The 57,671-nt window shown below is 58.0% G+C and carries 47 protein-coding genes, 2 tRNA genes and 2 pseudogenes; 29 read left to right on the forward strand and 22 right to left on the reverse strand.

From position 1 onward, the window contains the following. The 4 genes from ACR0J4_RS12100 to ACR0J4_RS12115 all read left to right on the forward strand — a co-directional run. The coding region (locus ACR0J4_RS12100) for a hypothetical protein (protein ID WP_480668637.1) at positions 1-197 on the forward strand (197 nt) is incomplete at its 5' end. A 375-nt stretch (positions 198-572) separates the two neighbouring features. After that, positions 573-2,027, forward strand: coding sequence for a flavin-containing monooxygenase (locus ACR0J4_RS12105; protein ID WP_480668639.1), 1,455 nt, complete (start codon positions 573-575; stop codon positions 2,025-2,027). A 1-nt stretch (position 2,028) separates the two neighbouring features. Next, on the forward strand, positions 2,029-3,012 hold the full coding sequence (locus ACR0J4_RS12110; RefSeq protein ID WP_170643201.1) for an alpha/beta fold hydrolase: 984 nt from the start codon (positions 2,029-2,031) through the stop codon (positions 3,010-3,012). Between the two features lie 73 nt (positions 3,013-3,085). After that, positions 3,086-3,162, forward strand: a tRNA-Met gene (locus ACR0J4_RS12115). 1,111 nt (positions 3,163-4,273) lie between these two features. Here the strand turns inward: ACR0J4_RS12115 and ACR0J4_RS12120 are convergent. Continuing rightward, positions 4,274-4,345 (reverse strand): annotated as a pseudogene (locus tag ACR0J4_RS12120) (hypothetical protein); the annotation flags it as partial. 309 nt (positions 4,346-4,654) lie between these two features. On the opposite strand from ACR0J4_RS12120, the gene ACR0J4_RS12125 reads away from it, so the two are divergent. Together ACR0J4_RS12125 and ACR0J4_RS12130 are read left to right on the forward strand one after the other, a co-directional pair. Next, positions 4,655-4,729: transfer RNA gene (locus tag ACR0J4_RS12125), tRNA-Gln, on the forward strand. Positions 4,730-5,119: 390 nt separating this feature from the next. Continuing rightward, complete coding sequence (locus ACR0J4_RS12130) at positions 5,120-6,067, forward strand: DMT family transporter (protein WP_480668641.1); 948 nt, start codon at positions 5,120-5,122, stop codon at positions 6,065-6,067. 176 nt (positions 6,068-6,243) lie between these two features. On the opposite strand, the gene ACR0J4_RS12135 is transcribed toward ACR0J4_RS12130, so the two are convergent. Beyond that, the gene (locus ACR0J4_RS12135; protein ID WP_170643200.1) at positions 6,244-6,660 is read right to left on the reverse strand and encodes a hypothetical protein; all 417 of its coding nucleotides are present in this window, start codon (positions 6,658-6,660) and stop codon (positions 6,244-6,246) included. A gap of 232 nt (positions 6,661-6,892) precedes the next feature. Here ACR0J4_RS12135 and ACR0J4_RS12140 point away from each other — a divergent pair. Continuing rightward, a pseudogene (locus tag ACR0J4_RS12140) lies at positions 6,893-7,096 on the forward strand (winged helix-turn-helix domain-containing protein); the annotation flags it as partial. Between the two features lie 588 nt (positions 7,097-7,684). Then, positions 7,685-8,461: a tetratricopeptide repeat protein gene (locus ACR0J4_RS12145; protein WP_480668696.1), complete on the forward strand. Its 777-nt coding sequence runs from the start codon at positions 7,685-7,687 to the stop codon at positions 8,459-8,461. A 50-nt stretch (positions 8,462-8,511) separates the two neighbouring features. Here ACR0J4_RS12145 and ACR0J4_RS12150 read toward each other — a convergent pair whose 3' ends face one another. Further along, positions 8,512-10,425 (reverse strand): adenylate/guanylate cyclase domain-containing protein, encoded by a 1,914-nt coding sequence (locus ACR0J4_RS12150; protein WP_170643198.1) that lies wholly within the window; start codon positions 10,423-10,425, stop codon positions 8,512-8,514. Between the two features lie 639 nt (positions 10,426-11,064). On the opposite strand from ACR0J4_RS12150, the gene ACR0J4_RS12155 reads away from it, so the two are divergent. From ACR0J4_RS12155 to ACR0J4_RS12170, 4 genes are all read left to right on the forward strand, one after another. Next, a complete protein-coding gene (locus ACR0J4_RS12155) occupies positions 11,065-12,615 on the forward strand; it encodes a sugar ABC transporter ATP-binding protein (RefSeq protein ID WP_170643197.1) in 1,551 nt (516 codons plus the stop codon). A gap of 28 nt (positions 12,616-12,643) precedes the next feature. Further along, complete coding sequence (locus ACR0J4_RS12160; RefSeq protein ID WP_480555328.1) at positions 12,644-13,930, forward strand: ABC transporter permease; 1,287 nt, start codon at positions 12,644-12,646, stop codon at positions 13,928-13,930. Positions 13,931-14,012: 82 nt separating this feature from the next. Continuing rightward, complete coding sequence (locus tag ACR0J4_RS12165; protein ID WP_170555929.1) at positions 14,013-14,969, forward strand: substrate-binding domain-containing protein; 957 nt, start codon at positions 14,013-14,015, stop codon at positions 14,967-14,969. A gap of 116 nt (positions 14,970-15,085) precedes the next feature. Next, positions 15,086-15,898 (forward strand): helix-turn-helix domain-containing protein, encoded by an 813-nt coding sequence (locus tag ACR0J4_RS12170; protein ID WP_170555928.1) that lies wholly within the window; start codon positions 15,086-15,088, stop codon positions 15,896-15,898. Positions 15,899-16,526: 628 nt separating this feature from the next. Here ACR0J4_RS12170 and ACR0J4_RS12175 read toward each other — a convergent pair. The 4 genes from ACR0J4_RS12175 to ACR0J4_RS12190 all read right to left on the reverse strand — a co-directional run bounded on the left by ACR0J4_RS12175 (position 16,527) and on the right by ACR0J4_RS12190 (position 19,302). Continuing rightward, positions 16,527-17,684: an adenylate/guanylate cyclase domain-containing protein gene (locus tag ACR0J4_RS12175; RefSeq protein WP_170747275.1), complete on the reverse strand. Its 1,158-nt coding sequence runs from the start codon at positions 17,682-17,684 to the stop codon at positions 16,527-16,529. Positions 17,685-17,795: 111 nt separating this feature from the next. Continuing rightward, positions 17,796-18,398: an NAD(P)H-dependent oxidoreductase gene (locus ACR0J4_RS12180; protein WP_170643196.1), complete on the reverse strand. Its 603-nt coding sequence runs from the start codon at positions 18,396-18,398 to the stop codon at positions 17,796-17,798. Further along, positions 18,395-18,787 carry a hypothetical protein gene (locus tag ACR0J4_RS12185; RefSeq protein ID WP_170643195.1) on the reverse strand — a complete coding sequence of 131 codons (393 nt, stop codon included), beginning with the start codon at positions 18,785-18,787 and terminating at the stop codon, positions 18,395-18,397. Before ACR0J4_RS12185 ends, ACR0J4_RS12180 begins: the two co-directional genes overlap by 4 nt. 5 nt (positions 18,788-18,792) lie before the next feature. After that, positions 18,793-19,302: a nuclear transport factor 2 family protein gene (locus tag ACR0J4_RS12190; RefSeq protein ID WP_480668645.1), complete on the reverse strand. Its 510-nt coding sequence runs from the start codon at positions 19,300-19,302 to the stop codon at positions 18,793-18,795. Positions 19,303-19,443: 141 nt separating this feature from the next. Here ACR0J4_RS12190 and ACR0J4_RS12195 point away from each other — a divergent pair, with 141 nt between their 5' ends. From ACR0J4_RS12195 to ACR0J4_RS12215, 5 genes are all read left to right on the forward strand, one after another. Then, the gene (locus ACR0J4_RS12195; RefSeq protein WP_170643194.1) at positions 19,444-20,340 is read left to right on the forward strand and encodes a LysR family transcriptional regulator; all 897 of its coding nucleotides are present in this window, start codon (positions 19,444-19,446) and stop codon (positions 20,338-20,340) included. Between the two features lie 51 nt (positions 20,341-20,391). After that, entirely contained in the window at positions 20,392-21,279 is an 888-nt protein-coding gene (locus ACR0J4_RS12200; RefSeq protein WP_170643193.1) for a helix-turn-helix domain-containing protein, read from the forward strand. Between the two features lie 113 nt (positions 21,280-21,392). Continuing rightward, positions 21,393-22,346, forward strand: a complete 954-nt coding sequence (locus ACR0J4_RS12205; protein ID WP_170643192.1) for an alpha/beta hydrolase — start codon at positions 21,393-21,395, stop codon at positions 22,344-22,346. A gap of 60 nt (positions 22,347-22,406) precedes the next feature. Next, complete coding sequence (locus ACR0J4_RS12210) at positions 22,407-22,916, forward strand: nuclear transport factor 2 family protein (protein WP_170643191.1); 510 nt, start codon at positions 22,407-22,409, stop codon at positions 22,914-22,916. A 10-nt stretch (positions 22,917-22,926) separates the two neighbouring features. Then, a complete protein-coding gene (locus ACR0J4_RS12215; protein ID WP_170643190.1) occupies positions 22,927-23,622 on the forward strand; it encodes an SDR family oxidoreductase in 696 nt (231 codons plus the stop codon). Between the two features lie 2 nt (positions 23,623-23,624). Here ACR0J4_RS12215 and ACR0J4_RS12220 read toward each other — a convergent pair whose 3' ends face one another. After that, a complete protein-coding gene (locus ACR0J4_RS12220) occupies positions 23,625-24,461 on the reverse strand; it encodes a LysR family transcriptional regulator (protein WP_170643189.1) in 837 nt (278 codons plus the stop codon). A 91-nt stretch (positions 24,462-24,552) separates the two neighbouring features. On the opposite strand from ACR0J4_RS12220, the gene ACR0J4_RS12225 reads away from it, so the two are divergent. Continuing rightward, on the forward strand, positions 24,553-25,548 hold the full coding sequence (locus ACR0J4_RS12225; RefSeq protein WP_170643188.1) for a zinc-binding dehydrogenase: 996 nt from the start codon (positions 24,553-24,555) through the stop codon (positions 25,546-25,548). Between the two features lie 40 nt (positions 25,549-25,588). Here the strand turns inward: ACR0J4_RS12225 and ACR0J4_RS12230 are convergent, their stop codons facing one another. From ACR0J4_RS12230 to ACR0J4_RS12240, 3 genes are all read right to left on the reverse strand, one after another. Beyond that, positions 25,589-26,407 carry a hypothetical protein gene (locus ACR0J4_RS12230; RefSeq protein ID WP_170468453.1) on the reverse strand — a complete coding sequence of 273 codons (819 nt, stop codon included), beginning with the start codon at positions 26,405-26,407 and terminating at the stop codon, positions 25,589-25,591. A gap of 68 nt (positions 26,408-26,475) precedes the next feature. Beyond that, positions 26,476-28,140, reverse strand: coding sequence for a sulfatase-like hydrolase/transferase (locus ACR0J4_RS12235; protein ID WP_170643187.1), 1,665 nt, complete (start codon positions 28,138-28,140; stop codon positions 26,476-26,478). A gap of 11 nt (positions 28,141-28,151) precedes the next feature. Further along, positions 28,152-29,387: a DUF3179 domain-containing (seleno)protein gene (locus ACR0J4_RS12240; protein WP_170643186.1), complete on the reverse strand. Its 1,236-nt coding sequence runs from the start codon at positions 29,385-29,387 to the stop codon at positions 28,152-28,154. Positions 29,388-29,812: 425 nt separating this feature from the next. Between ACR0J4_RS12240 and ACR0J4_RS12245 the strand changes: the two genes are divergently transcribed. Further along, the gene (locus ACR0J4_RS12245) at positions 29,813-31,153 is read left to right on the forward strand and encodes a tetratricopeptide repeat protein (protein ID WP_170643185.1); all 1,341 of its coding nucleotides are present in this window, start codon (positions 29,813-29,815) and stop codon (positions 31,151-31,153) included. A gap of 17 nt (positions 31,154-31,170) precedes the next feature. Here ACR0J4_RS12245 and ACR0J4_RS12250 read toward each other — a convergent pair whose 3' ends face one another. Continuing rightward, positions 31,171-31,659, reverse strand: a complete 489-nt coding sequence (locus tag ACR0J4_RS12250; protein ID WP_480668697.1) for an SH3 domain-containing protein — start codon at positions 31,657-31,659, stop codon at positions 31,171-31,173. Between the two features lie 171 nt (positions 31,660-31,830). Between ACR0J4_RS12250 and ACR0J4_RS12255 the strand changes: the two genes are divergently transcribed. The 5 genes from ACR0J4_RS12255 (at position 31,831) to ACR0J4_RS12275 (ending at position 39,120) form a co-directional block, all read left to right on the forward strand. Continuing rightward, entirely contained in the window at positions 31,831-32,817 is a 987-nt protein-coding gene (locus tag ACR0J4_RS12255; protein WP_170460359.1) for a 2-hydroxyacid dehydrogenase, read from the forward strand. A gap of 19 nt (positions 32,818-32,836) precedes the next feature. After that, the gene (gene ggt / locus ACR0J4_RS12260) at positions 32,837-34,630 is read left to right on the forward strand and encodes a gamma-glutamyltransferase (protein ID WP_170643184.1); all 1,794 of its coding nucleotides are present in this window, start codon (positions 32,837-32,839) and stop codon (positions 34,628-34,630) included. 83 nt (positions 34,631-34,713) lie between these two features. Further along, entirely contained in the window at positions 34,714-36,123 is a 1,410-nt protein-coding gene (locus tag ACR0J4_RS12265; protein WP_170643183.1) for an FAD-linked oxidase C-terminal domain-containing protein, read from the forward strand. 86 nt (positions 36,124-36,209) lie between these two features. Then, positions 36,210-36,470: a hypothetical protein gene (locus ACR0J4_RS12270; RefSeq protein WP_170643182.1), complete on the forward strand. Its 261-nt coding sequence runs from the start codon at positions 36,210-36,212 to the stop codon at positions 36,468-36,470. 142 nt (positions 36,471-36,612) lie between these two features. Continuing rightward, on the forward strand, positions 36,613-39,120 hold the full coding sequence (locus ACR0J4_RS12275; RefSeq protein ID WP_170643181.1) for a GcvT family protein: 2,508 nt from the start codon (positions 36,613-36,615) through the stop codon (positions 39,118-39,120). Positions 39,121-39,194: 74 nt separating this feature from the next. Here the strand turns inward: ACR0J4_RS12275 and ACR0J4_RS12280 are convergent, their stop codons facing one another. Both ACR0J4_RS12280 and ACR0J4_RS12285 read right to left on the reverse strand, forming a co-directional pair. Beyond that, complete coding sequence (locus tag ACR0J4_RS12280; RefSeq protein WP_170643180.1) at positions 39,195-39,848, reverse strand: DUF938 domain-containing protein; 654 nt, start codon at positions 39,846-39,848, stop codon at positions 39,195-39,197. Continuing rightward, a complete protein-coding gene (locus ACR0J4_RS12285; protein WP_170643179.1) occupies positions 39,845-40,918 on the reverse strand; it encodes an FAD-dependent oxidoreductase in 1,074 nt (357 codons plus the stop codon). The genes ACR0J4_RS12280 and ACR0J4_RS12285 overlap by 4 nt, the downstream gene beginning before the upstream one ends. A gap of 179 nt (positions 40,919-41,097) precedes the next feature. On the opposite strand from ACR0J4_RS12285, the gene ACR0J4_RS12290 reads away from it, so the two are divergent. Beyond that, on the forward strand, positions 41,098-41,487 hold the full coding sequence (locus ACR0J4_RS12290; RefSeq protein ID WP_480668698.1) for a hypothetical protein: 390 nt from the start codon (positions 41,098-41,100) through the stop codon (positions 41,485-41,487). Positions 41,488-41,490: 3 nt separating this feature from the next. Next, positions 41,491-42,723 carry an HlyD family secretion protein gene (locus tag ACR0J4_RS12295; protein ID WP_170374469.1) on the forward strand — a complete coding sequence of 411 codons (1,233 nt, stop codon included), beginning with the start codon at positions 41,491-41,493 and terminating at the stop codon, positions 42,721-42,723. Between the two features lie 84 nt (positions 42,724-42,807). On the opposite strand, the gene ACR0J4_RS12300 is transcribed toward ACR0J4_RS12295, so the two are convergent. The 7 genes from ACR0J4_RS12300 to xdhA form a co-directional block, all read right to left on the reverse strand. Beyond that, on the reverse strand, positions 42,808-43,884 hold the full coding sequence (locus ACR0J4_RS12300; protein WP_170374472.1) for a BMP family ABC transporter substrate-binding protein: 1,077 nt from the start codon (positions 43,882-43,884) through the stop codon (positions 42,808-42,810). 31 nt (positions 43,885-43,915) lie between these two features. Then, on the reverse strand, positions 43,916-44,836 hold the full coding sequence (locus ACR0J4_RS12305) for an ABC transporter permease (protein ID WP_170468428.1): 921 nt from the start codon (positions 44,834-44,836) through the stop codon (positions 43,916-43,918). Further along, positions 44,836-45,918 carry an ABC transporter permease gene (locus ACR0J4_RS12310; RefSeq protein WP_170374478.1) on the reverse strand — a complete coding sequence of 361 codons (1,083 nt, stop codon included), beginning with the start codon at positions 45,916-45,918 and terminating at the stop codon, positions 44,836-44,838. The genes ACR0J4_RS12305 and ACR0J4_RS12310 overlap by 1 nt, the downstream gene beginning before the upstream one ends. 63 nt (positions 45,919-45,981) lie before the next feature. After that, entirely contained in the window at positions 45,982-47,499 is a 1,518-nt protein-coding gene (locus ACR0J4_RS12315) for an ABC transporter ATP-binding protein (protein ID WP_170460379.1), read from the reverse strand. Then, on the reverse strand, positions 47,496-48,431 hold the full coding sequence (xdhC, locus tag ACR0J4_RS12320; RefSeq protein ID WP_170643178.1) for a xanthine dehydrogenase accessory protein XdhC: 936 nt from the start codon (positions 48,429-48,431) through the stop codon (positions 47,496-47,498). Before xdhC ends, ACR0J4_RS12315 begins: the two co-directional genes overlap by 4 nt. A gap of 8 nt (positions 48,432-48,439) precedes the next feature. Continuing rightward, the gene (gene xdhB, locus ACR0J4_RS12325; protein WP_170643177.1) at positions 48,440-50,833 is read right to left on the reverse strand and encodes a xanthine dehydrogenase molybdopterin binding subunit; all 2,394 of its coding nucleotides are present in this window, start codon (positions 50,831-50,833) and stop codon (positions 48,440-48,442) included. Next, positions 50,830-52,227, reverse strand: a complete 1,398-nt coding sequence (xdhA, locus tag ACR0J4_RS12330; RefSeq protein WP_170643176.1) for a xanthine dehydrogenase small subunit — start codon at positions 52,225-52,227, stop codon at positions 50,830-50,832. Before xdhA ends, xdhB begins: the two co-directional genes overlap by 4 nt. Before the next feature lie 343 nt (positions 52,228-52,570). On the opposite strand from xdhA, the gene dnaE reads away from it, so the two are divergent. From dnaE to ACR0J4_RS12345, 3 genes are all read left to right on the forward strand, one after another. Further along, a complete protein-coding gene (dnaE, locus tag ACR0J4_RS12335; protein ID WP_170643175.1) occupies positions 52,571-56,071 on the forward strand; it encodes a DNA polymerase III subunit alpha in 3,501 nt (1,166 codons plus the stop codon). Between the two features lie 83 nt (positions 56,072-56,154). Continuing rightward, entirely contained in the window at positions 56,155-56,367 is a 213-nt protein-coding gene (locus tag ACR0J4_RS12340; RefSeq protein WP_419738497.1) for a YMGG-like glycine zipper-containing protein, read from the forward strand. An 11-nt stretch (positions 56,368-56,378) separates the two neighbouring features. Continuing rightward, entirely contained in the window at positions 56,379-56,741 is a 363-nt protein-coding gene (locus tag ACR0J4_RS12345; protein ID WP_480668654.1) for a hypothetical protein, read from the forward strand. A 50-nt stretch (positions 56,742-56,791) separates the two neighbouring features. Here ACR0J4_RS12345 and ACR0J4_RS12350 read toward each other — a convergent pair whose 3' ends face one another. Then, complete coding sequence (locus ACR0J4_RS12350) at positions 56,792-57,550, reverse strand: SDR family oxidoreductase (protein WP_170643173.1); 759 nt, start codon at positions 57,548-57,550, stop codon at positions 56,792-56,794. Positions 57,551-57,671: the final 121 nt, after the last annotated feature.

The following is a 57,671-nucleotide window of genomic DNA, read 5'->3' on the forward strand; positions in this document are numbered from 1 at the left end:
ATCGGAACGCTGTTATTCTCATAAAAACCGCTATCCGCGGTCTTAATGTCCAAATCCGTAAACGGTTCTTTAATCGACATCAATTTCCTCCGTGTTGTCGATTTGATAGGGTGGAAGGCCGTTCTTTTTGCTGGCTCTTCTCTTATGTTATTGCGGTGATCGCACCGGTCGTTCAGGCGCGCGGCTTTAAATCCTGACCCACTCAGGTTCTGTCGCGCCTTGAATTTTTCCTTGTGATTTCGACGTTAAACGGACACCGAAAAGGCGCCTTTGGTTAAGTGGGTTGGTTGGAAAGGCTAGACACTCTTGGCGTGTGTGGTGCTCCGGATTCCGACCTTTTCGGTCGCAATGACGACGGATTCTGCGAGCCTCATTGCCGAAAAGGGGAGTTTTGGCTGATCGCATTCACCGAAAACGACACAGAGACACGTGAAGCTCAACGTAAATTGGTGCTAGTTTGGTAGTATTACCCAACGGGACGCTGTTCAGGGCTGCGCCTGCACTTATAGTCTTTGCCAATACACTCTGGTCGTCTTGAAGAGGGGGGGGGGGGCGTGGATCACAATGTCGATATGCTAATCATCGGGGCCGGGATTTCCGGGCTGACCATGGCGCTTGAGGCGCGCAAACGTGGCCTTCGCAACATCGCCATTCTGGAAAAGGCAGGTGATATCAGCGGGACATGGCGCGAGAATACCTATCCCGGTGTTGCCTGCGATATCCCCTCGCACCTCTATTCGATGGCCACGCATCTAAACCCGAACTGGAGCCGCGCCTATGCGGGAGGGGCCGAGATTCAGGCTTATTTGCAGGGTGTTGCGCGCAATGAAGGCCTTTACGACCTCTGTCATTTTCAGCAGGAGTTGAAGTCGGCCAAATGGGATGGCGCGCGCTGGCAAGTCGAGACGGAGTCGGGGCAGAGCTGGTCGGCGCGGTTTCTGGTTTCGGCCATCGGTGCGTTGCATCATCCCAGTATTCCGGACATTGCAGGGGCCGACAGTTTTCCGGGCCCGACGTTTCATTCTGCGCAATGGGATCACAACGTCTCGGTCGCGGGTAGACGCGTGGCAGTGGTCGGAACGGGTGCCTCGGCGGTGCAATTCGTACCAGAGATCGCCAAGACGGCCCGCCATGTAACGATTTTCCAACGCAGCGCGCCTTATGTTCTGCCGCGTCCTGACGGCCCGATCGCGCCATGGGTTCGCAGGCTGTACGCGCGGATTCCGTTGTTGTCGCGACTGCGGCGCAAGCTGATCTTCGCGGTTTTTGAATACCGCCATCGAGTGTTCCGCGGCGATCCGAAAATGGTGCAATATGCCATGAAGTTGTGGCGAAAAGAGCTTGAACGCGCGATCTCAGACCCTGCCGAAATCGAGAAGCTGACGCCAGATTACCGGATTGGCTGCAAGCGGATCCTCAGTTCGAACGATTGGTATCCGGCGCTTGCGCGCGACAATGTCGACGTCATATCGCAAGCAGTCCGTTCGATTGAAGGAGACAGAATCATCGCAACCGATGGTGGCGAAACGCAGGCCGACGTTCTGATCTGGGGCACCGGATTTCACGTCACCGATATGGTCGAACGCCTCGATATCACCGGGACAGATGACCAGACTTTGCGGAATGCATGGGCGGAGGGTATGCAAGCCAATCTGGGCACTGCCATCGCAGGGTTTCCGAATTTCTTCATCCTGCTCGGGCCGCATACGGGCCTTGGCCACAACTCGGTCGTGCTGATGATTGAGGCTCAGGTCGGCCATATCGGTCGCGTTCTGGACGGGATGCAAAGCCAAGGGCTGGAGTTGGTTGTTCCCGACCCCGCACGGCAAGCCGCATTCACCAAAGAAATGCAGGACCGTCACACCGAAAGTGTTTGGCAGGTCGGAGGGTGCTCGTCTTGGTATCAAGACGCCGAAGGGCGCAACACGACTCTGTGGCCCGGAACAGTTGCAGAGTTTCAAAAACGCATGGCACAATCCGGGTTAGAGCAATACGCCCCGGTTCCAGCCGCAGGCAGCGAGGTTTGATATGACGACGCTTCTTATTCTACTGGCCGTCTTCGCGGTGTTTCTGCTGGCAATGAACCTATGGACCCGTAGCCTGATGCGGGAAGGGCTGAAAACCGTTCCACAGATGGGGCAAATCCTTCCGGTACGCGGTGGGCGCATTCACTACGTTGAAAAAGGTGACCCGAACGCGCAGACCATCGTGATGATCCACGGGCTCGCAGGGCAATTGCAGCACTATACCTACGCACTGGTCGACAAACTGGCCGAGGAGTACCACGTCATCGCGCTTGATCGGCCGGGATGCGGGTATTCCACACGCGACAGCGCCGATCTGGCCCGACTGTCAGAACAAGCGCGGATGATTGCCGAGTTTCTCGAGGCGAAAGAAGTCTCTGGTGCGATTCTGGTTGGGCATTCGCTGGGCGGGGCGGTGTCGCTCGCGATGGCGCTGGACTTTCCCGAAAGGGTAGGCGGGCTGGCGCTGCTTGCCCCGTTGACCCAAAAACTGCCGGGAACGCCGGCGGTTTTCAGACCGTTGGAGATTCGCACGCAATGGCTGCGACGCTTGATTGGCAACACGCTGGCCGTTCCCATCGCAGCAAAAACCGCACCGCACACACTGGGCGCAGTGTTCGACCCTGAAACGTCGCCTTCGGATTTTCTGGATCGCGCGGGCGGCGCCCTTGGCCTGCGCCCCTCGGCCTTTGTCACGGCGTCCGAGGATGTGATCGGCGTTGATCTCAGCATCTCCGAGCAAGTCGCCCGCTATGATGCGCTCCGGACACCGGGCGCCATTCTCTATGGTACTGAGGATGCAATCCTGTCGGCGCCTCACCATGGCCCTCCAATGGAGCGCTTCGGGCTGGGATATAAGGTGATTGACGGAGCAGGGCACATGATCCTGATCACCGAGCCTGACCGCTGCGCCGCTTTCATCGCCGGTGTCGCCTCTGGCATTGCGGCGAGCGCTGCTCTGCCGCAGGAGGGGCAGCCGACGAACTGAAAGAATCCGCTAGTTGGGGGTGTTTTCCCTCTTGACCCTCCCTGACCGCTCCCTTAAATCGCCTCTCACTCATGGCGGAGTAGCTCAGTTGGTTAGAGCAGCGGAATCATAATCCGCGTGTCGGGGGTTCAAGTCCCTCCTCCGCTACCAAATACCCCTCTCAATGCATTGTTTGTACTCAGGTATTTTGGGAGTTCCCTTAACCTTGCCATATTTTGCGCACACAGCGCTCTAAGTTGAACGTCGGAGCGTTTGCAACTTAATCGATTGTCTTTCTTCATCCAAAGCTGCCCAACTTCGACGAATGTTTGTATCTTTTCGAGTAGGTTGCCTCGAATGCGCTTCTAGTAAATTGCCACAATACTGATCTTAAGTATTCTCTGCAGATCCCAAGGTGATTGTGGTGTCCGAACCCCGTTCGCTTAGCTGACAGGCATATTGGGGACCTCTGCGGCAATTGTGGGCTTTCCCTATTCGTAAGGCGGTGGAGCAAGTGGCAGCTGCAAACCCCTTTATTGATAGGGGCAGGCCCTTGCTGAACGGGCCGGTAATTCCGCCTACTACTGGGCGTCTTGAACGCAGATTTCGCGATGCAAAAGGTGCTACATGGGGTCTTCGTTAAAGTGCGAATGTGTATTTAGTTTCCACTTTCTCGCCCACAAGTCCGCATATTCCTGCATTAGCTCCGGCCTATCTTCAAGCACCGCCATGAGTTGACAAGCGGCCCACATCGCTGCGTAGCCGTCGGCGTCTTCGCTTTCTAACTGAAATGCGTTCATTGCAGCGGTGTAAGGGGTTGAGGGCTCGTGCATCTGCCAAAAAGTTCCTTCAAGTCAATAAAAAAGAAAACCCTGACAAGAAACCAACGGCAACCCAAACTGAAGTAGCTGAAAAGGTCAAAGCAAGGTCCAACATCCATTCACCCCCTGAATTTCATTGCGCATCTCGGCCATCAGACTTTTCAGGCAAGGATTCATACAGGAGTATTAAAGAACACGGTTGAACACGCAGAAAACAGGCCGTTAACATTCGGTTCACGAATGGAGATCCGCAACCCAGCCGGGTCTGACGTCGCATCACCTTTGAGGCGACCCTGAGCGGCCCATTGTTTAGTGTGCAGCCCAATCTGACTGGTCCAAGTTGATTGATAGTGCATCATCGGCCTGTGATTCATCGCTACGATGGTTTCGGGCGCTGGCGGACGATAGCCCAAATTCACTTTGGGGGCGTTTTGTGTTGTAGTGTCTCCTCCATTGTTCGATCAGGATTTGTGCTTTGCGCAGGTTGTAAAGATTTCGCCGTTGAGTAGCTCGTCCCTGACACGGCCATTGTAGCTTTCGCAGTATCCGTTCCGCCATGGGCTCCCAAATTCAACGTAAGCCGTCCGGGCACCGAGGTCAGCAAAGGTGACAGTGCCAGGCCTGAATTCGAACTCACAGGATCTAAGTTCCGAGGGATCTTAGTGCCCTTGTTTGTCTATCCCGAGACTGGCGCTTGGCGATATCGGTGTCGAAAACAGGTCAAAGGAACCCCGCCGCGGACGCAGCAGCAAGCGCGACCAAAATTTTTTCTAGACGGCCCACTTTTTTATCTGAATCCTCTTGAACCCTGCCAGCAACAATCGTAGACAGCCGCTCACCGATGGGGTGTAGCCAAGTGGTAAGGCAGCGGTTTTTGGTACCGTGTATCGTAGGTTCGAATCCTACCACCCCAGCCACCTTTTCCAGAAAAGCCAGGAAAATAAGGGTCAACAGAGCCTCCGGAAACTGTGACACATGCTGTGACACAGCCGGCCGGAAATCGACCCAGCTGTCGGTTGCGCAAACCTGGATCTATACGCGTGGGCCATTTCAGCGGCATCTGCGCCTGCTCGATGTGTTGTTAGGCGCACCGCTCGCGTTTCGTAGACTTGATCGATCGCGCCGGGTGCAACAACGCCGTCTTCTTGAGAAAACGAAATCGAGACGATGCGACTGTGCGGCCCGTCAGAGGAGACATTCGCCGCGAGCGCTATATCCAATTCAACCCGAACTCGTGGATTGCAAGGCTTTTGCCTGTGGTCGTATTGAGAACAGACACGCATTTGGCGACATCTCTAAATGAAACGATGACCTCTGCTGAACCCATACCTCAATCTCCGGATCGTACCCTTGTCGGCGTTGCGCTGATGCTGGGGTTTTGCCTAACCGCTCCTTTGCTGGATGTGTCTGCGAAACTCGCGTCGACCAGCGTGCCGGTTGGGCAGATTACGGCTGCTCGGTTTGTGGTGCAATGCGCGTTGATGGCGCCTTTCATCTGGATAATGGGACTGTCGTTGCGCGTGGCGAAAGGTCAGGTGATGGTGCTGGTTTTACGCTCATTGCTGCTGGTGTTCGCAACATTTTGCTTCATTGCCGCGATCCGGGTGATGCCCCTTGCCGATGCGCTGGCAATCGTGTTCGTGGCCCCGTTCATCGTCTTGTTGGTCGGCAAGTTCTATCTTGGTGAAGCCGTCGGCCCACGTCGCGTTGGCGCGGCGCTTGCGGGGTTTGTCGGGGTGTTGTTCGTTATCCAGCCCAGTTTCGCAGCTTTCGGCGCGGTTGCCATTATTCCGCTTGGCACGGCAGTTGCCTTCGCTTTCTACATTCTTTTGACCCGGGGGTTGTCGCGTCGGGTGCACCCAGTGACCCTGCAATTCCACACCGGCCTGATCGCCAGCCTGTTTTGCATTCCAGCTCTAATTGTTGCGCAAGGTTCCGGCTCTGATTTGTTTGATCCCGTTTGGCCGACAGACATCGCGTTGTTGTGGCTTTTGGGCGCTGGCTTTTTTGCGACGGTGAGTCACATGATGATGACCTATGCGCTGTCTTTTGCGCCTTCCGCCACGCTGGCACCGCTGCAGTATTTTGAGCTGCCGGTCGCGACCTTGTTCGGCTATCTTGTCTTCAATGACTTCCCGAACACGCTTAGTCTGCTTGGCATTGCCATCATCATCGGTGCGGGGCTGTATATGATACATCGTGAAAGGGTGGCGGCCAGACAGTTGGTCGCCGTGCGTGCCGTGCCTCCAATCTAAGGCTATACGCCCGGCCCTTAGCGGACACCGGCAGTGTTCGACCTATGACAAACCATTTCCGCTCAAGTCGGACATTCACCGCGCATGGAGAACAGAGCAGCTGATTTCGTGCCTGCCATTTCTCCTCAGCCAGAAAAATGGCAGGTCCAGTGTCAGAACCAGTTTGAGACCGAAACTCAGAGACCGGTAGACGGTTCAAAGCTGTGCAGCTCGAAAGTTCTCTTTCCGTCGGCACTGAACTTATGGACCGTGTCCCCGACACGTAGAACTGTCATACAGCGATAGCGCCCCTTGTCGGCTGCCATGGAAACGCAAACCTTATCCGTATCGGTGATGGCAAATGCGCCGGCACCGTTCCATCCACCGTTCGTAAGTTCTCCGCTCACGATATTGTTGGGGTCATAGAAAAAGCGAAATCTCTTCTCTCCAGAGGTGGCTGTGACAGTATTTCCGATCAAGAGCTCTGCGATCTGATCGGCATTGAGGCGCTCGGCACCGTTATCCAACGCCGCCTCAAGATCCGTTTCAGCCAATGCAGTGCTCCCCGCCAGAGCGACCGAAGCCGCGATGCAAAGTTTTTTCAGTTGGGCCATATCCAATCTCCTTATTATTTTGAGTAATGCTACGGAACACTAACCCCCGGAAACGTTACGCCGGGCGAACGCGCCGGGCTTGATCGGAATCTGATTTTTTCTGACATTCATCTGACAATCCGCAAACTTCGTTGAGCCAAGGACATGGCGGAGTGTAGGTTTGAGTATGTACCGTTTCTTAGAGTTCCAACTTGATCCGACACAGGGATAGAACCGCAGTGGCCAACCGGTTGCTTTGGAACCTCAGGCCCTGCAATTGCTGGAATTTCTCGTCAGGAACCGAGACAGGATTGTTGGCAAGCAAGAGATCATTGATGAGATTTGGGGCGGCGCTGCGATCACGGATGCCGCGTTGAACACGCGCATTCGATCCGTGCGCAAAGCCTTGGGCGATACTGCGGCAAGCTCAGACTACATCAAGACCTTTCCAAAGCGCGGGTTCCAATTTGTGGCCCCGGTTGCATCGGATGAGCCGCCGGAGCGCACTACCCACGCGCCCAAACGCGGCGTTCTTGTTGCGGGCGTTCTGTTGGCTTTGGCAATCGCTATGCTGTCGCTCTCCATATTTGCTGACCGGCAGCGATTGCCGGACACCGGGAAACCCTCTTTGGCCGTTGTGCAGTTTGACAATATCGGGGACGAAAGAACGGGTCAGTATTTCGTCGATGGTCTCACCGACGACCTGATCGCGCATCTGTCGCGGAACCGGGAACTCTTCGTTGTGTCCAGCGCGACGATGTTCTCGTACGCGAAGGATAAGGCAACCCCGATCGAAATCGCACGCGACCTTGGGGTTGGCTATGTTGTCCGCGGCAGTGTCCGCCGCGCCGATGGTCAGATGCGCATTAGCGGAGAGCTTATTGATGTCGACAGCGCCGAAACCATCTGGGCCGAGGTTTTTGATCGTCAGGTAACGGATGTCTTTGACGTTCAGGACGAGATCAGCCGGGCCATCACGGGTCAGTTATTGCCTGAGATATACCAGTCCGGCGAAGCACGGTCGCAGGAAAAACCGACCGAGGACATGGGTGCATGGGATCTGTATTTGCGCGGTCGGGCGCAGCAGGCCGTGTTTTCGCAAGAGGCACAGCAGGACGCGGTGACGTTTGCGCAGTCCGCTATCGCTGCGGATCCGGAATTCGCAGCAGCGCACAGCCTGTTAGCCCGCGCGCTGGGAACGATATTCTTCTTTCAGTGGTCAGATACGCCTCAGGACACGTTGATTGCCGCGACTGAGGCGGCCAAACGGTCAATTGAACTGGACGATCAGGACGCGCAGGCACATGCGGCTCTTGGTTATATTTACCGATTTACCGGAGAGGCCGATCCAGCCATCGCAAATCTCGAGCGCGCTGTCGCGCTCAATCCCAATGATGCGCGTATACGGCTGGAATTGGCGCATACTTATGACTGGTTCCGCATGCAGGACCACGCCCTGCCCGAGATAGAGATGGCAATCCGGCTAAGTCCACGCGATCCGATGCTGCAAAACATGTACTTCTACCAAGGGCACATCCTGTTTCATCTGGAGCGCTACGAAGAAGCGCTTGACGCAGCCCGGCAGTTGGGCGCGGTGGCAACAAGCAATACTTGGCGGCTGTTTCACCACCTGTTGAGCGCGGCCACTCTTGCCGAGATGGGCAGACAAGACGAAGCCCAAGAGGCCGTTAACAATGCGCTTGAGATCAACCCCAAGCTGTCAATCTCAGCGATGCGCAGGCAATTCGCAGGATCAAAAAACCACCCCGAAAACCGACGGATCTGGTTGGCAAGTTTGCAAAAGGCGGGCGTGCCCGAATAAAAATCGGCGCCAGACTTGGCACTACTCTGTGCCGTACCGCGCTCCGTCGGTCAGCCTGCACTATCCTGAAGCGGGGCAAACCGCCCCTCGGGCATGTCCACAGCTCTGTAGGCTTCGACGAAAGGCAGGATGTGTTCATCCGGGCGCGCAAAGCGCCGATACATCCAGACAATGTCAGCAATTTTTATCCCCGGACGAGTTTTGTTCAGCCTCTCCCGCGCGGCAATGGCGGCGTCGCGCGGACCCAGTTCAGCCAGAATTGCGACTTCGATTGAGACCGACCACCAAATGTCCGGCTGTGCCCCTTTGCGATAAGTGCTCAGCGCTGTTTCATAATCCCCGTTCAGGAAATGATACTCGGCCAGCGCCTGATACCAGTTTGGGTCTGCTGCATTTGGGTCTAGCGCGATTGCATTTTCGACGAGCGCAGCCCCCAAATCCAGACGCCCGGACCAAATGAACTCATAGCCGATCTGCCCTTGCAGATACCGATCTGTCCCCAATGTCAGCGCCGTTTCAGCAGACGAGAAGAACCCGTCGAGATCGCGTTGAATCTGAAGCACAAGCGACAGAAGGAAGTGAGCGCGGGCAGAAAGTGGGTTCAGCGACACCGCGTTCCGAGCCGCCTCTTCCGCGCGTTGGATTTTCTCATCCTGTGTCCCTGGATACAGCCCGGTGAAAAGCTTCACATCCGTTAGCAGGGCCTCGGCCAATTGCGCCCACCCGCGCCAATACTCGGGTTCGTCTTCTACAACCCGCAGGATACAGCCGCGGACGCGCTCTTGAATATCTCGTCGGTTTAGAAAACCAACGCGCAGCAGGGAACATTCATAAGACGAGAGATGTTCCGGAAGTTTCGCGCGCGCATGACCTGCGTGAATGCGCTTGATAGCCCCGCCCGCGTCACCCACAGCCGAGGCCACTTTTTCGGTAATGTTCAGCTGAACGTCCAGAATATTTGAAGTCGTGAGGCTTTCGTCATACGCCCCCGACCAGACTTGAAGCCCCGAGGTAGTGTCTATCAATCGCGCTGTCACGCGCAGACGATCTGCAACCTGCCGGACAGAACCTTCCAGCGCATAGTCCGCGCCGAATTTCTGCCGGATACTGAGCGGGTCTTTTTCGTCCGGTCCAACGGAATGGGTGGATTGGCGGGACAATACATTGAGGTCCTGATAGCTCCCCAGCTCAACGATGATGTCTTCGCCTATGCCAACAGCCAATAAATCGCGGGCGTCCGTATTGCTAAGGTTTTGAAATGGTAGAACCGCAACGGTCGGACCTGTTGGCTCCGTCAACAGAGCAGCTTCATCAAAGGTCATGGCATCAACCGGCTCGTGACCAAAGCCGATCCACCACGTTAACAAGCCGACAAAGCCCAAACCAACCAGCACCGATGCACCTGTTATCAATGGAAGCTTGCTTGATCGCCGTTTGGAGGCGGGCTCTCTGTCGAGCACGACGCGGAAAACCCGAACCGGTTCAGCGATGTTTTTCAGGGTTTTCAGACCGAGATCCTCAAATCCGGCATCCACCTTGCCCATCGCCTGCTGTGCGACACTCTCAGAAATCGCGACACCGCCTGGATCAGCCAGACCTTCAATGCGGGATGCAATATTCACCCCGTCACCATATAGGTCACCATCAGCGATCATGACATCACCGAGGTTTACACCGATCCGAAGCTGCAACCGCGACCCGTTGGCGAGGGTCGGAGCAGCCTCAGCCATTGCCCGCTGGATCGCGACGCCACAGTTTACGGCATCGATAACCGAAGCAAACTCGACAAGAGCACCATCCCCCATCACCTTGAAGAGGCGCCCGTGATGTCTTGTAATTGCGGGATCAAAAACCTCTGAACGCAGAGTTTTGAGAGCGGACAATACCCTTGCCTCGTCGCTGCCCATCAACGACGAATACCCAACGACATCGGCAGCCATGATCGCGGCGAGTCGGCGCTGCATAGGACCCTCCTGTTCACAGTCTAACGGATGTCACGAAGTCTCGACAATGCGTGCACTTCTGGTAGTCCAACCAATTTGGCTGTCATGGTACAAACTGGATGTCCGCTTCCCCGCGACGAATCCTACTCTTTGCAGGTGCTGCGAAAGTCCGCTTCCCGCCCGGACGTCCGAAAGAAGTAACGGCCTAAGGCCGTCGTTGGCTACCGCCTTTCGCGAACGATCTCAGCAAGTTTCTTCGCAAGAAAGCTCCCTTCGAAATCGGCTGCGAAGTTATCGACTAACTTCGCACTGTCGAGAGAAATACCCAAAATATTTTCACTGGTGAAACACTCAAAATGAGTAATGTTAGTCGGACGATCAAGGCAAGCGGGTGGGAATTCAGTGGTGGCTTTTCTTGCCTTAAATTGTCCAAGATAAACGCAAGACTCCAATTATTAATATAAATAACAAATCACTAAGAAGGTTTAGAAAGTTCGAAACCTGCACTATGTTTGCCGACTTCAAGGTCGTATCAAGCACTTAAGCAGTTCCTCTTTTACTCCAGGGAAAAAACCTATTGACGCTCCACCAGCGCTTATGGTTTCGTATATGAAACCGTTTTACGGAGAATCGTTTAGATCGGCGAAGGGAGGCGCTGTGATGGCGAAACAAGAATCCGCACTGCGTGCGCAACAAGGAACCGAAAGCCAGATCACAGTGTCCCTCAGCGGGATTGGCATGTCATTTTCAGGCGTATCTGTTCTGAGGGATGTCGACCTCGTTTTCGACGGTGGCGAAATCCATACTTTGATGGGCGAGAATGGCGCCGGGAAAAGCACGCTGGTCAGAATCATCTCTGGCGTACAGAAACCCACATTTGGAAAATTCCAGATTGATGGTGAAACTGTAGAATTCGATGCCCCGCGCGATGCCGAAAAACACGGCATCGTCATCATGCATCAAGAGCTCAGCCTGATCCCGGAAATGACAGTGGCCGAAAATGTCCTGCTTGGGCATGAGCCCCGGAAGTTCGGCGCGTTCATCGACCGCAAAGCGCTGAGGGAGAAGGCAAAGAAGGCGTTGGCTCGATTTGGCTTCACGCTGGACATCGACACCCCGGTCAAAGATTTGCGTGTAGGCGAGCAGCAACTTGTCGAAATCGCTCGCGCTTTGTTGATGAATGCGCGGCTGCTGATCATGGACGAACCTACCTCAGCCCTGTCGCAAGCTGAAGCTGACATTCTGATGGAAGTTGTGCGCGATCTGGCCCTACAGGGGGTTGCCGTAGTCTACATCTCGCACCGAATGGATGAAGTGTTTGAAATCTCAGACCGGGTTACGGTTTTGCGTGATGGCAACCTGATCGGCACGCGGCTGGCCACCGAAACGACGTCAGCCGAACTGATCCGCATGATGGTTGGGCGCACGGTCGAGATCAACGCCGTTGAACGTCAGAATCCGGCGACCGATGAAACCGTATTGCAGGTCGCCAACCTTTCGGCCTGGGATGGCAAACGCAAAGTGCTGGACGATGTTTCATTTGACCTAAAACGTGGAGAGATTCTGGGTATTGGCGGCCTTCTGGGTGCAGGTCGTACTGAGTTACTCGAGACGCTTTTCGGCGCACGAGGTGCCAGTTATCAGGGTGAGATAACGCTGGAAGGTAAACAGCTACGGCCCGTTAAACCTCAGGACGGGGTGCGCAGTGGATTGGCCCTGATCACTGAGGATCGCAAAGGCAACGGTCTGATTCTTGATCGCTCAATCTCATCAAACGTGGCGTTGCCGTTGATGCCTTTGCAGTCCAGTTTCGGCCGGTTTTCCGAGGCCGAGCAGCGCAAGCAAGCGCTTAAAGCCATTGAAACACTTAAGGTTGCGGCAACTGGCCCCGAGCATCCAGTTGGCAAGCTCAGCGGCGGCAATCAGCAAAAAGTTGTTCTGGGCAAGTGGTTGGCAACACAGCCCCGTGTCCTTCTGCTGGATGAGCCCACTCGCGGAATCGACATCGGTGCAAAGGACGAAATTTATGACCTGGTCGGACGACTGGCGGATCAGGGTATCTCGGTTTTGTTCGCAAGTTCTGAGCTTTCTGAGTTCATGGCCGTATGTGACCGCATGATTGTGCTGTGCGAAGGCCAGATGGCCGGAGAGTTGTCTCGAAAAGAAATGTCCGTGGATTCAATCAAGGCCCTGGCGATGCAGTTCCGCTAACTGCCCCGGCCCACAAAAGAGAAAAGACATGACCGTTATGGAACCCAACAGCCCGACAGTGAAACAAGACCGCCCAGGTGCGGCAATGTTCATGCAGCTCTTGAACAAAACCAAACTGTATTGGGGACTGTTCGCCCTGATCCTGTTTGGTGCGCTGACCTCGCCCCTCTCCTCGAAGGGCAACAACATCTTTCTGTCATTGGGGAACCTGACGGACATCCTGCGTCAGGTTTCGGTCACCGGAATTGTCGCGGTTGGGATGACGATGGTGATTTTCATCGCTGGCATCGATCTGTCCGTGGGCTCTGTCATGGCTTTGGGTACGGTGATCTGCGCCATGCTGCTCACACAGGAAGGTTGGACCGCCGCAAGCTATTTCGGCGTTCCTGCGACCGGGATTGTCCTTTTTGTGACCATCGCGGCCCTGATTTTTTTCGTGCAAAGCAACCTGAACCGTACTTCTGAAACAGCAGCGACAACAAGCGCGCCGTCGCGGATGCTGAGCCGTCTGATCGCGGCTGCAATCGCAATTGGCGTGATGGTCTGGCTTGCCGGACAGGTCATGCCGAAATTCGGTGTTCTGGCCGTGCTGATCGTGGTGCCTTGCATCGGGGCCGTCATGGGCACGGTGAACGGAGCGCTGATCGTCTATGGCCGTCTGCAACCATTTATCGTGACGCTGGCGATGATGGTGGGTGCGCTGGGTCTGGCGCGCGTCATTGCCGGGCAAGATACGGCTGTTTACCCGGTCTACACCGGCAGCAATGCGACGGAAAGTTTCGAAGTGCTGCGTGAGTTGCTGTGGGGCGTCCTGCCCGTACCCGGGCTTTTCTTCCTTGGCGTCCTGTTGGTCTTTTTCCTGATCACACGGTTCACCACTTTTGGCAGCTACCTTATGGCCATCGGCGGCAATGAAGAGGCCGCACGTCTGGCTGGTATCAATGTGGGTCGCAACAAGATCATCACCTACGCGTTGGCCGGGGGCCTGTCGGCACTCGCTGGGGTGCTTTATGTGGCGCAATTCCGGCAGGGTAAACCGGATGCCGGATTGGGACTGGAACTGGATGCGATCGCAGCCGTTGTGATCGGTGGCACCAGCCTCATGGGCGGTCGTGGTGCCATCATGGGGACTTTTGTTGGGGTGCTGATCTTTGGTTTCCTCAGCAACATCCTGCAACTCAACAACATCGACAGCAACACGCAGCTGGTGCTCAAGGGCATCATCATCGTGGTCGCCGTCCTGCTTCAGGAAGGGCGATTTGAAGAGATCTTTGTCATGGCGAAAGAGCGCCTCGGCAGAGGGAGGAGGCTCTAACCTCAGATCTTGGCGGACCAAGGTTAGAGCAATCAGAACGCGGGAATTTGGAGAAACCCGCATCATGACTAAGGAGTAGACTATGAAAAGAAGAACATTTGGCAAGGGCCTGATGGCCGCCACCGCGCTCGTAACCTCGTTTTCGGCCTCGATGGTACTTGCGGCTGACAACTATGTGATCGGTTTTTCGCAGGTAACTACAGTTGAGCCCTGGCGTGTCCAGTTCAACAAAGACCTGCGTGCCGAAGCTGACCAGCACAACAACGTCGAACTGATCATCGCGGACGCCAACGACCGCACTGAAAAGCAGGTGGCGGATGTCGAAAACTTTATCCGTCAGGAAGTGGATGCGATCCTGATCTCGCCCAAGGAATCCGCTGGTCTGACCGGTGTGGTCGAACAGGCCTCCGACGCGGGTATCCCTGTTTTCGTTCTGGACCGCAACGTGGACACCGACAAGTTCGTCCAGTGGGTTGGCGGAGACAACGAACTGATCGGCCGCGAAGCCGGTAAGTTCGCGCTGGACCAACTGGGCGGCTCGGGTGTGGCCAAAGGCACCATTGTTGAAATCTGGGGTGGTCTGGGCACTCAGGCCGCGCATGACCGCGCCAACGGTTTCCACGAGGCCTTTGACGGCGAAGAAGGCGTGACCTTCCTGCTCGATCAGCAATCGGGCGATTGGAAACAAGATCAGGCGTACGACATCATGTCGACCGCCCTGCGCAACTATGAGGACATCACCATGGTCTATGGCCACAACGATCCGATGGCCTATGGCGCTTATCTGGCCGCCAAAGACGCGGGCCGCGCAGATGACATCATCTTCATTGGTGTTGACGCCCTGCCAGGTGAAGGCGTGACCTGGGTTGCCAACGGCGAACTGTCAGCAACATTCCTGTACCCGACCCCGGGCGCCGAAGGACTGCGTCAGGCCCTGAAGCACCTGAAAGGTGAAGAAGTGCCAAAGTCGGTCGTTATGGGCACCGAGGCAATCACTGCCGATAACGCAGGTGAAATCCTGAAGAAGAACGGACTGTAAAAAAAAACAATCAGACCGGTTTCCTTTCTCCTCCCTGTCGGGGTGGCCGGTCGGACACGCAGGGGCTTGCGCCCCTGCCGTCTTTTTTGAGAAAGCTTCGAAAAAAGGTGCCGCGAATGTCCGAGCAAAAAACGAAACTCCAAAAATACTCCGCTCCCGCTTTGGAGAAGGGATTGGATATTCTTGAGTTTCTTTCTCTGTCGGACACTGCCCCTACCCTGTCTCAGCTTGCTCAAGGTATTGGCCGTTCGAAAAACGAAATCTTCCGCATGATGATCGTGCTGGAGGAACGCGGTTACATCGATCGCCAGGAAGGTGATCTGTTCAAACTAACTGGAAAGCTCGCTTTGCTGGGTGGAGACCGCACAGATAACAGCAAACTCGCAGAATTGGCTGAACCTTACATGAACCGTTTGGCCGAAGAAATCGAACTGTCCAACCACCTTTGGGTACCAAATGGCAAAGACGAGCTGATTGTGATCAACAGTGTCTCGTCGTCTCAAAACTATGGTGTCACGGTGCAAGTCGGTTACACAACGCCTGTGTTTCCGACATCCGCCGGGGCGTGTTTTCTTTCGGAAATTGCATCACGCGAAGATCGCTTGGCCTATCTTCGCAAAATAGCATCAGGTGAAAATCCGGTGTCGCTGCAAGAGTTTTCTGATCAAGCGGCAGTCTGCGCCGATCAGAACTACATCTCGCTCGGCAGCCCCGAGAGCAACGCCATAAGCGAGATTTCAACTCCCATTCGCCATGGAATGGGTCAATCGGTCATCGCGTCGCTGACGATTCCGCATTTTGCTTCCGCCCTGATCGACAACCGGCGCGAATTTGTCATTGATGCGCTGAAAACGACGGCGGCTCAGTTACAAGCCAGCGTGGCGACCCGAATGCCCTTGCCCCGCACGCCTTGGTATCAATTCACCTGACAATCTGCAGATGAAACCATCCGGCCCACCCAAAGGGCAGGCCGGGCTGCGTGAGTGGTTGTACTTAGTCGTACAGAACGGCCGAGATTTTCGAAGCGACGGCTCCTGCTCTTTGTAGGCGCAGCGAAAGTCAGCTTTACCGCCCAAACTCGTCAGTGCTGTGCCTGCTGCTCCTATTAACCGGAGTTTTGCCATGGCCCTGGGACTTCAAGCGTTCGCGCCGGCGTGCAAAGTCTTGCTCGAAGTGCAAAGCTATCCCTGAACCTACACCCGCTAAGCAGACCCTGATGCCGACAGCATTGAAGTTCCGCTGGCCTCCCAAATCCCGCGCAAGTCGTATGACCAGCGAACTCTCTAACATCTAAAAAGTCAAAAGCAGAGCAGTGAGGCACAATGCTGGACTCAAACCAATATCCTAACACTACCCATTGACCCCATTCCCTTGATTTTGTTAATTTTCAATATGTTGACAAAAAATCCTACCACCCCAGCCATATTCCTCAGCAACAACTATCCCGTTTTGTCCAAGCCAACAGGCATGTGCCCCATCTGCGCTGTGTAAACGATAAATCCTTGCGATAGGTTCGACGCAAGCAACTTTATTCGGCGAAAAGTTGACTTCGAAGAGCTATGCGCGGATCGCAAAAGCCTCGATTTTCTTCGGCAAGCCGTGGATAGCATGATAGCCAGCTGCGTGTTTGTAGCCTGTCATATGTTCTGCGACGCTCTGAGTCACCAGTATCTTTTCGTTCAGTTTCTTGCACAGTTCCTGAACGCGACTGGCCACGTTCACAGACTGACCGACGACGGTGAAATCCAAGCGATCAGGGCTGCCGATATTGCCAAAGGTGACGCGACCGAAATCAATGCCAACGACGAACTCAATTGGCTGGCTTCCCTTTTCGGCGGCTGTCTCGTTGTAATCGCGCAGGTTGGCCAGCGCGTGTTCTGCCGCCCACACCGCAGATCGGCACGAGGCTTCCACGTCGTCATCAATGTTGAAAACGGCTAGTATGCCGTCCCCCATGAATTTGAGAACGTCACCGCCCTGTTCCTGGATGGGCGACACAACCATCTCGAAATACTCACCCATCATGGCTAGCAAATCGCCCTCGGACCAGGCCGAGGCCTTTTGGGTAAAACCCCGCAGATCCGCAAACAGGATTGCGGCAGAAACGGTTCTGTGTTCTCCGCGCTTTATGTGCCCCTGATCAATTTCTTCGGCGGGGCCGTGCCCCAGATAGGTCCGAAGAAGGCTCTTTTGCGACTGGCGCATCGCAATGGGTTCCAAAGCCGCGGCAAGTGCGTATCGCGTGTCTTCGATGTAGTGGATATGTGCGTCCGAAAACCCAGTATCTGCGTTTGAAGTAAAGCTGGTGCCCTGAACCGAGCCGTTGCCGTGCTCCAGCGGGATGGCCAGAAAATCGGTGGCGCCTGCTTCGGCCAGCTCGGCATAGACCGGATGCTCTGCCAGAACGTCCGGATCGGTCAGGCGTTTGCGTAGTGGGCGCCGCTGGGTGACGACATATTCGAACGGGCTGCCGTGCCACGCGCTGGTGGATAAAACCGTGGTCGGTACGGTATAGCGGCGGGTTTCCTCGGGTGTCCAGATGATCCCCCAAGCGCTGAGCAAAGGGTTCGAATAATTCTGCGCGATCCTTGCGCGGGCGAGGGGGACGCCAAGCGCGGTCAACCCTTCGCAATAGCCTTTGACGATAAGCCTCTCGTCGCCCAACAGGCGACCATCAGAAATCAACCAGTGGTTCAGGTGATCAGTCTCGGCCATCGTTGTCTCACATTCTTGTTCCGTGCTGATAATCTACCTTTCATTGGGCATCGGAGAACCCGCGCCGGCTGAAAAACCTATGTTTTCTGTCCAGCGCAGGATCGGTCGACCTTAGCTTACCGCCGCTGCCAGTGAGGGGTCGTCTTCCAATTGTTTGAGCAAACGGGCCTGTCTCACCTTGGGGTCCAATTCGGGGTCGCTCAAATAGGCCAGCATATGGGGGACGTTCTCGTCAATCTGCTCCTGAGAGGCCACCGCCATGCCATGGGCCACGAAAGGCCTTAGATACGTCATTCCGGCCAAGTTCGCCGTCTGTTGGAAGGGTTTCAGAAACTCGGCCATTGTAAAGTTGTTGTATCCGCCCGCGTGATAGCTGTGCTCGGGACCTCCGGTCGAGACAAGGATGAGGAACTCACGCCCTTTCAGTTGGTCACCGCCCGGCCCGTAGGCGAAACCATAGTTCAGCACCTGATCCATCCAGGCTTTCATGACCGGAGGTGCGGAATACCAGTAGAATGGAAACTGGAACACGATCCGGTTATGGGCCAGCAAGAGGGCCTGTTCTGCTTCGATTTCAAAATGCATCTCGCCGCCGCCAATCGCGGTCAGATCGCGGGTCGTCACGTCGGCGGCTTCTGAAAGTGCGTCAAACCAGGCGCGGTTGATGCGCGATTTACTCAGGTCTGGATGGGCAGTGAGTACGAGGGTTTTCATATGTCAGTCTCTTGCAAGAATTGTGCGGAATAATGGGTGATAAGCGGGCGGCCGTCGGGTCGGGTTTCAAAGCGCCAGTTTTCCTGAACGCGGGCTTCAATGTGGTCCCCCGCAACCGTCGTGGCGCGAAACAGAACCTCGAACTTTGCGGCACCCGGCCTGATCTCGACTTTGCTAACGTGATGCTCGGTTGGACGCTGCAAGGTTTCAAGCACGCCACGATACCAAGCACACACGCGATCATGCCCGTTGAGGGTAGTATCGACGTCAGGCATGTCCCAATCCACCTCCGGGTGGAGGTTAGGCAGGAAGGCTTCAATCGGATCCAGTCTGTCGAACTGGGCAAACCAGTCGGCAATGAAACCGCGGATTTCGGGGTAATTGTTCACTTGAATCACCTGTTGATGGTTTGCTTGGCCAGTCGCTCAGGGATCGGAGCCAGCGAGTATTGGGACCAGAAAAACGTATTTGCCGCATCCTGATCGGCTGATAGGTTGGTTGCTTCGACGATTTTGCCATTCTCGATCCGGTATACGAGAGCCCAGGTCGTATCGACATTCGGTTTGCCATCGGCGTTCGACCAGCCGCGGTGGATATCAACCACATGGGTCTCGTCGGCCCCGAAATAGATCGGTTCTGCCTGAAATCCGGCGGTGCCCAGTTGTTCGAAAAAGGCCAGTACCTCGTCCCGGCCGGTCTTGGTTCCAGACAAGGGGTGGCGGCCCGGGATGTGCCATTTGACGTTCTCGTCCATCACAGCTGCGATGCGGTCCAGATCACTGGCGCCATAGGCGGCGAAGAAGTCTTGTACGACCTTGATATTGTCTTCTGGGGATGCGGCCATGGCGGTCTCTCCTGTGATCAGAGCAGCGGTGAGGGCAGCAACTTTGGTCAGAGTGTTCATCTTGTGTCCTCCTGAATACGTGGTGACAGCCTTTTGGGCTGCGATGACACGAAGATAATAATCCCGGTGGGACGTGATAATTCACCCTGTCGGCATTACTTTCATGTGTAAGATCGAATAATAAATCTATTGGGGGACTCTATGCGCCTGCCACTCGCCACGCTTGAAATCTTTACCGCCATCGCGCGCCATGGATCGCTACGTGCAGCGGCCGAGGCGCTGGGTATCAAGCCTTCGACCGTTAGCCATCAATTGAAAGCGTTGGAAGACCAACTGGGCACTGCGCTCTTCATTCGGACAACGCGCTCAATCAGCCTGACCGAGGCCGGGCGCGCCCTGATCCGCGGCGCGGGGCCTGCCTTTGATCAACTCTCCGAGGCGGTCGAAAGCGCGCGCAGCACCGGTCACGCCGCGCGGGGCACGTTGAAATTGGCGATGCCGGAGTTTGCCTACCACCTTTACGTGGGTCCGATCCTCAAGAGTTTTTGTGCCGCGTATCCCGAGATCGAACTGGAACTGTCGTTGACGGATGCGCTTTCAGACATACTCGGGGAAGAGCTGCATGCTGGATTCCGTCTGGGGGATCGTGTGGCACAGGACATGGTGGCTGTGCGGTTGACGCCGCCGCTTCCAGTGACCGTCGTCGCCAGCCCGGATTACCTGACGGCACGTGGCATACCGGAAACGCCGCCTGACCTGCTGGGGCATACCTGTATCCGCTACAGGTTCCAATCCTCGGGCCAGATTGCCCCATGGAGCTTTCAATCGAGCGAGGAGGAATATGCCGTAGATGTGCAAGGTAACCTGATCGCGAACGCCCTTCCTGCAACCGTCGATCTGGCGAAAAGAGGGTTAGGGTTGGCCTATACCTTCAGGGCTTATGTTGCCCCACTGATTGATACCGGAGTATTGACACCAGTTCTTGAGGACCACTTGGGCCTCACCCCCGGTATTTTCATGTATTTCCCACGCGAGTATAAATCCATGATGCCCCTGAGGCTTTTCATCGACCACATAAAGCGCCAGCAAAGCGTTTGACCCTGCGCGCGCAGAACCCACATATCGAGCATTGCAAGCCGGAGCCGCTCCTTGCCCCTAAGATACGCTGATATCTACCCGTCAGAACCGTTGCTGAACAGTGATGAGATGCAGCGCCCTTCGGCGGCTGGTTTGATGTCAGTGCGGTATTTTCGGGCCGAACCTGATCGGATGCCGGAAGAGGTGTTTTCGGAACACCACGTCCTTCTGAACCTGCAGGAGAAGGGGCATCGCGTGCAAAACTGGCGGGACGGCACGCTGCGGGATTTCACCTTTTGCAAAGACGAAGTCATCGTAACACCTGCAGGAATGCGGTCGGGATGGCGGTGGTACGGACAGTCCGACGTGATCGTGATCACCTTGCATCCGGACAAGGTCCAGCGCTTTGCGCAGTCTGAACTTGGGATGCTGCTGGCACCAGAGCAGTTTCACGACCAGCCGCAGTTTTCCGATCCTGACCTATGCGCTGCAGGAGTCATTCTGCGCGATGCGCTGGCAACGGACGACATGTCCTCAGCCGTGATGTTCGAAGCCATGAGCCGGGTGTTTCTGGTCAAACTGCTGCAAAAATACGGCAAACGCCGCGCCGAAGAGGTCGAGCTGTCCGCACGCTTTTCCTCTCAGCATTATCAACGGGTGCTGGCCTATGTGCAGGACCGTTTGGACCAAACGATCACGGTCGATCAACTGGCCTCTGAGGCGGGCATGAGCCCCTCGCATTTTGCGCGGGTTTTCAAGGAAACGCTGGGCTCGACCCCCATGCAATATGTCATGGCCTACCGGGTCGAGCAGGCGATGAAGATGATCGAAGACCCCACGCGCCCTCTGGGTGATATCGCTTTGGCTTGTGGATTTTCGGATCAGGCGCATTTCACGCGCAGTTTCAAACAGGTGGTAGGGCAGACCCCGCGCGCGTTCCGCGCGGCGAATGCCGTCTAAAGCAGGATCTTTCAAAAACGCGGCAGTCCGGTGCAAGTATCCCTGCTGACAGCAGCATATCTCAGGTGTCATCGGGCTTGTGCCCATCCAGACAGATTTTGGGAGATATCGCTATGAATACCCTCGCTCTGAACACCGCCGCAGCGCTTATGGCGTCAACAGCCGCCGTCGCGCAGGTCGAAACCCGCACCGTTACCTTCGAGAACGAAGGCGCTATGCTGTCCGGCACGCTGTACCTGCCGGAAGAGCGCGGAGCCGAGCCTCTGCCGACTGTCGTCGTGACCGGGGCCTGGACCTCTGTTCAGGAACAGATGCCCGCAAACTATGCCCGAGAAATTGCCGAGCGCGGCTTTGCCGCCTTCACCTTTGATTTCCGCGGTTGGGGCAAATCGGGCGATCTGCCGAACAACGTGCGCTTCGTTGAAAGCCCCGAGGCCAAGACATCGGACATCAAAGCGGCCATCGCATTCGTTGCGACCCTACCCGAAGTAGATGCCGACCACATCAACGGTCTGGGGATCTGCGCCTCGGCCGGGTACATGGTCGATGCGGTCTCTGGCAATCCGCTGGTTCAGCGGCTGGGTCTGGTTGCACCGTGGTTGCAGAACGAAGAGATCGTCGAAGCGGTCTATGGCGGCGCAGAAGGTGTCGCCGGGCTGATCGAGGTGTCCCACGCTGCCGAGGCCGCAAGTGGTCAGATCATCCCCGCCGCAGGCCCCGAGGGTGCCGAGGGCGTGCTGATGCCGATCGGCGGATACTATTATGAGGCCGACCGGGGCGGGATACCGGAGTACGACGACAAGTGGAACAATGCGGGCTGGGAAGGATGGTTGACCTATCACCCCGCCGACAATCCGCAGCGTTTGGATAAGCCACTGGCAATTGTGCACTCGGAAAGCGCGGCGATCCCACAGGGTGTGCAGACCTTCCTTGCCGGTTTCGCAGGCGATGCAACTGCGCAGTGGCTTGAGGACGTCACGCAGTTTGACTTCTACGACAACCCCGAGGATGTCACCCGCGCGGCCGATACCGTCGCTGACCATTTTCGCGCCGGTTCGAGCAACTAAGCCCTGTTAGGACGCCGAGCAATCGTTTGGCGTCCACCCTCATCCATTCGGAGCATTCTCATGCGTAGAAAACTCACATCGACCCTTACGGCCGTCTCAATGATCGGAACCGCAGCGTTTGCCGAGCAGCAAGCCGATATCTCGACCGCAATCACCGATATCGCGGCAGGTGCTGACCGCCACGACTGGACCCGCGTGCGCAGCGCGTTTTCTGATACAGTCACGACGGATTACACCAGCCTCTGGGGCGGAGACCCGGTCACACAATCCGCCGACGAGCTTGTGGCTGGATGGTCCGCCTTTCTTCCTGGTTTCGACGCGACGCACCACATGGTGACCAATCACACTGTAACCTCTCTGTCCGATAAATCCGCCACGGCACAGGCCGATTTCACCGCAACCCATCGTCTTGATGACGCCTTGTGGGTGCTGGGTGGTCGCTATGACTATGAGCTTGAGAAATCAGACGACCGCTGGCTTGTCACATCAATGACCATGACGGCAATCTGGGAATCCGGTGACCGTGGGCTTGTGGCTCTTGCCGGCCAGCGCGCTGCCGAGGCGAATTGAAGGAGGGATCATGACCAGTCAGCGTATCGCACTCGTGACCGGCGCCAACCGCGGTATTGGCAAAGAAGTGTCCCGCCAATTGGCCCGGGACCATGGGATGAAGGTACTGATGGGTGCGCGCGATCTGGCAAAAGGGCAGGCTGCTGCGGATGAGATCGGATTTGGGGCGGAAGCCTTGCAACTGGATGTCTCTAGTCCGGACTCGGTCGCGGCCGCCTTCTTCTTGATGGTTGAATCGGCCTATGGCCGCCTTGATGTTTTGGTGAACAACGCTGGTGTGGACTACGACACCGACCAACAGGTCCACCTCGCCGATTTGGACCGGGTGCGTCGCGCGTTTGATACGAACCTTTTCGGCCCGTGGGAGACCACGATTGCGGCGGTGCCACTGTTGAAACAAGGAATGGATGCCCGGATCGTCAACGTGTCCTCTGGTGCGGGGTCGCTGACCAGCATGTCCGCCGGAACGCCTGGCTATGGCGTGTCCAAAGCGGCTCTGAACGCGCTGACCCTCAAGACCGCTGCGGCGTTGAAACCTCAGGGCATTCTCGTCAACGCCGTTTGTCCCGGCTGGGTTGCCACGGATATGGGCGGCGGGGGACGTCCGATTTCCGAGGGTGCCAGGGGCGTTGTCTGGGCGGCGACCTTACCGAAAGGCGGCCCGACCGGAGGGTTCTTTCGCGATGGCGTCGCAATTGATTGGTAGGTTCAGCCGGGTGTCATGAAATCAATGAGCTTCCTGACCCGGGCTGGCAACAGGCGGCGGCTGGGATAGACGGCGAACATGTCCCGCGTCATTGGTTGGGCATCCGTGACCTCAAGCCGTTGCAGTTCGCCGTTTACCATATCTGAAGGTAGCATCGCGACACCCAGGTTGCGACGGGCGGCCTGCGCAATGACATCAAGGTCGGTCAAACTGTGGGCGATGTGCTTCGGGTGCAGTGTTTCCCCGCTCTCCAGCGCCCAGGGTTGACCCGCATTCAAGGCAGGCAAAGCAAGAAAGTCTGGTCTGGATACCGACCTGTCTAGCCCATGCTCTCGAATGAAGCCCTGTCCTGCGCAAAAGCAGTAGGGAACTGACCAAAGCCGTTTCGCGACAAGGCTGGAATCCGTCAAGGGGCCGAGGCGGAAGGCCAGATCGATATTGTCGCGAAAGAAGTCCAGCATGACATTGGTTGTGGTCATCTCAAACGCCACATCCGGATTTCGTGTCGCAAAATCCAACAACCGAGGTCCAATGGTCGTGCGCGCGGCCAGCGGGGGCGCTGTGATGCGGATGCTCTGGCGCCTCGTGTCGTCCGTAAAACCTGCGATACCTTGCAGAGCCTCGATCGGGTCCTGACATTGATCCAGAAGGCGGCGGCCTTCTTCCGTCAGGCGCACCTGCCGCGTCGTTCGCTCAAACAGTTTGGTGCCAAGATGGTCCTCTAACTCTGCAATCCTGCGGCTGACACGGCTGAGCGGTATCCCCAGACGCTCCGCAGCTTTGGAAAAGCTGAGATGGTTTGCGACGACGGTAAACAGGGCAAGGTCGTTGTAGATCATTATTCTATTTTTGGGATTATTTCTTCTGGTATCAACTATTATCATCCAACGACATGGCCTCTACTTTCTGCGCAACAGAAGGAGACAGCTCATGCCTTTCGCTATTGAAATCACCCAGACCGGCAAACCAGATGTTTTGCGCGAAACCAACCGTGCGACCCCGACGCCCAATGCCGGGGAAATCCTGATCTGCAACAAAGCCGCGGCAGTCAATTTCATCGACACGATCATCCGTCGAGGTGAAATTCCCGAGGGGATGATGCCCGAACTACCTCATGTGCCCGGGGTTGAAGGGGCCGGAATGGTTGAGGCGCTGGGCGAGGGGGTCGAAGGATTTTCTGTCGGGGACCGCGTGGCGTGGATAGGGCCGATTGGTGCCGGTGGATACGGCACCCATTCCGTGATCGCTGCGTCCTATGTCTCCCGGTTGGCCGATACTGTCGAGTTCGAAACCGCAGCCGCAATCCCCGTCAATGGTATGACCGCCTACCATATGCTGGTCAATCTGGGCGGCGCGGCAGCTGGCAAATCTGTACTGGTTCACGCGGCAGCCGGGGGTGTTGGTACCATGGCCCTGCACGTCGCAAAGCATCTGGGTATGACGGTGATCGCTTCGACCAGCACCGACAAGGTAGGGTATGCGAAGGATCAAGGTGCCGATCACGTCATCGACTATCGCTCCGAGGATGTCACCGAGCGGGTGCTGGACCTCACCGAAGGGCGCGGCGTGGATCTGACGCTGAACCCGATCTCGGGTGAAACCCTCAAATCAGACCTCGACGTTCTGGTGCCTTTGGGCACGGCAGTTCTGTTTGGTTTCCTTGCCGGTCCGCCCGCAGGCAGTTTTGCCGAGGATTTGGCGAAGCACTTTCAGAAGTCGGTCTCGGTCCGGGTGAGCGACATATACACCTATTTCGTCAACCGCCCCGATCAGTTCAGCGCAGATATGGCCACGGTGTTTGAATTGTTGCAAGCGGGTGTTCTGCGTCCGCAGCTGACTATCCTACCTATTGCCCAAGCCGCCGAGGCGCACCGTCGTTTGGAAGCCGGTGAAACCACCGGCAAACTGGTTCTAAGCATAGAGTGAACGAGCCCGGCAAGAACGAGGCACGGCAAGGCGGTCGGATCTAGTTGAAAAAGACCTTTAGCCCCACATAGGGCCCTTGCTGCGTGACATCATAGGCGAAGGGGCCGGTTGACGTTGAATCACTGTAGTCGACACTGAAATATCTGTAGCCAAAGGTGATCGCGGTTCGATCCCACGGTTGGTAGTCAAAGCCGATATTTGCGCCGACTTGCAGATCGTTGCCTCCGGCTCCGAACCCGCCAAGTTCCAGCGATGCGATGGTGGTCCACCGGTCGTTGAGACGCCACATGCCCCGGGCACCCACAACGGGCTCAATCCAGCCTTCGTCACCGCCTTGGGTGGGCGGGTTCGTCGGCCCCGGAGTCGTGAACCTGATTTCCTGCCGGATCGAGTTGTAGCGAATGCCGCCTTGCAGGTCGACGGTGTATCGCTGGTTGTTGGCACCATAGGTCCCATCCGCCACGCGATAGGCACCCATGACCGCAAACCATTTTTGGCGCACATCTACATCCACTGCAGTTGAGGCGGGGCCGGGGAGAGTGGTGTCCTCTCCGATGCCGACGTAATTGGCGTCAACGATGATCCCAAAGTCTCCGTTCCAGGCCTCATACCGCCCGGCCGCTGCGAAATCGAGAACATCCAGCACGTCGCCAAGATCGAGGTCGATATCGGCTGAAACGCCCGAGACGGTTGACGTTCCATGTGTACGGAGCGGGGTGAACAGGTAAAAGCCAAGAGTGTGTCGCCAGCCCTCTTCGGTCTGACCCGGTGCAGGCAGGGACTGAGCGTATGCTGCGCTCGACAATAGACAGGACAGGGCCGTGGCGCCCGCTATCGCGGCAGTGGATCTGATTGCCATAGGTGAATCTCCTTACTTTCAAATTTCGCGACGACCTTGCTTCAAGGCGTCAGTGTCCGGATATACGATCATCTGCCAACAGAAGACTGTTTGAGCAGGAATGCCTCGACAGCGGCTTCGGTTTCAGGTCGCAGGTTTTCGATGCCTTCATAGGGAACACCACGGGCTGGTTCGATGTCTGGATACTTTTCCTTGCGTTTTAGATGACGCCCCAGAATGCGGACAAACTCTTGCCCGCCCCAAGCTCCAACCTCGGTCGACACCGGGTATTTTTCGTGGGTATCGCGGTAAACATCAAAGAAATCGGCTAGAATCGCGCTCTCTCCGGCTCCGGGAATGCGCAGCTTTAGTTGATCTTTAATGACCGCGCGGGGGGTGTGGACGGAATAGACGATCAGGTGGTCGCGCCGTCCTTTTGTTTCACCCAACAGCAGTAGCGAGGATTGGTCGACCCCGTCCACCAACCGATCCCGAGGAATACCGCTCTCGGCTCCGGCGAACCGGGCGAGTGTGGTATAGAGATCCGAGACGTGGACGATATCTCCGACGATGCCGTCGGCCTCGATCATGCCGGGCCAGCGGATGAAGCTGTCGACCCGAATGCCGCCCTCGGACACATCACCTTTGCCACCGGCGAAAACCATCGGAGTGAACCCTGACTGCGGCGAATACTTGGTGAAATGGCCGTTGTCGCCCATCACTATAACAATGGTGTTGTCGGCTAGGCCAAGCGCCTCCATCTCGTTGAAGATATCGCCGAGCCAGCTGTCGAGCTGCTGCATCTTGTCGACATAGAGCCCACCGTTCGGCGATTGCGGCCCCGAACGACCTGCGCGCGTGTTGTCCAGCGGAATGAGTGGCCAATACTGCAGGAAGAAAGGCGCGTCCCCACCAGCAAGCTCGCGCATTTTTTCAAGCGTCTGATCCTGATAGCGCTGGTTCATTTCGTCATATTTTTCGGCGGTCCAGCGCTCGCCTGCGGTCATGTCAACTTCGCGCGCAAGACCCCCGCGTTCAGCTTCAAGGCCGGTGACCATCGCGGCAGGGTCGGGACGAAAGAAGTCGTCCAGAACGAAACGGTCATCGAAATCCGCGATCCCGACCGAGACCTGTTCCTTGATCGCGTCGTCGTTATAGATTGTCAGTTGGCCCTGCTGATGAACCGGGAACCCCGCCCAATCGAAGCCTTGGTTATGGGGCCAGGCCTCGGGGATATCGCCCATGTGCCACTTGCCCACATGCACGGTCGCATAGCCCGCATCTGACAGAATCTCCGCCAGCGTGACCTCGTCGGCGGGCAGCCCGAACCCGGCGATGTCGACCGTGGTGTCGCCCATGCCCATCCGAACCGGGAGCCGACCGGTCATCATCGCAACCCGTGTGGGTGTGCAGGAGGGTTCGGTATACATGCGCACCATGCGCATCGCTTCGTCAGAGAAGGCGTTGATATGAGGCGTCGAATACCCGCGCACTGCGTTGAGTTCAGGGATACCAAGATCGCCAAAGCCGATATCGTCAATCAGGATATTGATAATGTTGGGTGGCTTGCCGTCGTTCGAGTTTCGGAACTCTTCGAGCAACTGATCAACCTCGGCATTGTCCGCAGCCCATTGTTCGGCATTCTGCGCTTCGAGGATGTAGTACTCGGCATCATGGATGATCGGCGCATCCTGAGCGGTTGAGATCGTGGCCGATAGACAGAACAGCACCGACAGGCTGGATAGGGTTTTCATTTCAACAATCCTCATTCGCTTTGGGCGGGGGTCTGGCGGGGGTCAGATGTGATGTGGGGCGGGCCGGAGCGGTTGATGTCCGTGCCGGGGAAGAACTCGACCCAGACATGCCAGAACATGCCCGATCGAAGGGTCTCAACACGGGTCAATTGGCCGCAATCCGCGTGTCCGAAAAAATCGACATGGGTGATCGGCGCGCCGCTGTCATTGTACCAGACGCCAACGCTTTCATAGATTGGGTCGTAGGAAACCACGACGTCACGCCCGCCAACCGTGGCGTTGATCAGTCCTTTATTTTCGGCCAGGAAATCATCGGTCCAGCAAACTGCATCGTCACCGATCGTGATGCCCCAGACATAGGTTTTGTTGGGCAGGCGGTTGTCGCTATGGCTCATGTTATCCATGACCGGCGCTTCTTCTTGGTGCTGCTTGGCGATGCCCGAGGAGAAAACCGTTTCAGTAAAGGTGTCGAACAACCTGAGAAGCGGGTTCGAGGAGGGCTTATTCAGAAAGACCTCACCATCTGGATAGGCCTTTTGAAATCCCCGAAAGCTCATCCGAAAGGTGGGCCAAGGCTGCATCGCCGCTGTTTTCGAGGCGTCGCTGTCAAAGCGGCCATAGATCTGCTGGATTGGCTCTCCGGTGGTGTTGTCGCGCAGGATCAGGTTGTTGCCGTGCTGGGCCATCACCTCAAGATCCAGACGTTTGCCGTGGATCTCGGGTTTGTAGGCCTGCCCCAGATTGGCCATGGCGCAATAGGTCATGACGATGTCATCGCCGCCCAATCCCTTCTCGTTGCCCGCCAGATGAGGGCGCATCAGCTGGGCGTCGGAATGCGCCCGTGCGTGGCCGTTGTTTTCAATCACCAGAACGCTGGCAGAGGGGTTGATGTATCGCTGCGCCTCAGAAGTTGGATAGTAGCGGGCGGTGTTTTGCTGGTTGCGCAGGCCGATATGGACCCAAACCCATGGAAACACGAATAGGAACACGATCACCAGAGTCACTGCAGGCACGCCGAGGAAAAACAGCCAGCCCGGACCGCCACCAAGGAAATGCCCGACAAGCATCAGCGCAAGCCCGGCGAATCCGGCTGCAAGATAGGTGTTCTCATTCCGGATAAAGCGGATCATGTTATTACGCTTGACCTTCAGCACCATCTGGCTGACGTCACCGAGATCGCGGAAATACATGAACCCGATGGTCAACGACACGAGGAGCCCGACGTAGAAGAGAAGATTGGCCAACATTTGAATCGCCTTTTTGCGTCTTGATTAGCCCTCGGGAGGGGTCGCATGGGACGAAAGGTAAGTTATTATTTCGTCCTCAAGCCCTCGGAGGCTGTCGATGAGATCAGAATTTCTTGGGTCGCTTGCATCGCAGGGAAGTAGAGCAGCCAGGCTTTCGAAGTCAGCGCAGATTTGCGCAAAGACCGTGTCTGAGCTTCGCAGGCGCCGGATATCATTCGCCTGATCAGGAAAGTGTATCGACAAGCAAGCCATCATAAGCCTCACGGTGTCTGAACCCAGTTGTGCCCCCGCGATGAGGTCCGTTCCCCTCCTTTGCTAATCATTCTGCCCGAATTTCATTTACACATTCAGGTATCTTAACGTATGTTACGGGGTAACATGTTATTTTTCAGATACTTGCAAGCAGACCGCGGTTAACGAAAGCGATGTCAGACACCAGCGTAAAGTCAGAACCGGCCCAGATTGCGCTCTCGGATGAAGACATTCAGCGGGCCCTGAAGGCGGTCCTGGACAGCCCGGAATTCGATGGGGCCGAGCGGCTGCAGTCTTTCCTCAGTTACGTTGTCCAAAAGCTTCTAGCGGGCCAGTCCGAGGATATACGCGCCAAGTCGATCGCCGAGGATGTCTACGGAAGGGCGCTGGATTCCGGGGGTGACCCCATGGCGGTCGTGCGGGTCGATGCGGGGCGCATGCGTCGGCGATTGGCGAGCTTCTACTCGAACTCCGGCAAGGATCAGAGGCTGCGCATCCATGTAGATCCGGGCGGCTATGTCCCCCGGTTCGAAGTCTTAGAAATCGACATACCCACGGAGCGGGCGCGTCCCTCAAGGTTGGTCTGGGTCTCAGTAGCGGCTTTGACTGCGTTGGCTATCGCGGGCGGCGCGGTTTTCTCTTCCCGCACGCCCCAGTCACCGCCCAGCCCGGTTGCAGCCTCTGCAAATTCCAATCAAGAACAAGCTGTCAGAGAGGCGCTGTTCTCGACAAACCCGACCAAGCTACAAGCCGTTAATCTGGCGAGTGAGGCGCGCCTGCTGATGTTCCCGGTTCTGGACCGCGACAGGGTGCAAGCCGTGCGCGGTATGTTCGAACGCGCCATGGCACTAGATGAGACTTATTTCGGCGGTTATGCCGGTTCGGCGCAGGCGATCAGCATCCTTGCCTTAACAACCCCGCCCGGAGCTGAAAAACAGGCGCTTCTGACCCTCGCCAAAAACCGCGCGCAGCGAGCGTTGGAACTGGCACCGGATGAAGGCTGGAGCCATTCCGCCCTTGCCCTGGCTTCATTTTGCTCGCGCGAGCACGAAGCAGCGCTTGCACAGTCCACGCGCGCAACGCGGCTTGCCCCTGATGATATCCACGTCACAAACTTTGATGCTCTGTTCGCTTTGTTTGGCGGGGATTTCCAGCGCGCAATAGCGTCCGCCAATCGGGCGCAGGACGCTAATACGACCAACGGAAGATTTCCTTATCGTAGCGTGTTGGCTTCATCCAGCTATCACTTGGGGGACTATCAGGCGTCCGTAGACCAGTTCAACGAGGCGGTCAGGCTGGGTGACCCGGTCAGTGCGATCTCGATCGGTTATCTGGCGGCAAGCTATCAACGGCTCGGAGACGATGTGCGCGCGCGGGCCACAATCCTGTTGTTGGACGAAGCCTGGCCGGGCTACCCTCTGGCGGCGCTGTTTCGGACTTTGTTTGCCGATCCGGATCACGCAGAAGACATCATCGGCGCTCTCAACGAAATATCTGCTTTGCCAACTGACTAGGGGCTGGGAAAAAGGGGCTATTCCCGGATTTCCGACGGATCGACGCCCCAGAGGTTGGCTTTCAGCGTCCACCCCTTGTAGCCCCCCGCCGAAATGCGACACCAGTCCAGCGAACACGCGCCAAGGCGGGCGACCACCCCGGTTTCGAAATGCGCGTTGACGGTCGAGGTCGGGTCGGGTCGGGCGTAAACGGGCAGCATCTCGGATTCGATCAGCACCGTGCGCACGCCGGACAGCAGGGCGTAGTGAACCCAGCCTCCGGCCCCGTCGCGATCCTGTACCTTGCGCCAGTTGCCGTATTCCGCGGTGATCTGAAGCGGCATACCGCGCCGCTTGAACACCCAGTCGATTCGGTGGGTCAGGGACGGACCGCGGCGCACATTGCCTTCGGCAGCCTTCATCGAGACATAGCGCGGAAGGGGCAGGTTGGTGACTGGGCCGCGCGCGTCTTGGGCTGCGACCGGCGCGGAGCCGAACGCAATGAGATACGCGGATAGGATCGCCAAACAAAGGCGTTTCACCGGTAGAAGACCACTCACTGACTGCCTGCTCTTGTGCCTGTTGATCTGCTTTCGAAAAAAGGTCGACTCAATGCCTTTGGGGTTCTTGTGCCCCGCCTTATCCTGCGCCACGATGCCATGACGCAAGCGCGTTTGCAAAGCAGTGGGAGGGCGGAAGTGCCAAGAGAACGTCTGAGTGTTGTTGTTACGCGACGGTTGCCGGAAGCAGTGGAAACGCGACTGAGTGAGCTGTTTGATGTTCGCCTGCGCGACGATGACACTCCCATGACCCGCGAGGAACTGGTCGCCGCCGTGCAAGAGGCCGATGTGCTGGTGCCGACGGTGACCGACACAATCGACGGTGGTTTGTTGGGGCAGGCTGGTGAAAAGCTGCGTTTGATTGCCAATTACGGGGCAGGGGTCGACAATATCGACGTCTCAACCGCGCGTCAGCGTGGGATTCTGGTCTCGAACACTCCGGGTGTTCTGACCGACGATACGGCCGACATGACCATGGCGCTGATCCTGGCGGTGACTCGCCGTTTCCCAGAGGGCGTCGCGCTGATGCAGCAGGGCGATTGGTCCGGTTGGGCTCCGACCGCTTTGCTTGGTGGACGGATCGGAGGACGCCGTCTGGGTATTCTGGGTATGGGCCGGATCGGTCAGGCTGTTGCGCGCCGTGCCAGTGCTTTCGGGATGCAGGTACATTACAACAACCGCCGCAGGTTGCGCCCCGAGATTGAACAGGATCTGGAGGCGACATACTGGGAAAGCCTCGATCAGATGGTGGCGCGGATGGACGTCATATCGGTCCACTGCCCCTCGACCCCGTCGACTTTCCACCTGCTTAACGCGCGGCGATTGAAGCTGCTGAAGCCCTCGGCTGTGGTCGTCAACACGTCGCGAGGTGAGGTGATCGACGAAAACGCGCTTACGCGGCTGATCCGGTCCGGCGATATCGCGGGCGCCGGGTTGGATGTGTATGAACACGGCACGCAGGTGAACCCACGCCTTCGTAAGCTGCCCAACGTGGTGCTGCTGCCCCATATGGGATCGGCCACGCTGGAGGGGCGGATCGAGATGGGTGAGAAAGTTATTATCAATATCAAGACCTTCGAGGATGGGCACAGACCACCGGATCAGGTGGTCCCATCCATGCTGTAACCTTTTCCAGGAGCACGTTATGCGTATCAATCGGATTTCAGGATTACTTCTGTCTGTCGTTGCCTATACCGCTCCGGGCTTTGCCCAGGAAACAGCGGACTCCGTGGCCCCTGAAGGCGCGAGCGAAGGTCAGGTGCAGGCTCTGACCGACGAGTTGATCGCGGCGCTTGAGGCCAAAACAAGCGGCGTGCCCGTACAGTCCGAGAATTGGATGGTCGCTGCGGCCAACCCTCTGGCGGTTGAGGCCGGGGCGAAAATCCTGCGCGCCGGTGGATCGGCCGCGGATGCCATGGTCGCGGTGCAGGTTGTTCTGGGCCTGGTCGAGCCCCAATCCTCGGGCCTTGGGGGTGGGGCGTTTCTGGTCTGGTATGACGCCGCCACCGGACAGCTTACAACACTGGACGGGCGTGAGACGGCCCCGTTGGATGCGACGCCGACCCTGTTTCAGGATGAAAACGGCGAGCCCTTGCAGTTCTTTGATGCCGTCGTCGGAGGGTTGTCCGTTGGCACGCCCGGAACGCCTGCCTTGCTGGAAGAGGCGCACCGCCGTTGGGGCCGCTCCCCTTGGCCCGGGTTGTTCACCGACGGCATCCGGCTGGCGGATGACGGGTTCCTAGTTTCGCCTCGTCTGGCCAGTTTGGTCGCAAACGACGCCGAGCGTCTCTCGCGCTTCCCTGCAACGGCTGAGTATTTCCTGCCCGAAGGCGAGCCACTGCAGCAGGGCCAACGCCTGATGAACCCGGCCTATGCGGATACACTGCGCGCTCTGGCCGAGGACGGTGCCGCCGGGTTCTACGGCGGGCAAATCGCGTCAGATATCGTTCGGACCGTCCGCACCGCGCCGGGCAACCCCGGCGTATTGTCGGGAACCGATCTGGCCCTTTATCAGGTCATTGAACGTGATCCAGTCTGCGCCGCCTACCGCGCCTATGAGGTCTGCGGGATGGGACCGCCGTCCTCCGGGGCGCTGACCGTTGGGCAGATTCTGGGTATTCTGAACAGCTATGATCTGGCCGCGATGGGGCCTGAGAGCATGGAGGCATGGCGCCTGATCGGCGAAGCCTCACGCCTCGCCTTTGCGGATCGTGGGCGGTACATGGCCGATAGTGATTTCGTGCCGATGCCGACCGCCGGGCTGGTCGATCCGGACTATCTGGCGCAGCGTGCGGAGCTTTTGAACGCCGAGGGCGCGCTGATCGAGGTCGCTCCGGGCAATCCGGAGTTCGATCATGCGATGAACTGGGCTGATGACGAGTCATTGGAGCTGCCTTCGACCTCGCATATCTCGATCGTGGACAGTTACGGCAATGTCTTGTCAATGACGACGACGATTGAAAACGGCTTTGGTTCGCGTCTGATGACGAACGGGTTTTTGCTGAACAACGAACTGACCGATTTCTCTTTCCGCACCCATCGCGACGGAGTGCCCATAGCGAACCGTCTGGAACCCGGCAAGCGCCCGCGTTCGTCCATGAGCCCGACCATCGTCATGCAGGACGGCGCGCCGGTTCTGGCCATCGGGTCTCCGGGAGGCAGTCGTATCATTGGCTACGTTGCCAAGTCGATCATCGCCTGGGCGGATTGGGATATGGATGTGCAGCAGGCGATCTCGCTGCCGCATCTGGTCAACCGGTTCGGGACCTATGATGTCGAGGTGGACACTGCGGCTGAAGGCTATGCAGATGCGCTGATCGAAATCGGGTTCGAGGTGAACCCCCGCGACTTGACCTCGGGCCTGCATGCGATTGAGATCAGTGAAGGTCTCAGCGGTGGTGCGGACCATCGGCGTGAAGGGATCGCGCTGGGAGAATAAAATCTAGGTCTTACCCGGCTCGGGTGGGCCTTTTCGACACATTGGGAAAGGCCCGTGCATCTGGCGGGCAGGAAAGGGGTAGCATGGTGCAGGCGACGGCTTTGCCGAGAAATGAGGCTGGGATTGGAACGGCGCTCGGCATCTTGAAGCAACAATTTGGGGATCGTCTGCAAACCGGTGCGGCCATCCGCGAACAGCATGGCCACACCACAACCTGGATCACCAATCAAAGCCCGGATGCGGTGGTGTTTCCCCACACCACGCAGGAGGTTTCTGAGATCGTCAAAACCTGCGCCGCGCATAAGGTGCCCGTGATCGCATTTGGCACGGGCACCTCTCTTGAGGGGCATGTGAACGCGCCTGCTGGTGGGGTGTCGGTCGATCTGACCCAGATGAACAAGGTGCTGGCGGTGCATACCGAGGATCTTGATTGCGTCGTGCAACCCGGCGTCACGCGTGAAGATCTGAACACCCATCTGCGCGATCAGGGCCTGTTCTTTCCGATTGATCCCGGTGCAAATGCCTCACTCGGCGGGATGGCTGCGACCCGCGCGTCCGGGACCAATGCGGTGCGCTATGGCACCATGCGGGACAATGTACTGAGTCTTGAGGCGGTGATGCCCGATGGGCAGATCATCCGAACCGGCAATCGCGCCAAGAAATCCTCGGCAGGGTACGATTTGGCGCGGCTTTTGATCGGCGCCGAAGGCACGTTGGGCATCATCACCGAACTTACCCTGCGCCTGCATGGCATCCCCGAGGCGATCAGCTCCGCCCGCTGCTCTTTCCCGACTGTCGATGCCGCCTGCCGGGCGGTAATGATGACGATCCAATACGGCGTGCCCGTCGCGCGGATCGAATTGCTGGATGAACTATCCGTCAAAGCCGCCAATTCATATTCCGGCCTGACCCTGCCGGAAACGCCTCTGCTGCTGTTGGAGTTCCACGGCTCGGACGCAAGCGCAGCCGAACAGGCCGAGACCTTTGGTCAGATCGCAGAAGAGTTTGGCGGCACAGACTTTGCGGCAACCTCGACCACCGAGGAACGCAATAAGCTCTGGCAAGCGCGACACGACATGTACTGGGCCAGCCTTCAGTTGCGACCGGGCGCCAAAGGGATCTCGACCGATGTCTGCGTGCCGATTTCCCGTCTAGCCGAGGCCGTAGGGGCCGCTCAGGACAAAGCGGCTGAGCTTGACTTGCTTGCGCCTATTGTAGGGCATGTCGGCGACGGGAACTTTCACACGCTGCCCCTGATCGACATGGACGACGCCGAAGAAGTCCGCCGGGCCGATGAATTTGTCGGATGGCTAAACGATCTGGCCATCTCGATGGAGGGCACCTGCTCGGGCGAGCATGGCATCGGGCAGGGCAAGCGCCCCTATCTTGAAAAAGAACTGGGTCAGGCAACACACTACATGGCCGCGATCAAGGCCGCGCTGGACCCCGACAACATCATGAATCCGGGAAAGATACTGGCCGATCACACCTAGCAGTTTCCGCGATCTTGTCCGCTTTGTGCCCACAAAACGTCTAGGTGATGTGGTGTCTTACGGCGAAAGACGAACAGGTGATCGACATGAGTGCAAAATATCTGGCTGGCTTTGTCGCGGTGGCCGGGCTGGCGGTCGCGGGGCTGGACTACTACCAGAAAGCCAAAGCCTCGGGTGACGGGTTTAGTGCAAGCGACTATATCGCAGCCTTCACCGGCGGGGCCGAGGATGCGCCCGCAAGCGTTGACAGCACACCGGAAGTTCAGGAACCCGAAGCCGTCGAGCCGCCTGGCAAGCTGGTGTGCAAGACCGTCGGAAACACCAAGCGGTGTCGCTCGGAAGGCTGACGGCTGGTTCTAAGTCGCCATTTAACGACCTGCACCTCCCGTGCGGGTCGTTTTTCTTATATCACTGGTCGGATGGCTTCCGCGATTGATTTTGGAATCAAGCCATATGGTGGCAACAGATTCCAAGGGGAGACACCCGGTTATGAAAACCCAAGTCAAAGCACTGGTCGTTGGCGGCGGCGCCGTCGGAACATCGATTGCCTATCACCTGGCCAAAGCGGGCTGGGATGATGTGATGTTGATCGAGCGGGACGAGCTGACCTCAGGCTCGACCTGGCACGCGGCGGGCTTGCTGCCGCTGTTCAACATGTCTTACGCGACGACCCACATCCACAAGTATTCGGTCGATTTCTACAAGCAGCTTGAAGAAGAGACCGGCCTGAACGCGGGTTTCGCCGTGGTCGGCAACTTGCGCATGGCACAAACGCAAGAGCGTATGGACGAATACATGCTCTATGCGTCTACAGCTGAGACCTGTGACGTTGCTTACGAGTGGCTGACTCCCGAGCAGATCAAGGAACGCTGGCCGCTGATCGAAACCGGCGACCTAAAAGGTGCGATCTATCACACCGAAGATGGCTATATTAACCCTGCTGACGTGACCCAAGCGATGGCCAAAGGTGCCCGTCAGCGCGGCGTCGACATCGTTCGCAAGATGCAGGCGGATGCCTTCCATTGGAACGGCACTCATTGGGAAGTCACATGCACCAAGATGATCGAGCAGGGCGGCAACCTTGTTCCCTCCGACGAGCAGGTGGTGATCACCGCCGAGCACGTCGTGACCGCATCGGGCAACCACGCGCAGCGCACCGCCAAGATGCTGGGCATCAAGATGCCCGCGATCCCGGTTGAGCACACGTTCATCGTCATGGACAAAGACCCTGAGCTGGTCAAATGGCGTGAAGCCGGTAACCCCGAGCACCCCGTTGTGCGTGACGCCGACAACGAGTCTTATGCGCGTGAAGAACGCGGTGGCTGGATTCTGGGTATCTACGAACATGGCGCACCAGCGCGTTTCGAACATGGCGTGCCGGACAGCTTCCGCGCTGACCTGTTCCCGCTGGATATTGACCGGATCGCGGATCAGTACATGGCGATGGCCGAACGCGTACCGTCTTGCGCCGATTCCGGCCTGAAAGACGATTTCAACGGCCCGATCTGCTACACCCCAGACGGCAACCCGCTGGTTGGTCCGGCTCCGGGTCTGCGCAACATGTGGCTGGCCGAGGGCTTCAGCTTCGGTATCACCGCTGCAGGCGGCACAGGCTACTATCTGGCGCAGATGATGGTCGATGGCGAAGCCGAGATCGATATGGCCTCGCTGGACCCCAAACGCTACAGCAGCAACTGGATGACCACCGAGTTTGCAGCGCGCAAGAACGAAGAGTGCTATGAGCACGTCTACATCCTGCACCACCCGGATGAAGAGCGTGAAGCCTGCCGCCCGCTGCGGACCGTTCCGGCATACGATCGCCAGAAAGCGCGCGGTGCTCAGTTCGGCTGGGTGAACGGTTGGGAACGTCCGAACTATTTCGGCCCTGTTGATGCACCGGACAATTTCGACAAGGAAAGCCGCTCGTTCCGCCGTGGTGGCTGGTGGCAATATGCAGTCGAAGAAGCCAAAGCGATCCGTGAAGGCGTTGGCCTGATCGACGCGTCGGCCTTTACAAAGCATGTCGTCAAAGGTCCCGGAGCGACCCAGTTCCTGGATTGGTTCACCTGCAACAAGCTGCCCAAGGTCGGTCGTATCAACCTGACCTACGCGCTGACATCGCACGGCACCACCCGTACCGAATACACCATCGTCCGCAACGGCGAGAACAACTACTACATCGTTTCTGCCGGTGCCTGGACCGAGTACGACGCGGACTATCTGCGTAAGGCGGCCGAGGAAAAGATGGACGAGTTCGGTTACATCGAAATCCAGGACGTGACTACTCAGTGGGGCGTCTTTGCTATTGCCGGACCCAAGTCGCGTGACGTGCTGAAAGAAGTCATCAAGGACGCCGATCCGGAAACCGCGCTGTCCAACAAGCGCTTCCCGTGGCTGTCGGCCCGCCAGATCGAACTGGGAATGTGCCCGGTCAACGCGATCCGCGTGGCCTATACTGGTGAGTTGGGTTGGGAACTGCACCACCCGATCGAAATGCAGAACTACTTGTTCGACCTGCTGGAAAAGGCGGGTGAGAAGCACGGTATGAAGCTGGTTGGCGCCCGCGCCCAGAACTGGCTGCGTCAGGAGAAATCCTATCGCGCTTTCGGTACCGAACTGGGCCGCGACGCGACCCCGCTGGAAGCCGACCTGCCGCGCTTTGTCGACCTGTCGAAAGACTTCTACGGCAAGGCCAAGCTGGAAGAGACTGGCGTGCGTTTCAAGTGCTGCACGCTTCTGATCGACGGACCGGAAGATGCCGACCCGTGGGGCCGCGAGGCGCTCTACACGCCGGAAGGCACTCGCGTGGGTCGTCTGACCTCGGGCGGTTACTCGGTGGCGTTCGAGAAATCCATCGGCATGGGGTATGTGACGCCTGATCTCGCGGTTGAAGGCACAAAACTGAAGGTCAAGATTCAGGACAAGCTGTGGGATGCAGTCGTCACCTGCGACAGCCCCTACGACCCGAAGAACGAAACCATCCGCAAAGACGGCTGAGATCTTGGAGAACTGCGGCGGCGCGAGTGAATGCGCCGCCTGCGCCAGCAGGCTTTGACCGGCCCAATCGTTGGTCAGGTTTTCGGCCTTTGAGCAACAAACGCCAGATTGTTGGAGGGCATTTCGACCAAGTGAAGCAGTTGCAGGCCGTAGTGCTGTAGGCAGGCTTTGATCTCTGTGTCGTTCTTGTACCCGATCTCTGGATCTTGTGAGATCAGGGCTTCGTGAAACTTCTCGTCGCCTGGGCTGGTCAAAGCGCCGGCTCGCATGAAGGGGCCGTAAATGATCAAGCGACCTGCCGGACTCAGAGCCTTTGAGGCCTCGCTGAGAAACGTGTCAGTTTCTGGCCAAGAGATCAGGTGCAGCAGGTTGATCAGAACGATCAGGTCCTGCTCTTGGAATGCCTCATGCCAGCCTGCAGTGGTTGCATCTAAATCGGTGGCGGGCAGAATATTGGCGACACCCGTCGCATAGGCGTCGATGCTGGCGCGGCGTTCGGGGTCGATTTCTGTGGGTTGCCATACCAAGTTGGGCAGTGTGCGCGCAAAGGCGGCAACATGCTGGCCGGTGCCGCTGGCGATTTCCAGTGCGCGGCCCGCGGCAGGCGCCATCTTGGCCAGCAAGGCGCATAGCGCGTCCGAGTTGCGGCTTGCGGCTGGGGCGATCATACGGGCCCCATCGCCTTGCGTCGCGACGCTGGCATTCGAAGGCAGAGCGCGTTTGGTCATGATCGCAACCTTTCCACATGCAACTGATTGACGATGTCTTCAGGTAGTTCAGACGGCGCCCCCGTCACAAGGCTGGCGAGATGGGACGATGCAGCTGGCGATGTCTGGAACCCGTACCCACCTTGACCCGAGCACCAGATGAACGAGCGGTCCTGTGGATCTGGCCCCAGCACCAACGTGCCATCCGCCACGAAGCTACGCAGCCCGGCCCAGTTCGCCTCGAGCCGCGTGACGGGAGTTGTCACCATAGCCTCATACCGCGCCAGACCTTCTGCAAGAACCATATCGTCGGCATAGGCGTCATGAGGTATTGTCGGTTCGGCCTCGGAGGGTGAGACCAGATACTTCCCCGCATCAGGCTTGGCGTACCAACCTTCTCCCGGCCCCATCAGCATGGGCCAGTTGGATACGTCATGCCCTCCGGGTGCGGGAATGCGCGCCATGGAGCGGCGTTTCGGCACGATGCCGATAGGCGGCAGACCAGCCATCGCGGCGACCTCATCCACCCAAGCGCCAGCTGCATTGACCAAGTTTCGGGCCTCGAACACATCGCCCGCCTGAACGACCCAATGGCCGCTTTTGCGGATATCTGTGACGGCCTGGCGGGTCAGGACCGCGCCGCCATTGCCTCGGATCACGCGCGCGAAGTCCTGCATCAGGCGGTCGGTATCGATGTCGAAGGCGTCCACACTGATGGCGGCATGGGCCAGAACGTCCGGGTTCAGGATCGGGACTTTGTCGATGGCTTGCTGCGGTGAAATGGAGCGTACGTTCAATTCTTCGACGTCTTTGGCAAACAGGTCAGCCTGATCGTGGCCTGCAACCAGCATGAGGCCTCGGGGGGTCAGGTAGCCTTCGTTCGCTGATCGCAGGTAATCGACCCCGGCCCGATTGAGCGCAACCACCGAGGGCGGGCCGTAGTTTTCCTCGAACATCGCAGCCGAGCGACCCGATGAGTGATAGCCCAGAGCGTCCTCGCCCTCGAGAACAGTGACAGAGCCATGAGCAGACAAACGCGCGCCCGCGCTGAGGCCCGCGATGCCGCCGCCGATGATTAGAAAGTCGATCATCGCAGGGTGACCGGGATGGATTGTGATGAAGCAGATGTCATAAGGGTCTTGGTGCTTGTTATAAGAATATGCTTGGATTTCGGGAGACTATAAGCAGGCTTGAATTTGGCGATCAACCCGGCCAAAGACGCATCATAGAAAAGAAGGAGATTAAGGTGACTGCAGCGGACCTCCATCCCATGGCCACGGGACATATCCCAAAATATGTCGTCGCAGCCGATGGGAGCGACTACCTCTTTTCGGCAATGGTCGTGTTTTTTGTCGTTCTGGTTGTGTTGATTGGTGTCGGATATCTGACGCTGCATTCGGTGCCCGAGAAAATGGCGCATGAGAACAATCACCCTCAGTTCCAGCTGGTGGGTATTTTGGCGCTGTTGGCGCTGTTTACACATAACGGCATTTTCTGGATCGCGGCCGTTCTGGTTGCCGGGTTCCAATTCCCCGATTTTGCGACCCCGATGCGAAACATAGCGGATGCCATTCGCTCACTCGGACAGTCTCTTGCACCTCAGGCTACTGCCGAACCGGCCCCTCCGGCACCACAAAACACCACCACGCTGGAGCAGTAAGCCATGATCGAAACGATGCTCTGCGCCCTGATTACGGTGCTGCCGGATTTCCTGTTCCGACGCTTTGTCCAAGGCAAGCGGATCGGGCATGAGATCACCCTTTTCACCATGTGGTACGAGCTGCGCTGGGGCTTGACCACCTGTGCCATTCTGGCGCTGTCCGTGATCACCACGCTGTTCTACTTTCATCCGGCCTCCAGCACGGCGGCCTCGTATTTCCGGACGGTCACGATCCTGCCGCAACTGGGCGGGCGGGTGTCTGAGGTCTATGTCAGCAACAACGATACGGTGACAGCGGGCCAGCCGATTTTCCGGATCGAAGATTTCACCCAGCAGGCGCAGGTTCAGGCCGCCCATGCACAGATCGCGCAGGTTCAAGCCTCACTGAAAGTGGCCGAGACGGACCTGGCGCAGGCGGATGCCGGGATCGCTGGTGCGCGCGCGGCTTTGGCGCAATCGGTCGAAGACCTAGAGCGTAACACCACACTGCGCGACGAAGGCTCCAGCGCGGTGCGTCTGGCCGAGATCGAGCGGTTGGAGAATCTGGTGGCTGAGCGCGAAGCGCAGGTCACTGCCGCCCAGTCACAACGCGCCGCCGTGGTGCAGCAGATTGAGGAGCTGATCCCAGCCCAACTGGCCAGTGCCAATGCGCAGCTGGATGCGGCCCTGACCGAGCTGGACAAGACGGTGATCAGCGCGGGCGTTACAGGTCGGATCGAACAGTTCGGTCTGCAGGTTGGTGACTATGTCAGCCCGCTGTTGCGCCCGGCTGGCATTCTGGTGCCTTCGCACTCGGGCCATGATCGTTTTCAGGCTGCGTTCAACCAGATGTCTGCTCAGGTCATCAAACCTGGAATGATTGGAGAACTGGGTTGCATGACCAAACCCTTCACGGTGATCCCGATGGTTGTGGTCGAGGTGCAGGACGTCATCCCCTCAGGTCAGATTCGCCCAACAGACGAGTTGCGGGACGTCCAGCACAACAAAGTGCCGGGTTCGATTCTGGTGTATATGGAGCCGTTGTATAAAGGCATGGCGGATGACATCCCTCCGGGCAGCAACTGTCTGGCGAATGTCTATACCGACAACCACCACAAGCTAGAGGATGAAAGCCTAGGGTTCTGGAACAAGGCGTTCCTGCATGTGGTCGACACGATTGGAGTGGTTCATGCGGCCGGTCTGCGGTTGCGTCTGATCCTGATGCCGGTGAACACCTTGGTGCTGACGGGGCACTGAGGTTTCAAACCTTGATCTGGGCAATGTAGCCCAAAAAAAGGCCCGCTAAATGCGGGCCTTTGGTTTTTCGATACGCCCTGCAGCTTACTGCGGGATCTCGCCTTCCAGACCTTCGATGTAGAAGTTCATACCTGCCAGCGTTCCGTCATCTGCGACCTCACCTTCGGCCAGCCAGTCGCTGCCATCCTGCTTTTTGATCGGGCCGGTGAAGGGGTGGTATTCACCTGCAGCCATGGCCGCTTTCAGCGCCAGAGCCTCTTCTTTGACATCAGCGGGAACTGCATCCGAGATCTCGCCGATTGCGACCATACCCTCGCGGATGCCGTCCCATGTGTTGGCGCTTTCCCATGTGCCATCCATGACGGCCTTGGTCCGTGCGATGTAGTAGGGCGCCCAGTCATCGATGATCGAGGATACGCGCGGGAACGGGGCGTACTCGCTCATGTCCGAGGCCTGACCGAAGGTCACGACATTGCCAGCCTCTTGCGCAGCCGCCTGAGGCGCGGTCGAGTCGGTGTGCTGCAGGATCACGTCTGCGCCCTGTTCGATCAGAACGGTAGCGGCGTCAGCCTCTTTCGCAGGGTCGAACCAAGTGTAGGCCCAGACGATCTTGAATTCGACATCCGGGTTCACCTTTTTGGCGTGCAGATAGGCCGAGTTGATGCCACGGATCACCTCAGGGATCGGGTAGGACCCGATATAGCCGATGATGTTCGACTTGGTCATCTTACCCGCGATGTGGCCCTGAACGGCACGACCTTCATAGAAACGGGCCGAGTAGACCGCGACGTTGTCGGCGGTTTTGTAGCCGGTCGCGTGTTCGAATTTCACGTTCGGAAATTTCTTCGCCACGTTGATGGTCGGATCCATATAGCCGAACGAGGTGGTGAAGATCAGGTCAGCGCCTTCCAGCGCCATTTGCGTCATGACGCGCTCGGCATCCGGGCCTTCGGGAACGGATTCGACAAAGACGGTTTCAACCTTGTCGCCGAACTCTTCCTCAACGGCTAGGCGGCCTTTGTTGTGTTCGTAAGTCCAGCCACCGTCGCCCACCGGGCCGACATAGACGAAGCCGACCTTGGTTTTGTCGTCGGCGGCCATGGCCCCCGAGGCCAGACCCAGCGCCATGGCGGCGCTTGCCAGAAGTGTCGTGAATTTCATGTGTTACTCCCCAAGTTGGTTCAGTTGGCCCCTAGTGCGAGGCGTGGAAAATCCGGCCCAGTGAGGCAGGTGCGCTGCTCTTGTCGGCCGAAAGGATCACAAGCACAAGGATCGTGATAATGTAGGGCGACATTGCCAGATACTCGACAGGAATGGCAACGCCCGCTGCCTGCAAATTAAGCTGCAACACGGTGATGCCGCCAAACAAATAGGCACCCAGTAAGGCGCGCCATGGCTTCCAGCTGGCGAACACCACCAGTGCCAGTGCGATCCAGCCGACACCGGCGGTCATGCCCTCTGTCCACTGCGGGACACGGATCAGGCTGATATAGGCGCCGCCCAGCCCGGCACAGGCCCCGCCGAACAGGATCGCCATGATGCGGATCTTGATGACTTTGTAGCCCAACGCATGCGCTGCATCGTGGTTTTCACCCACCGCGCGCAGGATCAGACCAACACGCGTGTATTTCAGCGTCGCCCAAACACCCGCAGTCAAAGCGATGCCGACATAGAGGATCGGGTCATGCTGGAAAAAGATCGGCCCGATGACAGGGATATCGCTGATCAGGGGGATATGAATATCCTCCATGCTGGGGGGTTTGATCCCCACATAGCTTTGGCCCAGAAGGGCACTGAACCCGAGGCCGAACAATGTCAGCGCAAGGCCACTGGCCACCTGATTGGCCAGAGCGACCTGTGTCAGCAACACGAACAGTAGTGACAGCACCGCACCGCCAATAGCTGACGCGATAAAACCCAGCCATGGCGAGCCGGTTTCCACCGAGATCGCGAAACCGCTGATCGCGCCGACGATCATCATGCCTTCGACGCCGAGGTTCAGAACGCCTGCTTTTTCGACGACCAGCTCTCCGATCGCGGCCAGCAGCAGGGGGGTCGCCGCAACCATGAGCGAGGCGACCAGAAGGACGGGATTGATTTCACCAAGATCCATTACGCTACCTCGCTACGGGCCGCACGGATGCGGTAGTTTGTCAGAAGATCGAATGCCAGCAGGAAGAACAAAAGCATCCCCTGGAACACCTGAATGGCAGCGGCAGGCAGCCCGAGCTGAGACTGCGCGATTTCACCGCCGATATAGGTCAGCGCCATCAAGCCACCGGCCAGCAGGATACCCACTGGGTGCAGTCGGCCTAAAAAGGCTACAATGATCGCTGTGAAGCCGTAGCCAACGTTAAAGTCGATACTGACCACACCCGAAGGGCCTGAGACTTCGAACATCCCCGCCAGACCGGCCAGAGCGCCGGACAGGCCCAGACAAAACAGGATCAGACGGGCAGGATTCACACCAGCAAACTTTGCAGCACGCGGAGCTTCACCGGTCAGACGGATGTGAAAGCCCAGCATGTGCCGGTTCAGAAGGACATAGGAAAAGATCACTGCGATGAGGGCAGTCACGACACCCCAGTGCATCCCAGATCCCGCGATCAATTCGGCATTATGCGCACTGTCATAGGATTGCAGGTTACGCGAACCGGGAAAGCCAAACCCCTCGGGGTTCTTCAACAGGCCCAAAGACACCGATGCCAACATCTGTTCGGCCACGTAAACTAGCATCAGTGACACGAGGATTTCGTTGGTGCCGAAGCGCACCTTCAGAAAGGCCGGGATCATCGCCCAAAGCCAGCCACCGAACGCGCCTGCTATCACCATGATCGGAAAGATGTAGAACGCGTCCAGAGGGTAAAAGGCCAGCCCGGCCCCGGCCCCGAAGATGGCCCCCATGATGTACTGCCCTTCCGCCCCGATATTCCAGATGCCCGCGCGGAAACCCAACGCCAGGCCGATCGCAATCAGCACCAATGGCGCGCCTTTCACCAGCAGTTGCGGGCGGTAGTAAAATGCGAACTCGCCGAACAGGGGCTCCCAAAAGATGGTGCCGATGGCCTCGATCGGGTTTTTGCCCAGAATGGCGAACAAGATGCCGCCGAAGACCATCGTAGCAATCACCGCCACCACGGGGGTCGCATAGGACCACGCTTTCGACGGTTGCGGTCGTTTCTCCAACACAATCATGTACTTATTCCCCGCCCGTCTTCATCTTGTTCCAAATACTCTCGCCGAAGGCGACGCGACAGATCACACATGCGCCACCTCCATGCCATGGGCGCCGCCCATCATTAGGCCGATCTCGTCAACGGTCAGGCCGGTGGTTTCGCGAGGCGCGCTCAGCCGCCCTTCGTTCAGGGCCGCAAAACTATCTGAGATCTCCATCAACTCGTCCAAGTCCTGACTGATGCAGATCACCGCTGTTCCCTTGGCCGCCAGATCCAGAATGGCCTGCCGGATCGACGCAGCCGCCGCCGCATCTACACCCCATGTCGGTTGGTTCACCACCAGAACCTCAGGGTTCTGCAAGACTTCCCGACCAATCACGAATTTCTGCAGGTTCCCGCCTGAAAGCGACCGTGCCGCGTTTTCAGGCCCGGGCGTTCTGACGTCAAACGCGCTTATGATCTTCTCCGCGAAGCTTTTGGTCTCGGACCATTTGAGGAACCCTTTGTTTTCCAAACCTTCGCGCACCGACCCGGTCAGCAGGGCGTTCTCAGTCAGGCTCATATCCGGCGCAGCGGCATGACCCAGGCGTTCCTCGGGTGCGGTCAGTACACCCAGTTTCCGGCGGGCAGTGGGGCCGAGTTTGCCGATCTGCTGACCATTGAACTTGATCGCGTCGGCAGGGGTTTGAATCTCACCGGACAGCACGCCCAGCAACTCATCCTGACCGTTGCCAGCGACACCGCCAATGCCAAGAACCTCACCCTTGCGGACCGTCATGTGGACGTTCTTCAGCGCTGTTCCAAATTCCGAAGGCGACGGCACCGATAGACCGCTGACATCCAACGCAACCTCACCGAACTCACGGCCCGAGCGTTCGGGCGTTTGCAGCGTTGATCCCACCATCATCTCGGCCATGTCGCGTGCGGATGTTTCGGCTGGAATACACTCGCCTACATTCTTGCCCAGCCGCAGGATCGTGGCGTGGTCACAGAGCGTGCGGATTTCTTCCAGCTTGTGCGAGATATAGAGGATCGAGGTGCCCTCAGACCGCAATTTATTCAAAGTTTCAAACAGGATTTCGACCTCTTGCGGGGTCAGCACGCTGGTTGGTTCGTCCATGATCAGCAGCTTGGGGTCCTGCAGCAGACAGCGGATGATCTCAACCCGCTGACGCTCCCCCGCGGACAGATCGCCGACCGTGCGGTAAGGGTCCAAAGGCAGGCCGTAGGTCTCGGACACTTCGCGGATCCGCGAGGCCAGATCGCCCATGGGCGGCGGGTTTTCCATCCCCAACGCAATATTCTCGGCCACGTTCAGCGCGTCGAACAGTGAGAAGTGCTGGAACACCATCGCAATCCCGTCCGCCCGCGCCGCGCGGGGTTCCGCTGGGGCGAAGGGTTGGCCGCGCAGCATCATGGTGCCGCTGTCTGGCTTCACCAGGCCATAGATCATCTTGACCAGCGTAGATTTCCCCGCGCCGTTTTCGCCCAAAAGCGCATGTACTTCGCCTTCGCCGATGTCGAACGACACCTGATCATTGGCCACGACGCCGGGATAGGCTTTGGTCAGCCCTTGCAGGCTTAAGAGTGGAGTGGTCACGCGCTCAGGTCCTTCTTCAACTCAGTCTGTCGGGCCGGACGCAGAAGCTGCGCGGCGACGCCAACGGCGATCATTTGCGGGTGTTTGCCCAGAGCGGGATCGCCGATTGGACAGGTGATCCGGCTGATCTGTTCAGGTGAATGCCCAAGAGCTGCCAGCCGCGACCGGAATCGCGCCCATTTCGTAGCCGAGCCGATCAGCCCCGCAAAGCGGAAATCATGCGAAAGCAGCCGGTTGCACAGCTCTAAATCCAGATTGTGTGAGTAAGTAAGCACAAGATGCTCGGCATTGGACGGTGTATGGCTAACCAGCTCGGCTGGTTTGGCCGCTGGAACTGTGGTGACACCATTTGGAACCAAGGCCGGGAAGCGCTCGGGTCCGGTATCGACCCAGGTGATCGCGATGTCGGGTAGGGGGGACAGAACGTCGACCAACGCCCGGCCCACATGGCCAGCGCCCCAGATCCACAGGTTTCGGGTTGGCTTGTGAACCGGCTCAACCATCCAGCCGTCGATCAGCTGCGGTTCGGGGGCAATTCCCTGACCGCGCGTAGTTGTCAGCAACCGTTTCACGGAAAGAGGCATTTCGCTTTCCAAAGCGGATCGCGCTATGACCGTGTCGTCGAGGGCTTCAAGCGCCTTTTGATCAAAGACCTCGCTGAACAGTGAAACTGCACCGCCGCAGCATTGGCCCAATTCGGGGCCAAGCGCGTGATGGGTCAGACGGGCGGGTAGGGATTGGGACCGCGCAGCTTCGGCAGCCTGAAACTCCAAAGTGCCGCCGCCGATCGTTCCGCTCTGGCCACCCGGCCAGACCAACATCGCGGCGCCAACCTCGCGTGGGGACGAGCCCTTGATAGCAGCGATGACCACACGAGTCACCTGTCCGTGGGTTTTGACCGCTTCCCTCAATGCCTCCAGGTCAAATCCCATCAGATGCCTCATTTCATCCGCTGGACGCCGCGCCAGACGTCCTCAGCCGTGGCGGGTGCATCCAGCGCCGGATAGCTGTCGCCGCAGGCTGCAACCGCATTGGACAGGGCCAACCATGCCGATATTCCCAGCATGAAAGGCGGTTCACCCACCGCTTTTGAGCGATAGATCGTGTCCTCGCGGTTCTCGCCAACCCAAAGCGCGACGTTGAAGATATCGGGCCGGTCTGAGCAGGCGGGGATTTTGTAGGTCGATGGCGCATGGGTGCGCAGGTTGCCTTTGCCGTCCCAGACCAATTCCTCGGTCGTCAGCCAGCCTGCGCCTTGCACATAGCCGCCTTCGACCTGTCCGATATCCAACGCTGGGTTCAGCGATGCGCCTGCATCATGCAGGATATCGGTGCGCAGAATGCGGTTCTCGCCGGTCAGCGTGTCCACGGCTACCTCGGTGACCGACGCCCCATAAGCGAAGTAAAAGAACGGACGACCGCGGCCAGCGATCCGGTCCCATTCGATCTTGGGTGTCTTGTAGAAGCCGGTCGCCGACAGGCTGATGCGCCCCTGATAGGCCAACGCGGCGGCTTCGGCGAACGTGTAGCGTTCTGCGCCAACCGCAACATGGCCATCAGAGAAGGAGACTGTCGACGGGTCGGCCTGATGACGTTCGGCCAGATAGTCGGCCATGCGGTCGCGGATCGTGTCGCAGGCCGCTTTGACCGCCATGCCGTTCAGGTCACTGCCCGAAGACGCCGCCGTGGCCGATGTGTTGGGCACTTTGGCCGTATCGGTCGCGGTGATCTTGACCATCTCCAGCGGAATGCCAAAGCGCGACGCAGCGACCTGCGCGACCTTCTGGAACAGGCCTTGACCCATCTCGGTGCCGCCATGGTTCAGGTGGACCGAACCGTCTTGATACACATGCACCAAAGCACCTGCTTGATTGAGGTGGGTCAGCGTGAAGGAAATCCCGAACTTGACCGGAGAGAAGGCGATGCCCTTCTTGATCACACTGTTTTCGGTGTTCCATTTTTCGATGGCAGCCTTACGCGCGGCATATTTGCTGGATTTCAGTAGAGCTTCGGTCAAGCCATGTAGTTCAAAGTCGCTGACCTCCATCCCGTAAGGCGTGGTGTTGCCACCTGCGGGTAGGGGGCGCACGGGCGCGTCGCCCATCTCAACTGCGCCGCGACTGGTCAGGTCTTCATGCGGATCAGGGTGGCCCATTGGTTTCTCCACCGGTGCGGCCTCAGCAACCTTGTGAGCGGGTTCGTAGTAGTTCCGACGGCGCAGCTCGACAGGGTCCAGACCCAGCGCATGCGCGGCGTGGTCCATCACGCGTTCTATCCCGACCATGCCCTGAGGGCCTCCGAACCCGCGATAGGCGGTGGCGGATTGGGTGTTGGTCTTCAATCGGTGGCTCTCGATCCGCGCATTGGGCAGAAGGTAGGCGTTGTCCGAATGCAGCATCGCGCGGTCGGCGACGGGCAGAGACAGGTCCTGCGCCCAGCCGCAGATGGCGTAGTGGTGGAACGAGACGCCCTGAATATGGCCGTTCTCATCAAACCCGGCTTTGTAGGAAATACGGAAGGCGTGGCGTTTACCGGTGATGATCATGTCATCGTCGCGGTCATAGCGCATTTTGCAGGCCTTGCCGGTTGCGCGCGCGGCAATGGCACAAGCCACGGCCAGAGCGTTGCCCTGACTTTCCTTGCCGCCGAACCCGCCGCCCATACGCCGAGTCTCAACCCGGACCGCGTGCATGGGAACGCCCAGTGCATCGGCGACTTTGTGCTGAATCTCGGTTGGATGCTGGGTTGAGCTATGGACCAGCATTTCCGCGCCTTCATTGGGCACAGCCAGAGCTGCCTGTCCTTCGAGGTAGAAATGCTCTTGCCCGCCAAGCTCGAAGCTTCCTTCGATGATATGGGCCGCACTGGCGATTGCGGCATCCGCGTCGCCCTTGGCGTAGATGCGGGGGCCATCCTCGAACCGGCTGTCGGCGGTCAGAGCGTCTTCGACGGTCAGGATCGGGGTGTCTTCGGCATAGTCGATCTTACCCAACCGCGCGGCTTTGCGGGCGGCTAGGTGGCTGGTGGCGACAACCAGAAACACGGGCTGACCGATGTAATGCACCGTGCCGTCCGATAGCAGCGGTTCATCATGGATCGAGGGAGAGACGTCGTTGGCAAAAGGAAGATCTTCGGCCGTCATCACCTGCACCACGCCATCCGCAGCTTTCACGGCCGACAGGTCCATCGCGGTGATCGTACCTTTGGCAATCGGGCTCAGACCAAAGGCCAGATGCAGGGTGCCCTTTGGCGTCGGGATGTCATCCACATAACGTGCGGCACCGGCCACATGCAGCGGGGCCGCGTCGTGGGGGAGGGGTTTGGTCACGCTCATGCCGTCACCTTGAGCACGTCTGTCACTTCGCCCTGATCTTCGAGGAAATACCGTTGCAGCATCGCTTTAGCGGTCTCCAATCGATAGGTTGCCGAGGCGCGCATGTCCGTGAGTGGTGAATAATCTTCGGCAAAGCTGGGCAGCGCGGCGTCAATCACCGCACGCGTCCAGGGTTTGCCGATGAGTGCGGCCTCGACATGGGTTGCCCGTTTAGGAGTCCCCGCCATGCCGCCAAAAGCGATGCGCGCTTGGGTGACGGTGCCCTTGGATACGGTGATATTGAAACAGCCGCAAACGGCCGAGATATCCTGATCGAATCGTTTGCTGAGTTTGTAAGCCTTCAGTCGATCCGCTTGACGCGGGAAACTGACGGCCTCGACAAATTCGCCGGGCGCGCGGTCTTGCTTGCCGTAATCGATGAAGAACTCTTCCAAAGGGAGGGACCGGCGGGCGTCGCCTTTGCGAAGGTGCAGAGTTGCAGCCAATGCGATCAGCGCAGGCGGGTTGTCCCCGATAGGCGAGCCATTGGCGATGTTACCGCCGACGGTGGCTGCGTGGCGCAACTGAACGCTGGCATAGCGACGGATCATTTCGGCGTAGGAGGGGTGGAGATCAGCAATAGCCTCGCCCATCCGGTTCATGTCGACCATTGCCCCGAAGCGGATTTCGTCGTCGGTGATTGTGATCTGTTTGAGGTCTTCGCAGCCGTTGAGGAAGATCACCGGGTCAAGCTCACGCAGTTGCTTGGTGACCCAAAGGCCGACATCGGTTGCACCGGCGATGAGTGTCGCGTTGGGGTGCCGTGCATAGACTTCCGCCAATTCGTCGGATGACGTGGGGAGGAAGGGGGGCTCTGCCCCCCGGCCTGTGGCCTCCCCCCGAGGTATTTTTGGACAAGAGAAGGACTGGTCGCTAGTGATCCATTGCGGGACGGGTTGCGGTTCGGCGGCTTTGGCGGCGCGGATAATCGGGGCGTAGCCGGTGCAGCGGCACAGGTTGCCGGCCAGTTGGGTGTCGTGGTCGGTTGCGCCATTTGCGTGACTGGCAACCATCGACATCACAAAGCCGGGGGTGCAGAAGCCGCATTGCGAGCCGTGTAGATCGACCATCGCGCTTTGGACCGGATGAGGTTCATCGTTTGGGCCGCTTGCGCCCTCGACGGTGCGGACGGCTTTGCCGTGCAGTTGGGGCAAGAACAGGATGCATGCGTTCAATGCCTTGGCACTGCCCTCTTCGGTGACCATCACGGTGCAGGCGCCGCAATCGCCTTCGTTGCAGCCTTCCTTTGTGCCAGTCAGGCCGCGTTCCTCTCGCAGCCAGTCTAGCAGGGTGACCGTCGGACTAACATCCGACAGCTGCACTGTCTCTCCGTTCAGAAGAAACGTGATGTCCATTCGTGAAACCCGTCGCCTTACCCGGTTGCGCCCGTTGGGCCCTCCTTCGATGCGACGTAGAAAGAGTGGCGGGCGAAGTGCTTGCCGTCAGATGTTAGAAACAGCGCACCTTATCTGGCAAGGAAAACTGCCTATATGATGCACCATTGGACCGGAACGACCTGTGAATATTGCAGTTGTTTAGAAGTCAGGCACTTGTAAATAAACACCATTTTTGAAGCGGTGCTGAGTCTGACCCGAAGCACCTTCTAAAAAATCAGAATAATCGCTGCTGATTTTTTAAGCAGTCCACAGAGTCGGTTCCCGCTTTTTCGTCGCTGCTGACTGGGATAGCGTGCGGGGTATGAGCAGTACCCCTCGATTCATTCACCTTCGCGTTCACACTGAATATTCCCTGCTGGAAGGCGCTGTGCGGCTGAAAAAGCTGCCCAGCCTTTGCGAGAAGGCCGAGATGCCCGCCGTTGCGGTGACCGACACCAACTCGATGTTCTCGGCGCTGGAGTTTTCAGTCACCGCCAGCGGGGCCGGGATTCAGCCGATCATGGGGTGTCAGGTCGATCTGACCTATGTGCAGCCAAAACCCGGTGAGAAACTAAAAGCGCCTGCGCCTCTGGTGCTGCTGGCGCAGTCCGAGGTTGGGTATGAGAACCTTATGAAGCTGAGCTCCTGCCTTTATGTGGACAAAGGCGGGCAGTTGCCGCAGGTCACGTTGGAGGAGCTGGCGGATCGGTCGGCGGGTCTGATCTGTTTGACTGGTGGACCAGAAGGCCCAGTGGGCATGTTGCTGCAGCAAGGGCAGCGCCCGGCGGCTGAGGCTCTGGTCGACCGGTTGTTGGGGATGTTCCCGGATCGTTTGTATATCGAACTGCAACGCCATCCGGGCGAGGACGGCCAGCCCGAGGCCGAGCGCTTGACCGAGCGTGGTCATGTCGAGATGGCCTATGCCAAGAATCTGCCTTTGGTCGCCACCAATGACGTCTATTTTCCGACCTCGGATATGTATGAGGCCCATGACGCGCTGATCTGCATCGCCGAGGGGGCCTATGTCGATCAGCAAGCCGGTCGCCGCCGTCTGACCGCTCAGCATTATTTCAAGTCGCAGCAGGAAATGGTGACTCTGTTCGCGGATTTGCCTGAGGCCATTGAGAACACGGTCGAGATCGCGCGCCGTTGCGCCTTTATGGCCTATCGCCGGGATCCCATTCTGCCCAAGTTTGCCGATGATGAAGTGGCCGAACTGCGCCGCATTGCGAATGAGGGTCTGCAGAAACGTCTGGCCGTGATCCCGCACGCGGTGACGCCTGAGGAATATCAGGAACGTTTGGATTTTGAGCTCGGGATCATCGAAGGCATGGGGTTCCCCGGCTACTTCCTGATCGTTGCGGACTTTATCCAATGGTCCAAGGATCATGACATTCCGGTCGGACCGGGGCGGGGCTCGGGTGCGGGGTCTCTGGTGGCCTATGCCCTGACGATCACCGACCTTGACCCGCTGCGCTACAGCTTGCTGTTCGAACGCTTTTTGAATCCAGAGCGGGTTTCGATGCCCGACTTCGACATCGACTTTTGCATGGATCGCCGGGAAGAGGTGATCCGCTACGTGCAGCAGAAATATGGGCGCGACAAGGTGGGGCAGATCATCACCTTTGGTGCGTTGTTGTCCAAGGCTGCCGTGCGCGATATCGGGCGCGTGCTGCAGATGCCTTATGGGCAGGTCGACCGGCTGTCCAAGATGATCCCGGTTGAGGGGGTCAAACCTGTTTCCATCGAAAAGGCCCTGAAAGATGAGCCGCGCCTGCGCGAAGAGGCGCGGAATGAAGAGGTCGTCGAACGGTTGCTCAACTACGGCCAGCAAGTCGAAGGGCTGTTGCGGAACGCCTCGACCCATGCGGCGGGTGTGGTGATCGGTGACCGGCCGTTGGACGCGTTGGTGCCGCTCTATCAGGATCCGCGCTCTGATATGCCCGCGACCCAGTTCAATATGAAATGGGTGGAGCAGGCCGGGTTGGTCAAATTCGACTTTCTGGGTCTGAAAACGCTTACTGTGATCCAGAACGCGATGGATCTGATCTTCAAATCCGGGCGGCCTCTGCATGTCGCGGCGGACGGGACAGAACTCTATGAGCCCGCCGACGGGGCCGAGAACCAGATCAACGCGATCCCGCTGGATGATGAGGCGACATACAAGCTCTATTCCGCGGCCAAGACAGTGGCGGTGTTCCAGGTGGAATCCTCGGGCATGATGGACGCGCTCAAGCGCATGAAACCTACCTGTATCGAGGATATCGTGGCCCTTGTGGCGCTCTATCGCCCCGGTCCGATGGAGAACATCCCGACCTATTGTGAGGTCAAAAACGGGTTGCGGAAAATCGAATCCGTGCATCCGCTGATCGATTACATCCTTGAGGAAACGCAGGGCATCATCGTCTACCAAGAACAGGTGATGCAGATCGCTCAGGTGATGGCCGGGTATTCCCTCGGCGGCGCTGACCTGCTGCGCCGCGCGATGGGTAAGAAGATCAAAGAGGCGATGGATGCCGAACGCCCGAAATTCGAAAAGGGCGCCGCAGAGAATGGTGTGGATGCCAAGAAAGCCTCCGAGGTGTTCGACCTTTTGGAGAAATTCGCCAACTACGGCTTCAACAAATCCCACGCGGCCGCCTATGCGGTGGTCAGCTATCAGACCGGCTGGCTGAAGGCGAACCACCCGGTTGAGTTCATGGCAGGCGTCATGAACTGCGATATCCACCTGACTGATAAACTGGCCGTTTACTTTGAAGAGGTCCGCAAGGGGCTGGACCTGCCTTACATCCCGCCTTGCGTGAACCGCTCTCAGGCCACGTTTGATGTGGACAATGGGCATCTTGTCTATGCGCTGGGCGCGTTGAAAAACGTGGGTGTCGAGGCGATGAGCCTTGTGGTTGATGGTCGGGGCGACAAACCCTTCGTCAACCTCTTTGACTTCGCGCGCCGCGTTGATCTGAAAAAGGTCGGCAAGCGCCCCTTGGAGATGCTGGCACGGGCCGGAGCCTTCGACGAGTTGGACAAGAACCGCCGCCGCGTGTTCGAAAGCCTCGATCCGCTTGTGCAGTATTCGGCGGCGATCCACGAACAGAAGAACTCGAACCAGGTGTCATTGTTTGGCGAGGCCGGGGACGACCTGCCCGAACCGCGCCTGTCGCCGACGCCGGACTGGCTGCCCGCAGAAAGGCTCAGCGAAGAGTTCAAAGCCATTGGCTTCTACCTGTCGGGCCACCCGCTGGATGATTACATGCCTGCGCTGAAACGCAAACAGGTGCTGACCTTGGATGAGGTGACGGAAAAAGCCCGCTCTGGCCCTCTGATCGCGAAGATGGCCGGGGTTGTTGCCGGCCGACAGGAACGGAAATCGGCCCGCGGCAACCGCTTTGCCTTTGCGCAGTTGTCTGACCCGACTGGTGCGTATGAGGTCACGCTGTTCTCGGAAACGCTGGAGAAATCGCGCGAATATCTTGAGACCGGCGCGCAGGTGGTTCTGACCGCCGAGGCGACGATGGAGGCAGATCAGCTGAAACTTCTGGGTCGTTCGGTAGGTCCGGTAGATTCGGTTGTGGCCGAGGCGGGTGCGACCGGCCTGCGCATATTCGTCGATCAGCCGCAGGTGCTGCCCACAGTGGCAAGCGTGCTGGTGGATGCCGCCAGCGCTGCGAAGGGGGCTGCAAAAGGGCCGATCCAGCTGTGCCTGATGGACCCAGGACTGCCGGGCGATGTCGAGATGGATCTGGGGCAGGACTTCCCGATCAACCCGCAGATCAAAGGCGCGATCAAGTCGCTGGATGGCGTTCTGTCAGTGGAAGAGGTCTGATCCCGGCTTTATTGCCACAGCGATGTCCCCCGGCTAGGCTGTAACTGCACATTCTGTGACAGATGAAACAGGAGGGTTAGGGTTTGGCACTTTCAGCTATGGGCTCCAAAGCGTTGGTATTGGCGGGGGCGATCTCGCTTTCCGTGGCGACTGCGGCTTTTGCGGACGACAAAAAGAAGAAGCAGACAATCGAAGGTGCGTTGATCGGCGCCGGAGTTGGGGCCCTGATCGGTGACGGCAAGGGCGCGGCAATCGGCGGTGTGGCCGGTGCGATTATCGGACATAACTGGAAGTGATTGCGATGCGGATGAAAACTCTCAAGCCTGTTGTCTTGGCATCACTTTTGGTGGCTCCGGTCTTTGCTTTGGCCGACGAAGCGGCCCAGCAGATGGTCGAAGATGCCCTGCCTGTCATGCACTACACCTGTGCCTCAATCGCCGAAGAGGCGGACGGGGATGAGGCCTTTGTTGTTGAGGTCGTGGGCAAGATGACGGCTCTGTCTCTCTACAATCGTCAGATCAATATCGAGGACCACGCGGCCGCAGATGAAGACAAAGCGAAACTGCGCGAAGCGTTCATCGCCGCTCTGTCTGAGGGCTGTGCTGCGGATAAAAACGCCCTTCTGGGCGGGGTTGTCGATAACGCCGTGAAATCGTCGCTGGGTTTGTAAACCTTAGCATCCTGTTTTGCGTCCCGACGCGGACAAATCGTGGGTGAATCTCAGTTGCTCGATCGTAGCGCCGGCAAGCCCACGCCAGTGCTTTCGAACCCGCCGTCGGACGCGATCACCTGACCCGTTACGTAGCTGGCCTGGTCCGAGCAAAGGAAATAGATCACCTGCGCGATCTCATCCTCCGAACCGTATCGGTTCAGTGGGATAGCGTCATGATAGGCGGCGATGATTTCGGGCGAGTGGACTGCCATTGCAAGCTTGGTACGGACCGGGCCCGGACACACGCAATTGGCGCGTATACCGAATTCTCCTAGTTCGGCGGCTTGTTGCTTGGTCAGGTGGATGACACCCGCCTTCGACGTTCCGTATGCGACGCGAAGTGTGCTCGCCCTCAGCCCCGAAATCGATGCGATGTTTACGATAGCGCCACGGCTTTTGCGTAGGGCCGGTATAGTCGCCTGAGAGACCAGAAACACGCCATCAAGGTTGGTTTCCATAACCCGACGCCACACTGCGAAATCGTGTTCCTCAATTGGCCCGAAATCTGCGACACCCGCGTTGTTCACCACAGCATCAACGCGATTGAATTCGGCGAGAACGGCCTTGACCACGCCAACAACCTGATTTTGATCCGAAACGTCCGCGACGAACGCAACCGCACCGTCTAGATCCTTTGCGGCAAGAGAAAGCGCCTCAGAGTCACGATCGATCATCGCAACGTTCCAGCCGTTTTGTAGAAACAGTTTTGTTGTCGCCAGCCCGATGCCACGCGCGGCACCTGTGACAAGAGCAAGTCTGTCGGCCATTGAACGTCTCCTGCCAGTGAACTGATATTAAAGTATTAGCCTACCAACAAGATTTCGAACGGTAACCCTGTGATTAGTATAGGGCGTGACCAGCAAGAACCAGAAAAGCAGGCATCAACAT

Source organism: Ruegeria sp. B10, assembly GCF_056539825.1.

Bases quoted from the DNA above. Each gene is read 5' to 3' on its own strand.
- ACR0J4_RS12105 (WP_480668639.1), top strand. From the start codon at position 573: ATGCTAATCATCGGGGCCGGGATTTCCGGGCTGACCATGGCGCTTGAG.
- ACR0J4_RS12110 (WP_170643201.1), top strand. From the start codon at position 2,029: ATGACGACGCTTCTTATTCTACTGGCCGTCTTCGCGGTGTTTCTGCTG.
- ACR0J4_RS12130 (WP_480668641.1), top strand. From the start codon at position 5,120: ATGACCTCTGCTGAACCCATACCTCAATCTCCGGATCGTACCCTTGTC.
- ACR0J4_RS12135 (WP_170643200.1), bottom strand. From the start codon at position 6,660: ATGGCCCAACTGAAAAAACTTTGCATCGCGGCTTCGGTCGCTCTGGCG.
- ACR0J4_RS12145 (WP_480668696.1), top strand. From the start codon at position 7,685: ATGGGTGCATGGGATCTGTATTTGCGCGGTCGGGCGCAGCAGGCCGTG.
- ACR0J4_RS12150 (WP_170643198.1), bottom strand. From the start codon at position 10,425: ATGCAGCGCCGACTCGCCGCGATCATGGCTGCCGATGTCGTTGGGTAT.
- ACR0J4_RS12155 (WP_170643197.1), top strand. From the start codon at position 11,065: ATGGCGAAACAAGAATCCGCACTGCGTGCGCAACAAGGAACCGAAAGC.
- ACR0J4_RS12160 (WP_480555328.1), top strand. From the start codon at position 12,644: ATGACCGTTATGGAACCCAACAGCCCGACAGTGAAACAAGACCGCCCA.
- ACR0J4_RS12165 (WP_170555929.1), top strand. From the start codon at position 14,013: ATGAAAAGAAGAACATTTGGCAAGGGCCTGATGGCCGCCACCGCGCTC.
- ACR0J4_RS12170 (WP_170555928.1), top strand. From the start codon at position 15,086: ATGTCCGAGCAAAAAACGAAACTCCAAAAATACTCCGCTCCCGCTTTG.
- ACR0J4_RS12175 (WP_170747275.1), bottom strand. From the start codon at position 17,684: ATGGCCGAGACTGATCACCTGAACCACTGGTTGATTTCTGATGGTCGC.
- ACR0J4_RS12180 (WP_170643196.1), bottom strand. From the start codon at position 18,398: ATGAAAACCCTCGTACTCACTGCCCATCCAGACCTGAGTAAATCGCGC.
- ACR0J4_RS12190 (WP_480668645.1), bottom strand. From the start codon at position 19,302: ATGAACACTCTGACCAAAGTTGCTGCCCTCACCGCTGCTCTGATCACA.
- ACR0J4_RS12195 (WP_170643194.1), top strand. From the start codon at position 19,444: ATGCGCCTGCCACTCGCCACGCTTGAAATCTTTACCGCCATCGCGCGC.
- ACR0J4_RS12205 (WP_170643192.1), top strand. From the start codon at position 21,393: ATGAATACCCTCGCTCTGAACACCGCCGCAGCGCTTATGGCGTCAACA.
- ACR0J4_RS12210 (WP_170643191.1), top strand. From the start codon at position 22,407: ATGCGTAGAAAACTCACATCGACCCTTACGGCCGTCTCAATGATCGGA.
- ACR0J4_RS12215 (WP_170643190.1), top strand. From the start codon at position 22,927: ATGACCAGTCAGCGTATCGCACTCGTGACCGGCGCCAACCGCGGTATT.
- ACR0J4_RS12220 (WP_170643189.1), bottom strand. From the start codon at position 24,461: ATGATCTACAACGACCTTGCCCTGTTTACCGTCGTCGCAAACCATCTC.
- ACR0J4_RS12225 (WP_170643188.1), top strand. From the start codon at position 24,553: ATGCCTTTCGCTATTGAAATCACCCAGACCGGCAAACCAGATGTTTTG.
- ACR0J4_RS12230 (WP_170468453.1), bottom strand. From the start codon at position 26,407: ATGGCAATCAGATCCACTGCCGCGATAGCGGGCGCCACGGCCCTGTCC.
- ACR0J4_RS12235 (WP_170643187.1), bottom strand. From the start codon at position 28,140: ATGAAAACCCTATCCAGCCTGTCGGTGCTGTTCTGTCTATCGGCCACG.
- ACR0J4_RS12240 (WP_170643186.1), bottom strand. From the start codon at position 29,387: ATGTTGGCCAATCTTCTCTTCTACGTCGGGCTCCTCGTGTCGTTGACC.
- ACR0J4_RS12245 (WP_170643185.1), top strand. From the start codon at position 29,813: ATGTCAGACACCAGCGTAAAGTCAGAACCGGCCCAGATTGCGCTCTCG.
- ggt (WP_170643184.1), top strand. From the start codon at position 32,837: ATGCGTATCAATCGGATTTCAGGATTACTTCTGTCTGTCGTTGCCTAT.
- ACR0J4_RS12265 (WP_170643183.1), top strand. From the start codon at position 34,714: ATGGTGCAGGCGACGGCTTTGCCGAGAAATGAGGCTGGGATTGGAACG.
- ACR0J4_RS12270 (WP_170643182.1), top strand. From the start codon at position 36,210: ATGAGTGCAAAATATCTGGCTGGCTTTGTCGCGGTGGCCGGGCTGGCG.
- ACR0J4_RS12275 (WP_170643181.1), top strand. From the start codon at position 36,613: ATGAAAACCCAAGTCAAAGCACTGGTCGTTGGCGGCGGCGCCGTCGGA.
- ACR0J4_RS12280 (WP_170643180.1), bottom strand. From the start codon at position 39,848: ATGACCAAACGCGCTCTGCCTTCGAATGCCAGCGTCGCGACGCAAGGC.
- ACR0J4_RS12285 (WP_170643179.1), bottom strand. From the start codon at position 40,918: ATGATCGACTTTCTAATCATCGGCGGCGGCATCGCGGGCCTCAGCGCG.
- ACR0J4_RS12290 (WP_480668698.1), top strand. From the start codon at position 41,098: ATGGCCACGGGACATATCCCAAAATATGTCGTCGCAGCCGATGGGAGC.
- ACR0J4_RS12295 (WP_170374469.1), top strand. From the start codon at position 41,491: ATGATCGAAACGATGCTCTGCGCCCTGATTACGGTGCTGCCGGATTTC.
- ACR0J4_RS12300 (WP_170374472.1), bottom strand. From the start codon at position 43,884: ATGAAATTCACGACACTTCTGGCAAGCGCCGCCATGGCGCTGGGTCTG.
- ACR0J4_RS12305 (WP_170468428.1), bottom strand. From the start codon at position 44,836: ATGGATCTTGGTGAAATCAATCCCGTCCTTCTGGTCGCCTCGCTCATG.
- ACR0J4_RS12310 (WP_170374478.1), bottom strand. From the start codon at position 45,918: ATGATTGTGTTGGAGAAACGACCGCAACCGTCGAAAGCGTGGTCCTAT.
- xdhC (WP_170643178.1), bottom strand. From the start codon at position 48,431: ATGGGATTTGACCTGGAGGCATTGAGGGAAGCGGTCAAAACCCACGGA.
- xdhB (WP_170643177.1), bottom strand. From the start codon at position 50,833: ATGAGCGTGACCAAACCCCTCCCCCACGACGCGGCCCCGCTGCATGTG.
- xdhA (WP_170643176.1), bottom strand. From the start codon at position 52,227: ATGGACATCACGTTTCTTCTGAACGGAGAGACAGTGCAGCTGTCGGAT.
- dnaE (WP_170643175.1), top strand. From the start codon at position 52,571: ATGAGCAGTACCCCTCGATTCATTCACCTTCGCGTTCACACTGAATAT.
- ACR0J4_RS12345 (WP_480668654.1), top strand. From the start codon at position 56,379: ATGAAAACTCTCAAGCCTGTTGTCTTGGCATCACTTTTGGTGGCTCCG.
- ACR0J4_RS12350 (WP_170643173.1), bottom strand. From the start codon at position 57,550: ATGGCCGACAGACTTGCTCTTGTCACAGGTGCCGCGCGTGGCATCGGG.